Source organism: Soonwooa purpurea (assembly GCF_053891095.1).
In genome coordinates, this window is sequence record NZ_JBSSMA010000006.1 from 57,672 (window position 1) to 114,432 (window position 56,761).

Here is a 56,761-nt window from a genome sequence, read left to right on the forward strand (position 1 = left end):
GAGCATTTTCCCAAGTTTGAGAACCACACCCAAAGTGACATCTTTTTCTCGAACAGTGCCAAGATCGCTATAGCTTCTGTTAGCACCAATGTCGGATCCACCATGGCCCGCGTCTAGTATAACAGTGAATTTTTTCTGGCTAAAACCTAATAAAGGAAGCAATGCCAATAAGAGGCAAATATATTTTTTGGAATAAAAGTCTTGAGTAAACATATTAATTTTTAAAAATTAATTAATTTTGACCCGAATTACAGATGTACTGATTTGGGCAAAAGCATTTTCAAAAATATACTACTATTTTTAATTTTCCTAATTTTTAACAATATTTTAGCACAGAATAATGAGGCTAAAACTATTGAAATTAGGTCTAAACAAGATACTATTCGCGAGAATGATAGCATTCCTGCCAAGGAACAATTGGATGATGTTGTGAAAACTAAAGCCGATGTCGAGCGTAACTCTTTTTCTACCAAGCAGACCTTTTTGGAGAAAAATGCGCAAGTGGTTTATCAAGATATGCAGATTGATGCCGACTATATCCGTATCGACTGGTCGACTAGCAAAATATATGCGCGTGGTGGATTGGACGAAAAAGGACGCGTTACCACGCCTGCTGTAGCGACGCAAGGTGGCAAGACCTTCGAGTATGACGAGGTAATTTATAATTACAAAACCCGACAGGCTGTAGCTTTCAATGCCAGAACGGAGGAGAGCGAAGGCGTTATCGTTGCCGAGAAAACAAAAAAGTATAATGATTCGGTGTTTTTTATGCGCAATGGAAAATATACGACCGATGAGTATTTTGTCAAGAAAAAAGATACGATAGCGGATTATTACCTTTTAGCGCCTAATATTAAATTGATAAAAGGTAAAGAAAATTCCCAGGTGGTAACAGGGCCTATCCAGATGTATATCGAGCAAGTACCGACACCTTTGGTGATGCCTTTTGCGATTTTACCATTTTCGGATAAGCGTTCTGCGGGAATTTTGATTCCGAGTTTTGGGGAACGTCAGGATGTTGGTTTCTTCCTCAATGGTTTCGGCTATTATCAGCCGATAGGCGAGCATTTTGATCTTAAAATCTTGTCCGATCTTTATACCAAAGGGAGCTGGAATCTGAGGCCTGAAGTTAATTATCTCAAGAAATATAGATATAACGGTCGTTTTAATGCGGAGATTGGGACAATTATCCGAGGTATAAAAGGTCTTGATGATTATTCTAAATCTTCAACTTATAAAATTGCTTGGACACATCAACAAGACAGCAAGGCTAATCCATTATTCACCTTCAATGCGGCGGTAGATATTACGAGTCAGAAGTTTTATAACAACCTTCTGAATAACAATTATATTTACAATAATGAGAACTTAAAGACGAGCCAAACTTCCAGAATTAGTTTGCAAAAACGGTTTTTAAGTTTGCCAATAACCATCAATGCCAATGCGACTTATTCTCAGAACTTTGCAACGGGACTTACCGATATTCGCTTGCCGGATGTCACGGTGGCAATGAGTCAGTTTTACTTATTTAAACCTAAAACTGGTGTCCGTACAGGCTTACTAGAAAATTTAACGGTAAATACCGGCTTGTCATTAAGTAATTATTTGCAAACCAGAGAAGAAGACTTGTTCAAAGATAAGATGTGGCAAGACATGAAGACGGGACTTCGTAACAATATTGCGTTGGCGACCAATACGAGTATTGCAAAATATTTTACATTCACTTTGAGTGCGAATGTTGACAATGTCTTGACTACCAAAACCATGGAGAAACGCTACAACATCTTAACAGATCGAGTTGATAATATAACAAAAAATCAGTTTGCTGGATTTTCGACCTTCTCGACATCAGCGAGTTTGCAGACTGTCTTATATAAATTTTTGAACTTTAAAAAAGGTTCCATGGTTGAGGCGGTACGACACATGGTAACACCAAGTCTTAGTTTTAATTATACCCCAGATTTTGCTGCGAAAAATTGGGGTTATTACAAAGACTATTTTGGTTCCCGAGGAGAGATGACCAAATACTCCATTTTTGAAGGCGGTATTTATGGTTCGCCAGGTCAAGGGTTGACCCAAAGTATCGGGTTTAACATCGCCAATAATTTAGAAATGAAAGTTCGTTCTAAATCAGACTCTACTGGGGTGAAAAAAATTAAACTCTTTGAAAATCTTAACATCTCTGGAAACTACAACTTTGCAGCGGAAAAGAATAAATGGTCGGTTGTTAACATCAGCTCGCAATCCTCTTTCTTTAACAGTAAAATGACACTTAACACGACTTTGACTCTGGAGCCGTATAAGATTTTGTATGATGCTACGGGTAATAATGGTATTCGTACAGAGGATTTCGGACATTTTAGCGTACAAGGATTTAATATGCAATTGTCTTACTCGTTGAGTGATGAGATATTTGGGAAGAAAGATGACTATGCCAAACTTTATAAAAAGAAAGGGGAAATCCGAAACGAGAATTATTATTTTGATGATGATAATTATGCCAGATTTGATCAGCCTTGGAGTTTGAGTATTAATGCCAACTATGCGTACACACGAGGATTGTCTATGTTTGGTTCCAAAATGGCAACTGTTGGGCTAAATGGTAATATCAAACTAACGCCTTTTTGGAATATTACAGGAAGGGCTTCTTACGACTTTGTAACCAAAGAAATATCGCAAACCTCTCTTGGGTTTTCTAGGGATCAGCGTAGTTTTACGATTAACTTTAACTGGGTTCCTTTTGGTGTTTATAAGGTCTATGATTTCTTCATCGGTATTAAAGCCAATATCTTAAGTGACGCGATTAAATATAAGGACCGAAGCTTTACACAACCGAAAAGCAGCTTCTAAGGAGTTGATAAAAATTCTTAGATTTGTAGCCGATAAACCTTAAATAAACTATGAAAAAGATTATTAATACCAACAATGCTCCTGCGGCAATTGGACCATACTCACAAGCCAATATGGCTAATGGCGTTTTGTATATTTCGGGGCAGATTCCTGTGGATCCTGCAACGGGAAAATTGGAAGAAGGCATCGAAAAAAGTACACATCAAGTCATGAAAAATCTTGAAGCCATCCTTACGGAAGCAGGACTGGGATTTCGCCATGTTGTGAAAACGACAATATTTTTGAAAAATATGGACGACTTCGCGGTGATGAATGATATCTATGCCTCTTATCTGGATGCTGAGGCTTTTCCTGCTAGAGAAACTGTGCAGGTATCATGCCTTCCGAAAAATGTTGACATCGAAATATCAATGATTGCACACGCCGATTAATGAATTTTTTTAGAAACTTATTTGGTGTTTTTTGTGGACTTCTTGTAGCGGGCCTTATCATTTCGTTGGGTATTCGTATCAATCCAAGTTGGATTACCTACAAAGAGTTTGCACCATTTGAGCATTGGAAACAACTTCTTGTTGAGGTTCAGCATGAGGGGGCTTTCTTTGCTGCTTTATTATTTTTTGGTGGGCTGGGCGTTAGCATTGGCGGTGTGATAACGGCGCTTATTGTAAAGTATGCCAAAGTTGCTTATGCTATTTTGATTGGTTTTATCATGCTTTTCATTGCGATGCTTGATATTATTATCTATCCCTATCATCCGACATTTTATAAAATTTCAATATTTTTAGTCTTTTTTCCTTTTTCCTGGATTGGTGGAAAAATCGTTGAGGTTATCTACGAAAGGAAGAAAAAAATGGAGGCAAAAAAACATCAGAATACTCAGGATAAAATTTAATAATATTTAGAAAGCAGTCGTAAAGATTGCTTTTTTTGTTTTTATGAATTTTGAAATTGATGAATGCTTGAGATTCTTCACTTCGTGCTGAATGACAAGGTGGTTATTTTTGCAAGCTCTGTGTCCGTCTTTTTATTGCTTCTTTATACTTTATCCATACTCTGGATTGGCTTTAAGTAAGCTTTAATTTTAAGCTTGATGATAATTTTATTGAGAAAGTTTTTTTACTAGGCAATTTGATTTTTTATATTTGTAGCTCCTATTTATTAATAAAAACTAAACTATTACGCATGGCTGAACTTGAAGTAGCAAAATCTACCAAAAAAATTTATGATACCGCAAAATCCGAGGAGCATAAAGTTGGGCACAAAATAAAGGAAATAGCCATGGAGATTGTGATTATTATTTTCGCAGTTTCTGTCTCAATAGCTTTTCATGCCTGGAATGAGGATCGTGTCGAGCAACTCGAGGTTAAGCATTTTTTATTAGGTTTGAAGGTCGATCTTAACAAAGACATCAAAGAGTTGTCAACTGATATGGAAGCCTATAAAAAGCAGAAACGTTTCTTTTCGTATGTAGCAAATATTCCCGCTGGTAGTTTGGCTTCCCAAGATTCTATCGATGCTAATAAAGATTATTTATTCAATTTTACAGGTTTTACAGGCAACCAAGGTCGCTATCAGGGTTTTAAATCTTCTGGGAAAATAGGATTTATAGAACATGAGGAACTTCAGAACGCAATTCTCGATTTGTATGAAGAAGATATTCCTTTGTTGGTGACTTCTACGGATTTCTACAAAGCGCAAAAGCTTAAATATGCGGATTATATTTTTGATCATTCGGTGGATTTTCCAAAAGGGAATTTTTTAAAAATTATTTCTTCGGAACCTATTAAAAATAGAAGTAAAATTTATCTTTCAGGCGTCGATCATATCATCAATAACTATCAGACTTGTATTACTCAGATGCAAGGTGTTATTACAAAGATTGATAAGGAATATAAACATTAGAATGTTTGGGTATTTCGACTTCGTTTTGTGACTCCCTCAACTTTTTAAACATTTGGCGTAGAACGCAGAAATTTCGTTCTTTGTGAGGATAAGTTAAATTGGATGGAAAATGCTATGGAAAAGAAATCTTATACTTTTGAAGAGATAAAACAGAAAATGTTAAACTACTGCGTTTATCAGGATCGTTGCCATTATGAAGTGGAGCAGAAAATGCGAGATTTCTTATTAATCCCTGAGGCTAAAGATGAAATTCTTCTTTATCTCATCCAAGAGCGTTATCTCGATGAAGAACGCTTTGTGCGAAGTTATATCCGAGGGAAATTTTACATGAAACATTGGGGACGCTACAAAATCCAACTCAACCTAAAACAAAAACAAATTTCTGAGAAACTTATCAGTCGTTGTTGGGACGAAATAGATGATAATGATTATAAAAAAACGATTCGAAGTTTTATTGAAAAGCAGCAAGATAGCATCAAAGAAGCCAACACTTTTAAAAAGAAAAATAAAATCATAAAGTTTTTAATTTCTAAAGGTTTTGAATATGAGGTTATTTTGGACGTGATGCTTGAGGAATTTTGAGTTGTTGGTTGGTGATGTTTCGACTTGGCTCTGTGACCAGAAGCCAATTATTAGTTGTAAGTTTTTAATTATGATTGTAGGTCGTTGCGTTGCGAAGGATAAAAAATGTACAGATGCTGTTGAAAGCCAAAAGTTAATTTGTTTTTCAGTTGGTTTTGGCTTAATTTCGTACAACATTAAAATTTAAATCGTTATATAATGAATCAGGATATCATCTTCGACCTTATCGAGAAAGAAAGACAAAGACAAACACATGGCATTGAGCTTATTGCATCAGAAAACTTTGTGTCAGATAATGTAATGAAAGCGATGGGAAGCGTGCTTACAAACAAGTATGCGGAAGGCTATCCTGGAAAAAGATATTACGGTGGTTGCGAAGTGGTGGACGAAGTAGAGACTTTAGCTATCGAACGTGCTAAGCAATTGTTCGGGATTGATTATGCCAATGTGCAACCTCACTCTGGTTCGCAAGCCAATGCAGCTATTTATCTTGCAGTTTTGAAGCCTGGCGACAAAATTATGGGAATGGATCTTTCGATGGGAGGACACTTAACGCACGGTTCTGCTGTTAACTTTTCAGGAATTCAGTATGACGTTGTTTCTTACGGCGTAGATCGTGAGTCTGGACTTATCGATTATGATCAAATGCGTGAGGTAGCGCTTCGCGAAAGACCAAAAATGATGATTGCTGGTTTCTCTGCTTATTCTAGAGATTTGGATTATGCTAAATTCCGTGAAGTAGCTGACGAAATTGGTGCAACACTTTGGGCGGATATTGCGCATCCTGCAGGACTTGTTGCTAAAGGACTTCTTAACAATCCATTCGATCATTGTCATGTGGTGACGACGACAACACATAAGACGCTTCGTGGACCTCGTGGTGGTATGATTATGATGGGTAAAGATTTTGAAAACACTTACGGACACAAAACGCCAAAAGGTGATATCAAAATGATGAGCCAAGTTTTGGATGCTGCGGTTTTTCCAGGGATTCAAGGTGGTCCACTAGAGCATGTTATCGCTGGTAAGGCGGTAGCTTTTGGAGAAGCGATTGATTCTAAATTTGAGGTTTATGCAAAACAAGTTAAAGCTAATGCGCAGGCTTTGGCTAAAGCAATGATTGCAAATGGTTTCGATATTGTAAGCGGCGGTACAGATAACCACCTTATGCTGGTTGACCTACGTAACAAAGGTGTTAATGGTAAAGAAACCGAAAAAGCTTTAGTAAAAGCAGATATCACGTGTAATAAAAATATGGTTCCGTTTGATGATAAATCACCATTCACAACATCTGGTATTAGATTAGGGACTGCTGCAATTACAACAAGAGGTCTTAAAGAAAATGATATGGAAGTGATTGCTTCATTAATTTCTGAAGTGGTTGATAACATCAAAAATGAAGACGTTTTAGCATCTGTTAAAACAAAAGTTAACCAACTAATGGAAGGTAAAGCGCTTTTCAATTATTAAACTTAACTTTTTTATATTGAAAATTCCAAGGTTGAAAAACTTTGGAATTTTTTGTTATACCTGGCTTGTGATGAGTTGTTGCCAAGTTTAATTATAATTTTTTCGAGGCTAAGCGATCTCGAAGCTATCGTGTTTTTTCGAATTTCATAAGAATAATCAATTATTGGAAGATATTATTGGGTTGTGAATTGTATTAAAAACATGAGTTTGGATTTATCATTAGGAATTAGGTTTTATCTTTTTTATAACTAAATAATTTGATAAATGCTCTGTTATTTCGTTTTTTCTATTAATAATAGATCGTTGGTTTGGTTTGGTTTGGTTTGGTTTGGTTTGGTTTGGTGCGTTGTGCTTGAAATTAAGAAAATTTGAGGGGTGTTTTTCTATGAGGGCGCCAATATTCTGTGTTGTATTTAATTGACTTACAGAGGGGTAATGGCAGCTGGTTTGCGTGCTTTTGGTTATGGTAATCAAGGTTTTAAATTTGACCTTTTAATTTAATGTTTTTCTGGTTATTTTGAAGTTTTAAAGCATTATATTTGCAAAATTTATAATATAAAACTAAAAGCAATATATGATATGTATGTTTAGAATTTTATTATTGACAATTTTGATGTGCGGGAGTCAATTCCTTATGTCACAGCAAGTTGACAGGCTTTATTTGTCTTTGGCGGGGACGGGAAGAGTTTATGATATAACAAGTCTTACAGGGACAGTTAATCTTCCAACGCCTTTAGCTTCACCTATTGCAACCACCGCTGCGAATATGAGTGATCTTGCTGTAGGATATGACAGTCCTGGCGGAAATCCCAATAATTTAGTGTTTATACATTCAAACACTTTAGCTAGTAGTTCATTATATAAAAATGGGAATATAATATCTCCGGCAGCCACTCTTCCAAATGTACCTATTGGAGGAATGGGGACTAATAATGTACCGGGGACTTATTTTGGAAGAGTTTATGGTTTTCAATCCAATACAAAAACACTTTATCCCATTTATCCTTCAGGTAGTACTGTAGCAATTGGTCCGGCACCCAATGATACGGATTGGGCTTCTGGTACTACGTTTGGGACAGATACATTTTTCGATTATGAAAATAATATCTATATGTTTCTTAATAACTCAGCAGGAACAGCTAGGTATTTGTACAAAATCGCTATTGCAACAGGATTGGCTACAAAAGTTGTGCAGTTAAGTGGTCCCGCATCGACAGTAAGTGGGATTCAAGGTATGGCTTATTTAAAGGGTAATGTATATACCGCTACTATATTTGGATCTTCTGGAGGCTCCGCAAACTCTGTACAGATTAATAGGATAAATATCAATACAGGAGCTTCTACAACTGTTGCAACCATAAACATAGGCAGTAATGAGTATGGTAATCTTGATTTGGCGACAGTGCCTTATTATATACCATTTACCTTTAGTTGTGGTAGCGCTGCATTTCAAGGAAATGCCGCTTTTTCTACGGGTTATGCATCAACGAAAACTCTTAGAATTCCTATTACAGATATTTATACACCAGGAACTTACACTCTTAATGTTTCGGGAACCGACATTACAACTGCTTCTCATCAGGTAAATGTGACATCAACTTCAACTTATGTTGAAGTTCCTGTGACGTATAACGGAACAGGTGTGGCTGGTAATAGGACAGTTACAGTTCGACTTGGTAATTCTTCTACAGTCTGCCAAATAACCGCAGTAGTAGAGCCTTCTTTTGGCTGTACTTCAGCAATGTATATTTCGCAGAGCTCAACGCTTTACAATATTAATACGACCACCAATCCATTTACATTTCCTTCAATAGGGAGTTATGGTAGTAATTTTAATTCAATTGGATTAAATCCTCTTGACGGACTTATATATGGAACACTTGATGGCGGTAGAAATATTGTTAGGATAAATGCAGCAGGAAACTATACTTTTCTCGGACCTGTTACTGGCTTAAATGCTGATGGCGGTTACAATGCAGGAGATTTTGACTCTTTGGGTAATTATTATGTTAAATTGGGTTCTAATAATAATACAATATATCGTGTAAATCTTGCGACAATGACTGCTACCACAATAACACTTTCGCAGGCGGTTAATATTCCAGATTTTGCTTATAGAAAGGCAGATGGTAAGCTGTATGGTGTAGGGAGTGTTACTGGTAGGCTCGTGTCAATTGACCTGTCAACTACGCCCGCGACTGTTACTTTATTCCAAGACTCTATTTCTAGTGAGCCCTTCGGTGCTATGTTTGCCTCGTCAACAGGAGAAATATTTGGCTCTGTTAATTCAGGTGGTTTTTATCAATTTAATGTCACGACCGGAAAAAGAACTTTAATATCATCTTCTCCTGCAAGTGATGTTAACGATGGGGCACATTGTACCAATGCTACAATAGTTTTTACAAGTGATTTGTATGTAACAAAAACTAATGGTACAACTACTTATGCGCCCGGAACCACTACAACCTACACTGTCGTTGTGGGGAACAATGGACCTTTCGGAGTTCAAGATGCTACTTTCTCGGATCTTGTACCTAGCGGAATTCCTGCCGGGAATGTGTCTTATACTGCAACAGCTGCTGGCGGAGCAACAACTTCTATTATGGGAGTTAATACAGGTTCTATAAATGATGTGATAAGCCTTCCTTTAACAGGGACAGTAACTTACACCATAACGGTCAATATTCCTGTTTCTTTTACAGGCAATTTAACGAATACCGCTAGGGTTACTTCACCAGCCAATAGTGTTGATCCTGATCTATCAAATAACACCGCCACAGATACTGATACGCAATCGGTTTGTTATAATACCGTTACAAATATTTCTACTGGGATAGATTCTAAACACGGCATAACATTACAGAAAAGAACAGGAACTGCGAATGGAAATTGGCCTATGATGCGAAAGTCTGCTCATACAGTTTTAGAATCCAATACCCAAGGACTTGTTATAACGAGAGTGCCAACCAGCGGTTTAGCTGCTATTACTTCTCCACAAGAAGGGATGATGGTTTTTGATACTACAGTAAAATGTTTGAAAATATATTCTGATTTTAGCTGGAAGTGTTTTTCGGTCCCAGCTTGTCCATAAAATTTTAACTATGAAAATTAAAATAAAATTTTTCTTGTCTCTTTTTGCACTAATGCTATCAGCCTTTTTTTATTCTCAGGTTATTATTGGAGATTCACAGGGTACAGCGGCTAATAAAAACAATGTGCTTTTGGAATTTGCAAATACGAATAATAAAGGTATCATATTGCCTTATGTCCGCACATTGCCAACTTCTCCAACACAAGGGACAATACTTGTAGATGCTGTTGTGCCAGCGCAATCACGCGTAAAATATTATAACGGATCTACTTGGGTTGACCTAAGTGGACAAAATGCTAATTTGACCACCACCTTAAATACACAGACCAATCTGCAAGAATCTCCCGCTTCTAAAGCGATTATAGGCTCTAGCAATAGCACTGCTAATGGGGTATTGGTTCTTGAATCCAATGACAAAGCAATGGTATTGCCAATAGTTAGCGATGTTAACAATATCCCGAGTCCATCTCCAGGCATGATGGTTTATGTTTCTAAAGCAGGAGCAAAACGCTTAGCTGTATATAATGGAGAAAGATGGTCGTTCTGGGCGCCTCAATAGAGCTTTTACCTCTTTTTTTTGAGCAAAAAATTTTGCCCAAGAAAACCAAATAGTAAACATCCAAATTATAGAATGCTGTTTGGTGTATCCCTATTTTCGAATTGCTTTTAAGAACGTGTAGGTTTTAAAAAAAATGACATTACAAAATTCCTCATTTATAAGGATTGTAGTTCTAATGTGTTCACAATAATTTTGGCATCAACAAAAAGCATAAAATTATTGATAATGAAAAAATTAGTAGTACTTCTTTTAGCAGGAATTGTGTTGGTCGCCTGTAGCCGTGACGATGACCAGACGACCCAACCAATAATCCCTTAGTTCGGTGTACCATGGTGCCTGTTTCTGGAACTATTACACGGACGTAAAGGTGTTACTGCGTGTTGTATCAGATGGCTAATTTTGTTTTTGTAAATGTTTTTTAGAGGATTTAATTTTAAATAGCAGCGAAAAGTAAAGAATCAATATTTCTTAATAATTACATGTGAAGCATTTTTAATTTTTATATCCTTGTTAAGAAATTTCAATAATCCTGTTTTAGAATCGCGTCGAAATACTGAGAGATTGCTCGTTTGGGTATTTGCTACAATAAGGAATTTTCCAGATTCATCCATCGCGAACGTTCTAGGATGTTTGCCTTTGGTTCGCTGATAGCCAATGTTTTCTAGGCGACCATCTTCAAGGATAGAAAATATAGCAATATTATTTTCCTTTCCGCGATTGGAAGCGTATAAAAACTTCCCGTCTGGCGAAATGTGAATGTCCGAACTCTCAAAATCCTTTTTATACCGCTTGTTGTGGGTAGCAATGTTTTGTATGTTTTCAAACTTTGAATTCTCAAATTTGTAAGCACTGATGCTTCCGCCCATTTCCTCGATGCAATATACAAACTTCCCATTGGGATGGAATTTGAGATGTCTTGGACCGCTTCCTAAGGTGCTTTTAATTTCAGGTATTTCGGTTGGTTGGAGCGGTTTAGGATTTTCATTTTCAAATTTGAAAATTCTTATTTTGTCAGCGCCTAAGTCCGTGAAAAAAGCATAATCAAAATTTGGAGAAAACACCGCCGAATGTAAATGTGATTTTTGTTGTCTTTTTTTGTCAATACTGCCTTCCGAAAACTGAAAATATTGAACATGTTTTGCTATACTCCCATCCTCCACAATTGGAAAAATAGAAATACTTGATTCTGTGTAATTGGCATTCAGTAGCCATTTTCTATTGTTGTGTACACTGACGTATACAGGGTTTTCACCGTCCGTTTTTTGGCTGTTTATATAACTTAGTTTTTTGTTTTTAATATCAAATTTAAAACTACTGATGCTTCCAGCATTGGGTGTTTTGCTATCCGTACAAGCGTAAAGAAAGTTGCCATTAGTGGATAATGTAAGAAAAGATGGATTGAGAATTCCTTTTACGGATGAGGTTTTTGTAAGCGTTCCAGTAATGCTGTCGAGTTCAAAAATATATATGCCTTCCTCGTTTTTGTCCCAATTGAAAGAGCCTACAAAGACCATCGTGTTTTGCGACAAAATAGGAGTGTATATAAAAAAAATAACGACAAGGGGTAATAATTTTCTCAAAAGATTTTTAGAGTTTAAAAATTATTTTACTTTTTCTAAAAGGTAGAGTTTGGCGCCTGAGAAAGCTAGTTTGGGCATGAGGTTACCTTCCAGAACCATCGTTTTATTATTAACATCAATCACTGTAATGTAGTTGTTAGAGTTGTATTCGATATAATTTTCTTTTTCTTTGGTTAAAGGATTTTTTCCGAATTCAAATTTATATTTAATCCAATTTTCTTCTTCGTTGCTGCAATGGACAGGTTTGAATTTTGAGCGGTTGGATTTAAAAATAATTTGATCAAAAGCATCATTACATTCGGTAGCGAAAGAATTGTCTGGATTTTGATCTTTCTGAAAATCTTCGAAAGAACCCTTGTAAACGCCAACCACTTTCCAAGTGCCATCTACGCGGTCTTCATCTATTTTTCCATTGGCTTTGCTAACAGCCCAGCTAATGCCGTTTACGGTTCCTTTTACGGCTTTGTATCCGACTTTTGCAACGCCTTTTACAGCTTTTGCTGCGGTGGAAACAACGCAAGAATGTAAGAGTGTTGCGACGGATAGTATTAAGATTATCTTTTTCATAAAATTTGCTTTGGTTTTACGAAGATAATGTTTTCTTTATTTGGCTTCTAAAATTGTTTATAATGTTTAACAAAAAAAGCTATCTCGAATTCGAAATAGCTTTTTAATATTTACAATCTGTTTATTTTTTTATAAATTTTCTTGTTTCTTTGTTGGTTTTAGAATCAATCTGTATTATATAAGTGCCTTTAGGAAGATTTTGGACATTGATTTCTGTTTTTTTTGGGTCAATCGTTTGGGTGGAAATTATTCTGCCGTTGTAATCCAGAATATTAATTGTTGAACGACTTGTTATACCATCTATATTGATAATTTTGTCAGCAGGATTAGGATATATGTTTAAGCTTTCTTTATTGTTATTGCTTGTTGCTAAAATTGCAATATTATAACATGCAGAAGTTATTTCGCAATTTCCATTAGAAATTTTTACGGCATAATTTCCATTTTGAGTTGGTGTATAGCTTTGTGCTGTTGCTCCAGAAATTGGATTGCCAGTTGTACAATTGATCCATTGGTAACTAATGTTTTGACCTTGTTCTACAGCGGTTAGCGTTGTAGAAGTAGTTGTGACAACGTCGTTAATTGCAGCTAATATTTCTATAGTTTGTGTGCTATTGTTAGGGCAAGTACCTGGCGTTGTATAGGTGATGTTGTAAATGCCTGGTGTGCTTGTAGCCACATTAATTTCTCCAGTCGATGTATTAGCAAATACAAGCCCCAATGTAGAACTGAATTGTCCACCTGATGTCGCTACAGCGTTTGGTAATACATTGGCAGAACCATTACATATTTTTACACTTGGATAGCTGAAGTTAGCATCGTCTTTATCTTGGATGTTAATTGGGAAATCAGCTGCATCGTAATAACCATTCCAGAAGCCTGATAAAACATGAAGTTTTGCGGTGTGTGTGCCACTAGTATTATAGGTATGTGATGCGTTTTTTGTCCAGATAGGATTAGAACTATCACCCATTTCCCATGCAAAAGTCGAATCTGTAGATGCTTTTCCAAAATGATGCATGAATTTATTATAATTATACATTCTGTCAGATATTAAATCTGTTTTGGTTGTGTTGTTGAAGTCGATAGTATTACCTACGCATGTTTCTGATGTAGATAATGTCGCTTGCGGTTGAACATCATAACTGACAATAGGAGCGATAATACCTTCGCACTGTATCTTTTGAGTTAGCCCCGTTATAGCAGTGGTTTGTATCCAGTTGTTGTAGCTTCCATAAGAGCTGTATGAAGATTTGAATGTTGCGAAATTTTCGTCATAAGCTTGTCCTACTGCAATATTGTTTAGATATAAAGAAAGTATGGCATTAGTACTACTAGGACTTATAACGATTGCATAATTTCCAGTTATATTAACAGCTTGATTAAAATTGACATAATAAAATCCTAGATTGTTAGTAACATTAACGGTTTTAGAAACTAGTGCATTTCCTATTGGTCTATTAGAAGTGTCAGCTTTAAATACCGAAACCATAACGTTGCAGGTTACAGTGCTCTTGCTAGACCTTTTGCCATAAAAAGTTGCGCCATGAATCTTTAAACCTTCAGCAGGAGCCGTATAAGCTTGCGACATCGCTTCATTATCTTCTTGCCATAAATCGAAACTGAAGTAATTAGAATTTCCTAAGATTTCTTCTTTGACAAACGAATACAAAAGAGTGTCTTTAACAGCCGATTTTTTTGTAAAAACTTCTTTTTGTCTTTGCGGTTTTTTGAAATTTGGACTTTCCTTTGCAGGGGCTAATTTAGAAATTTTAGTTTGCGCGTGGCTCCATGTAGATACGAAGCATAGCATTAGCATGGCTAATGTTAATTTGGTTTTCATAAGGGTTATTGTTTAGTTTAAGGGCACAAAACTAATAAAAAAAAAGACATATCAAAATTATATTATTAATAATGTTTCAATTCTTTAATTATAGATGTTTTAATTTTTTAAAATTCAAAAAATATCCACCAAAAGACTTATAGAGATAGATATTTAAAATTCAAAAATCAATATCTTTACCACGTTTTTTAGAAATATGTCAAAAGCAAAACTTGTCCGCGTTACCACAGTGCCCATTTCTTTAGAAAAACTTTTGGGAAAACAACTGACTTTTATGAATCAGTATTTTGATTTAACGGCTGTTTCATCAGATGCCATCGCTTTAGAAAAAGTAGGAGATTTGTTAGAGGTTAAGACACATCCAATTGAGATGACGCGGAAGATTACACCTTGGCAAGATATAAAAGCTGTATGGGAAATGTACAAATTTCTCAAGCGAGAAAATCCAAAAATTATACATTCTCACACCCCTAAAGCAGGGCTTGTAAGCATGTTAGCGGCAAGCTTGGCGGGAGTTCCACATCGTTTGCATACCGTTGCAGGTTTGCCTTTGATGGAGGCTAAAGGTCTTAAAAGAAAGATTCTTTTGGCTGTCGAAAAATTGACTTATGCGGCGGCTACCAAAGTTTATCCCAATTCTAAAGGTTTGGAGGATTTTATTTTGGAACATCGCTTAACAGCATCTTCGAAGTTGAAAGTCATCGGAAACGGCTCGTCTAACGGGATTGATACTCATTATTTCCGCTCTGAAAATCTTTCAAAACAAGACTTGGAAAATCTTAAAAAAGAATTAGATATTCAGCAAGATGATTTTGTTTTTATATTTGTCGGACGTCTGGTCGGCGATAAAGGTATTAACGAATTGATTGCGGCTTTTGACTCTATTTCTAAAAATAATTCTAAAGCTAAACTTATTTTGGTAGGCACTTTTGAGGAAGAACTGGATCCGTTATCCGAAATCACAATGAAAAAAATAAAGTCCAATCCCAATATTATCCTTGCAGGTTGGCAATCGGATGTTCGGCCTTATTTGGCGGTGTCAGATGTCTTGACTTTTCCTAGTTACAGGGAAGGTTTTCCTAACGTTGTGATGCAAGCAGGTGCAATGGGATTGCCAAGTATTGTTTCTGATATTAATGGCTGCAACGAAATAATTGTAGAAGGCAAAAACGGCGTCATTATTCCTGTTAAAAATGAAAAAGCGCTGGAACAAGCGATGGAGAGATTGATTGGCGATAAAAATCGTTTTCATAATTTAAAGAATAACGCACGTCCAATGGTTGTAGAACGTTATCAACAACAGATAATTTGGGAGGCACTTTTGGGAGAATATCAAGGATTATTAAATTAATTCAGTTAAGAAATAAAAGCTTTTTAGATTTAAAAAGTAAAAAACGAAATATGTATAAAAACTTTATAAAAAGAATTTTAGATTTTGTGATCGCAAGTGTAGCCTTGGTCTTACTATCACCAGTTTTGATAGTGGTGACGATAGGTTTATATTTTGCCAATCAGGGAAAACCATTCTTTTTACAAAGACGTCCAGGTAAGAATGAGAAGATTTTCAGAATCATCAAATTCAAAACCATGAATGACAAAAAAGACCGTGAAGGACAACTGCTTCCCGATAGTCAGCGGCTAACAAAAATTGGGGCTATCGTGCGGAAAACCTCTATTGATGAAATTCCGCAATTAATCAATGTCATAAAAGGTGATATGAGTCTTATAGGTCCGCGGCCTTTGCTGCCAGAATATATCTCGCTTTATAGTACAGAACAAAAACGCCGTCACGAGTTAAAACCAGGAATAACAGGTTGGGCTCAAGTTAACGGACGAAATGCCATCTCGTGGACCAGAAAGTTAGCTTTGGATGTAGAGTATGTTGATAATATCAGCTTTGTTTTGGATTGTAGAATATTCTTTTTAACAATAAAAAAAGTCTTAATCCGAGAAGGAATATCGCAGGAAGGTCAAGTTAGTATCGAAGCTTTTAATGGTAAAAATTAATAATAAATGAGTTTGTATTTATATGGCGCAAGTGGACATGGAAAAGTTGTTTTAGAAATTGCTGAAGAGCTTGGTATAAATGTTCAAGCTTTTATAGATCAGGATTCTTCTAAAGAGAAATGCCTCGATTATTCAGTTATTGATGAAGTTCCTATTGATGCTGAGCTTGTACTTTCTCTAGGTAATAATCTAACGCGGAAAAGAATTGCTAAAAAATACATTCAGCATCAATTTATAACTTTGGTTCATCCAAAAGCAATTATTTCAAAACGGGTAATGATTGCTGAAGGTACAGTTGTTATGGCTGGTGTGTTGATTAATAGTTGTTCAAAAATTGGAAAGCATTGCATTATCAATACAGGCGCAGTAATTGATCACGATTGTATTATTGGGGATTTTGCACATATTTCTCCCAATGCATCGCTCGCAGGGAATGTTGAAGTTGGGGAAGCAAGCCAAGTTGGGATTGGCGCATCGGTAATTCAAGGTATAAAAATCGGTAAAAATTGTCTTATTGGCGCAGGCGCGGTGGTTGTAAAAGATATTCCTGATAATGCTGTGGTAGTTGGTAATCCTGCGAGAATTATTAAATTTAATAACTAAAATAAAAAATAGGCTTTCCATTGGAAAGCCTGATGTGTTCTGTATAAAGAATCAAGAATTATTTCTTCTTTGCGCCAGCTACTGCAGTAGCTAAGTCAGCTCCAGCTTTGAACTTTGCCACTTTTTTCGCAGCAATTTTGATTGGCTTTTTTGTTGCAGGGTTGATACCTTGTCTTGCAGCTCTTTCCGATACCGAGAAAGTCCCGAATCCTACTAGAGATACTTTACCCTCTTTCTTTTTCAAAGTTGTTGTAACATTGCTAATAAATGATTCTAAAGCTTTCTTAGCAGCTACTTTTGTGATTTCTGCATCTTTCGCGATTGCATCGATTAATTCAGACTTGTTCATAATTATATGTGATTAAAGTTATGTTGTTATAGCAAATATAAAACTTTTTTCATTTCACACAAGTGTTTTTGCCTTTTTTAAAGAAAAATATAATATTTATTTCATAATGCTGTAAATATGATAATTTGAATTTTCGCCAAATAATGGGCTTTTTTTAAATGATGTTAAGTCATTATCGCCATAGAATAAGGATATTAGCATTATTTGTCTTTTACAGTTGCAAATTATTAATTCTTGAATTTTAATATTAAACTTAGCTTAAACTATTTTTGGAGATAATAATAATTTAAGACGAGTTTTTATTAGAAAATACATATTTGTAGTAAATTTGCAGCATGTTAATAGAAGTTTTCAAATCCAAGATTCACCGTGTAAAAGTTACCGAGTCGGATCTTAACTATATCGGAAGTATTACCATTGACGAAGATCTTATCGATGCCGCAGGGCTTATCGTAGGCGAAAGAGTCTATATCGTGAATGTTAACAATGGCGAACGTTTTGACACCTATGTTATAAAAGGTAAAAGAGGATCTGGCGAGATTTGCCTTAATGGACCTGCCGCACGCAAAGTGCACAAAGGCGATACCGTGATTATCATCGCCTATGCACAAATGACGCCTGAAGAAGCCAAAACTTTCCAACCCAAAATTGTTTTCCCGAACGAAGAAACCAACCTTTTAACTTAACCGAATGGAGAACACATCCAAAAGTCCTCTCAAAAATTTTTTAAGTATTGCGATTTCTATTGTATTTGCAGGATTTTTCCTTTGGCTAGCTTTGCGCGGATTAGACTTTGATGTCATCAAAACATCTTTGGCAAAAGCCAATTATTTGTGGGTGCTTTTTGCGGCAGTGTTCGGGTTGTTGGCCTATTGGTTTCGTGCCATCCGTTGGAATCTACTTCTAGAACCTATGGGATACCAAATCTCAAATGCCAATTCTTTGTGGTCCATATCATTCGGTTATCTCATGAATTTAACCATTCCCAGAAGTGGGGAAGTGGCGCGGGCGACAGCGCTTTACGGCGTAGAAAAAGTTCCAGTTGATAAATCTTTTGGGACAATTATCTTGGAGCGTGTTATCGATTTGGTTTGTATGTTGGGTTTTTTAGGTCTTACTCTGATTTTTAAATACGATGCGATTTTAGCCTTTTACCAACAATCGGGCGCTAAGATTAATCCAAACAAAATAGGATTGGTTTTGGGTATTTTAATTGGTGCTGGATTATTGTTTTTAGCACTTCGAGAAAGACTTAGAAGCCTTCCTGTTATTGGGAAAATAGTTGGCTTTATAGATGGTATTCTCAATGGACTAACATCGATTTTTAAATTAAAACAAAAACTAAAATTCTTTATTTATACCATTGCTATTTGGGTGAGCTATTATTTGGCGGCTTATTTGGTTTGCTTTGCACTTCCCGAAACGTCCGATTTCGGCTTTGCCGACGGTTTTTTCATTTTGGTTGTTGGTACGCTTGGGATGATCATTCCTGCAAGTGGAGGCATTGGCGCATTCAATCTCGCAATGAAATTTGGTTTTATGGCGTTGTTTCTTTCCATGGGCAAAGATGCACACTTGGGTGGAGAGATTGGACTTATTTATTCATTTATTTCTTTGCCGCTGCAGATTTGCATCATGTTGGTTATGGGGCTTATCTCGATTCCCATGCTTGCAAAAGCGCGTAAATTCTAAAATTTTATTAGGGCAATTCCCTCGCAGCCGCTCATCCAACACTCGGGTCGGGCTATTCGCTATTATCTTTTAGCTTGCCGCTCGGATGGCTCCGCTACGCTCCGCCATCTCACGCCAAGCCAAAAGGATAGCCGCTTCTATCCCTATTGCAAAAGCAGATAAGCAGAAGCTCAGATTTATTATTTTTATAAATTCTCAATTAAGAAACAATCACTTTACTCCCTTTTTCCTCATCTTTTTCGATGCTTAGAGACATGGGAATTCGCTCTTTTAATTCTTCCACATGGGAAATAATTCCTACAATTCTGTTTTCCTTTTGAAGACCTGTAAGGGTTTCAAAAACAATATTTACCGACTCTGTATCCTGAGTTCCAAAACCTTCATCTATAAAAAAGAAGTTTTTTTCTGCTTTAGCATTGGTTTGTACAGATTCCGCCAACGCCAACGCCAAACTTAAAGACGCTTGAAAAGCCTGACCTCCAGAAAGCGTTTTTACACTCCTATTTCTTCCCTCGTTCAAATAATCAATAATCTCAAAATTCCCTTTATCATCCAACTGCAAACTCAATTGATTTCTCGTCATTCTGTGGAAACGAACATTCGCCTGATCGCAAAGTTGACGGAGATAGATGGAAGAAACAAAATTCACAAAACCCGCTCCTTTAAAGAGATTGAACATGGTTTTTAAATTTTCAGCTCGTTTTTCAAGCGTTGAATATTCCTGTAATAATTCTTCTTTTTTCTTAAATTCTTTCTCAAGTCTTTCAATTTCTACAGAAGTTTTGGTTTGCAAGGTATTCGCTTCCAACAATTCTTTTTCTTTGATTGTAAATTGGTTTTCAGTTTCCGAAAATTGATTCTCATCAAAAGAAAAATCTTTGAGTTTAATTTCCAGTTCAGCAATTCCATTTTTCAAGGTTTCAAAGGCAATGCTAAAGTTTTGAATTTCTTTTCTTTGGTTTGGAATATCAATTGGCAATGCCAAAATCTCGTCCACTTTTTCAATAGAATCAATTTTTTCCTCAACAAGCTTCGCAGAAATTTGATTGTTTAAACTTTCCAATTCTTTTTGAAGCTCAAGAATTCTTTTATCCAATAATTCTAAAGCTGTTTTTTGTGAAGCCAATTTCGGATTCAATTCTCCTAATTCTTTATTGAATTGATTGAAACTTTGTTCTGTTGCAAGATTTTTAGCTTTTAAATCATTCAATTGCAAAATCAAATTTTCAGGATTTTCTGTTTTAAAATCATCATATTTTAAAACTTTTAAATGCATTTTATTTTGCTGAATTTGAGTAGATTTTCGCGCTTCTTCCAACTCAAACTGTTGCAGGGCTTTGGCAAATTTTTCTAAACTTTTTCTCTCGTTTTCTAAGTCCACGCGTTTTTGTTTCAAGACTTCATTCTTAGAATTAATTTGCGTTTCCAAATCTGCAGCGTCCGCTTTTTTCTTAATAAAAAATTCAGGATTGTTGGCTTCAAATTCTTCCCAAATAAAAGTTTTCTGATGCTCCAAAATTTGAGTATTCAAAGCTTCTAAACTTTGCTTTTCTGTCTTCAATTGTTCTGCGAAATTCTGCTTTTTAAAAATAATTTTCTCAACCTGAGTTTGAAGATTTCGTATTGATTTTTGCTCGTTTTCTGCATCCAAAATTTTTTGTACAACAGAATTCAAATGTGCAGAAATATCTTCTATTTCCACAATATTGGGATGTTCCAAAGCGCCACAAAGTGGACAAGCTTCGCCATCGTGCAGCTGATGCGCATATTGCGATAATTGTTCCTGAACTTTAAAATGATTTTTTTGTGATTCTAAGTTTTTCTTTTTCGTTTCTAAAGTTTCCAATTGGGTTTTAAAATCTTCAGTAAAAGTCTGTTCATTCACTTTTAAAACGCTCAACTCTTCAGAAACTTCTGAGTTTTGAATTTCTAAATTTTGAATTTTCTGCTGCTGATTTTTAAAATTCCGCTGCAAGTTTTCATTATTCGTAAACCAGTTTCCAACATTCATTAAAATTTGAGAATCTATTCGGTTTTTTGATAGTTCTTGAATTTCTTTTTCTGTTTTTTGTATAAATTCTGAAATTGTTTTTTCCAGTTTTTTCACTTCTTCTACTTTATCAAAGCCTTTTTTAGTGCGTTTTTTAATTTCTTCAATTTCAGTTTCAAAAGTTTTAATTTGAATTAAAAATCCTAAATCATTTTCTTCCACTTTTTTATGGGAAAGCTGTTCAAATTCCGGTTTTAAAACTTCTATTTTTTGTAAAACCTCATCCACTTTAGCTTGAAGTTGCTTTAGATTTCCTTGTTGAATATCTTTGTCGGAAAGATGAGTTTTCAATTCTGTTTGAAGTCTTTTTTGATCTTTTAAAAGTTGAAAAAAAGCATTATAAACCTTTTCAAAAATATCTAATTCTTGTTTTTGGGTTTCCATTTCAACTTTTTTCTCATTCAGTTTCTGAAAGTCATTTTTCTTTTGAATCAAACTTTCAAAATCAGTTTTTAAAGCCTTTAAACGCTGGAAATTATCATTAATGAGATTAAATTCTTTCTGAATTTTTGCAGTAGTTTCTTTTTGCTCAAAAAGTTGATTTTTCAAAACCAAAATTACTTCTTCTGAAACGCCTTCAAAACCTTGCAAATGACCTTGCATTTGGTCTAATAAAGATTGATTTTGCTTAGTCAATTTACTCACTTCATCTTGCAAATCAAAACGATGAAGATTGAAAATTTCTTTCATCATCTTTGTTCTCTCCATCTCTCCCAACTCCAAAAACTCTTTAAACTGACCTTGCGGAATGATTATAGTACGTTTAAAATTGGTATAGGTTAAACCAATGATTTCTTCTGCATTGGTGTGTTCCAGCGGTTGCCAATTTCCATTTTTAAATTCGTAAAATATGGCGGAAGCTGGTTTTACATCTTCAAAATTTTTGGAATTTCTTTTGTATTCTCGCGTAGCTCGAAACAATTTGTTTTCATGATTCAAAAAATCGAACTCGATATATGAGCGATTAGATTTTAGGTTCATCATGTTATAAGCCCTTTTGTCACGCGCGTTGAGACGTTCAGTTTCTCCATACAACGCAAAAGAAATCGCTTCCAGAATGGATGATTTTCCCGAACCTACAGCTCCGAAAATTCCGAACAAGCCAACTTGTGTCAATTTCGAAAAATCGATAGTTTGGCGATCTTGATACGAATAAAGTCCTTCTATAGTGAGTTTTTGTGGAATCATTTAGGCTTGTTTAATTTCTTGAAGAAGTTTCATAAGTTCTTCATTGGGTTCTTGGTTCGCGTTTTTTGATTTGAAATAATCAATGAAAAGAGTTTCTAAATCTTTGCTAATGTCGATTTCTTCAGTTGTAAAATTTTGATTTTCAGTATTTTTAACTTTTGGAATTAAATAAATAATGCCATCGTGACTTTGGTAAATTCTTTTTCGTTCTTCAGCTTTTAAAAACGAATCAGATTGAATTGTAAGTTCCACCAAAGTATTGGGATTTTCTTCGAGCCACACAATACTTTCATCGATATTATCAAAGCTTTTTCGAACCAGTTTCCGACCTGATTGTAATTCAATTTTATTAAAGGAAATGCCTTGGTTTGGGAAAACCTCGATTACTGAAACATATTTGGTTTGCCCAGCTTCCGAAAAGCTATAACAAAGCGGTGAAGAGCTGTAAACAACAGGTTTTTCCTCTGTTCCGATATTTGCAAAAGCATGCAAATGCCCCAAAGCTGTATATTGAATTTGAGTTGGAATTGCTTCAGAATACACCATGTCTGCATTTCCTATTTTTATAGGTTTTTCCCCTTCGGGTTCTTCTAAAATAGCTGCGCCACGCTTGTTCATATAAAGATGTGTCGTCAAAATATTCACGCCTTTTTCATCACAAAATTCATCGGCAATTTTCTTCCAATGATTGGCTAAAACTTCATTCAAAGCTTCTTCTTTATTCTCGCCCAAATATTGTTTTAAACGGATTTCGTTGGCGTAAGGCGTATGAATAACACGAATAGGATAATCAAAATGACTTAATTTTAATTCTAAAAAGCCTTCTTCCGATTTTGTGATTTTAAAATCATTTAACTCAAATTCCTGAATTTTCGCTTGTGGATAACCAATAAGAATAATTCCACATTCTCTTGCCAAAGGATTTGGTGCATCAATTAAACTGGGCGAATCGTGATTTCCTGAAATGGCAATTACTGGACGTTTTCCGTTGTTAGAAAGCTTTTTCAGAGTTTTATAAAACAATTCCACTGCTTCCACACTTGGATTAAAATTATCGAACAAATCTCCAGCAACCAATACTACATCAACCTTTTGTTCATCGGCAATTGCAACAATTTCTTTCATGACATCAATTTGTTCTTCCAACCTCGAAAAACTATCCAAACGCTTGCCCAAATGCCAATCTGCAGTATGTAAAATTTTCATAAATTATTAGTTGTTATCGTTGCTTTCCTTCGCTTTAAAATCTTCTCTAATTTGTTTTAAACGTGCTTTTCTTTCAGCCTCAGCATTCTGAATTTTACGTTTCTTTTGATCGAGTTTCTTTTTGTGATTTTTTCTGTTGGCTTCGTTATTTTTGCTCATTTCGGCTCAATTTCCATAGCAAATTAAATGCTTTTCCAATCTTGCTAAAATACTATTTTATTCAACAAAATCAATATTTAATCCATTCTAAAAATGGCTTTAGTTTTAGTATTTTTACAAAAAAAATTATGGACCAAAACTCAAAAGATCCTTTGCACGGAAAACGATTAGACGCCATTTTGGAAGAACTCTTGGAGTACTACAAAGGTTATGGAGAATTGGGCAAACAAATCAACATCCGATGTTTCACAGGTGAAAATCCGAGTGTTTCTTCATCTCTTAAATTCTTACGAAAAACACCTTGGGCACGAGCTAAAGTAGAAAGTTTGTATTTGTATGTTTTGAGACAAAAAAAGAAAAAAAACTAGAACTAATCCATAAATTCCCCAGAAACATAAAACCAACGATTTTGGATTTTCTTAAATGTTGAAAGCTCGTGATGAACTTGGTTTTCGCCCTTAGAATCTGTAAAATAGGCTTTAAACTCTACTTTATTTTCAGAAGGTTTGCTCACAATTTCCAGTTTTGTCCAAGTGTTTGTTTTTCCCCAAGCTTCCATTTCCATTTTGTCATGATATTTTCTTTCACTGGGAAGTGTGGTTTCCATTAAATAGTCTCCATTGGGGATTGCGTAAGCAGAATACCGAGAACGCATCAGCTGTTCCGCAGAATTGGGAATTTTCTTTTTTAAGTGAAATATTTCACAACATTCGGTATAGGATTTTCCTGAGCAACAAGGACAAAGCATGGTTTAGAAATTAGAGGTTAGAGGTTAGAAAAAAACCTTGTCAATGTTTTAAACCTTGACAAGGCTGCAAGTTTGTTTTTTACTCCCCAAAAGCTCTTTTCAAAAGGCTTTCAACTTGAGGTTCGCTGCCTCTGAAGGCTTTGTACAATTCCATTGGATCTTTTGTTCCGCCCGAAGAAAGCAAAACTTTATATTTTGCCGCCGTTTCGGGATTGAAAATTCCCGTTTCTTTAAAATACGCAAAAGCATCCGCATCCAAAACTTCCGCCCATTTATAAGAATAATATCCTGCCGAATAACCACCTTGGAAAATATGCGAAAAAGTAGGGCTCATCGCTGTTTCTGGATTTACAGGATACAAAGAGGTTTTTAAAGTTTGAGCATCCTCAAAAGATTTAATATCGTTCACCTCTTCAGGATGCGTGTGATAGGCCATATCCAACAATCCGAAACCTAACTGACGAAGCGTTTGATAGCCTTCCATAAAGTTTTTAGACTGTTCAATTTTTTCAATTTTATCGTTAGGAAGAACTTCTTCCGTTTGATAATGTTTAGCAAAAGTTTTCAAAAATTCTGGTTCGTAGCAGAAATTCTCCAAAAATTGAGAAGGAAGTTCCACAAAATCCCATTTCACCAAAGTTCCTGAAAGATTCGGATATTGTGTATTGGCCAACATTCCATGCAAAGCATGTCCAAATTCATGGAAAAGTGTTGTTACTTCTTGAAAGGTTAACAAACTCGGTGTGTCTTTCGTGGGTTTGCTGAAATTACAAACAATTGAAATATGTGGTCGAGAATTTTCTCCGTTTTTGGTGTATTGATTTTTATAACTCGTCATCCAAGCACCCGCACGTTTTCCTTTTCTTGGGAAATAATCGGTGTAAAGGATGGCTTTTAGTTGTTGGTTGTCAGTTATTGGCTGGTGATTTTCGTTATCTTGATTCTTGGCTCTTGGCTCTTGGTTCTGAACTTCATAAACTTCATAGGTTTGAACATCTGCATGGTATTTCGGAATATTGTGAACTTCTTTAAAAGTCAGTCCGAAAAGTTTTCCTGCTAATGTGAAAACTGCATCCTGAACTTGATTTAACGGAAAATAAGGTTTTAGTTCCTCATCATTGAAATCGTATTTTGCTTTACGCAATTTTTCAGCGTAAAAAGCGTGGTCGTAACTTTGTATTTCCTCGATTCCGTCAGCTTTTGCAAGAGTTTTTAATTCCTCGATTTCTTTTTGAGCGTAAGGCGTTGCTTTAGTCAAAAGTTCATTTAGAAAATCCAAAACTTTGGTTGGAGATTTTGCCATCCTTTCCTCTAAAACGTAGTCAGCATAGTTTTTATAGCCCAACAATTCTGCTTTTTGTTGTTTTAAAGTGATGATTTCTTTGATGAGATTCTGATTGTCTAATTCGCCACCATCGAAAGATTTTTTTCCGTTAGCAAGCGCTAATTCCTTTCTTAATTCGCGATTTTCAGCATAAGTCATGAACGGAACATAGCTCGGATATTGCAAAGTGACTACCCAACCTTCCAACTTTCTTTCTTTAGCTTCCTCTTCGTATTGAGACAAAATTGCGTCTGGAATTCCCGCCAAATCGTCTTTTTGGGTGATATGTTTGAAATATGCATTGGTTGCGGCCAAAGCATTTTGACCAAACTGAAGCGACTTCATGGATAAATCGATATTAATTTTTTCCAATTTCTTTTTATCCTCCTCATTCAGCAAAGCGCCACTTCTTACAAAACCTTTGTAAGTTTCAGTAAGAAGCATTTGTTGTTCTTCGTTGAGCTTGTAATTGTTTTTTTCATCTGCACTTTTATCTTGATTTTTTTTGTCAGATGGAATTCGTAAACTCATTTCATCAAACACTTTTTTAATTCTTTCGAAAAGTTTTTCGTTTTGAGAAATTTTAGATGAAAATTCTGTTAAAAGTGGGGAAACTTCTTGTGCAATCTTTTGGATTTCATCATTGGTTTCAGCGGAATTAAGATTGAAAAAAATATTGGAAACCACATCCAGTTTTTCACCTGAATACGCCAGGGCTTCGATGGTGTTTTCAAAAGTTGGAGTTTCTGGATTGTTGACAATATCGTTGATTTCTTGTTCGGATTCTGAAATTAATTCTTTGAATGCTGGAAGATAATCTTCGTTTTTTATTTGATTAAAAGGTGCAGTATGAAATGGTGTATTGAAGGTTTGTGTAAGTATGTTCATATTTTTTTTGTATTAATGAATTATATAGTCTATTTGTCATTTAACTACGTTCAGTTCGAGCAAGCTCTCGTATCGAGGAACGAGGAATCTAGTTTTAAGATTTCGCACTTCCATTTCTACAAGCTCAATGTTCGTTCGAAATGACAAATTATATTTTCTCAAAGATAATGCCCAAATGTCAATTTATGACAAATTTGCGCACCGGATGGAACGGCATGTTGGAGCTCTTCCCAAAGCTTAGCTGAGCAAAGGCTTGGAAAGCGACTAGTGACAGCCGGAATTTTGCGCCCAAAACATAAGAATTAAGCGAGAAAATGAGTATTTTTGAGGTATAATTTTTGAAAATGTCACATCATTTACTTTTAATATTTCACCTTTTGGGAGCCTGCATTTGGGTGGGCGGACATTTGGTTTTGGCGATAGGAATTTTACCAGAAGTTTTAAAGAAAAAAGACCCCGAAATTCTTTTAAATTTTGAAAGAAAATACGAGAAAATAGGCATTCCCGCGCTTTTGGTGATGGTGATTACTGGTGTTTGGATGTCGTATCAATTTGGGGTGAAATTTCAGGATTGGTTTCATTTTTCGAATCCTTTGGAAACAGCGATTTCTATTAAGCTTTTGTTTCTTTTGATTACAGTGATGTTTGCGATAAGCGCCAACTTTTTTGTGCTTCCTAAATTGTCTCCTAAAAGCCTTCCTTTAATGGCTTTTCATATTATTTGTGTGACTTTGTTGGGTGTTGGATTTTTGCTGGTAGGAAGTTTTATACGATTCGGGGGAATTTCTTTATAATTTTTTGTGAATAGTAAAAACCTATGATTCGGATTAATCTTTTTATTAAATTGTTTTATATTTAGTTTAAATATTAATGTTTATGCAGAAGTTAGGCTATGTAAAAAGTGCGTTGCGAAGCCACATTATGACAATGCTTTCGGAGAAAATTAGTAAGCTTGAAAAGTTTATTGAGTTTACCATCGAGGCAAGTCATGATATTAAAAAAACGCCAAAATATGATAGCGTCCGAGAGGAAGCTCAGGAAGATATTTATCAGCTGCAAAAGCAGTTGGGCGGTTTTTATACTATGCAAAAAGCGATGGCAAAAGTGGTGAATACCGAGTTTGAGAAAGTACAATTGGGTTCTGTTGTTATTACCAATAAAGCGAGATTTTATATTTCGGTGTCGTTAGGTGAGTTTTTCTTTGAAGGAGATCGGTTTTATGCGATTTCGGAAGAAAGTCCTATTGCTCAAAAAATGCTTGGCATGCGCGCAGGGGACGAGTTTATTTTGAATAAAATCCATCAACGTATCGAAGAGATTTTATAATAATTAAGATTATAATTGAAACCAATCGTTTTTTTCTTCGAGAGTTAACAGAAAATGATGCGTCATTCTTTTTTGAAGTTAATAGTAATCCTATGTTTTAAAATATACTGGTGATAAAGCTTTTTCTGAGGAGGAAGAAGCGCAAAATTTTCTTCAAAATTATAAAGAATACCAAAAACATGGATTTGGAAGATGGGCAATTGTCGATAAGCAAAGGCTAGAATGCTTAGGTTGGTGTGGCTTAAAAAGAGATTTTCAAACGCATGAAGTGGATTTGGGTTTCCGTATTTTTGAAGAATTTTGGAATCAAGGCATTGCAACCGAAACAGCCAAGGCTTGTGTGTATTGTGCTTTTTCTGTGTTGAATCTCAACGAAATTATCGGACGTGCGATGAAAGATAATTTGGCATCAATAAAGGTTTTGGAGAATTGCGGCATGACATATTGTAAAGATATATTGCTTGATAATCAGGAAGCTGTACAATACTATATTTATAAAACTTAAATTAAAAATCGCTAATCTATTCGTATTTTTGTATTATGGAAAATGCGAAAATTTTAAAACATATCATCGAAGAGCGAAGAAGTGTCTTTCCAAAAGATTACGCAGAAGCGCCAATTCCGGAGCATATTTTGGAAGATATCTTGGGTGCAGCAGTTTTGGCGCCCAATCATAAGAGAACAAAACCTTGGCGTTTCAAGGTTTTTCGAGGTGAAGAAAAGCAGTTATTAGGCGAAGAATTACAATCGATTTATAAAAACACAACGCCACCACAAATTTTTTTAGAGAAAAAATATCAGGATATTGGTTTCAAAATAAGCAAAGCCAATATTGTGATTTCTATCGTTTGTGAGTTCAGCCCTTTGGTGCCCGAGTGGGAAGAAATTGCTGCTACAGCGATGGCTGTGCAAAATATGTATCTAACATGTACAGCCAACAGAATTGGGTGCTATTGGAGTTCTTCGGCTGTGGTCAATCATCTCCAAGAATCTTTGAAAATTGAAGAAAATCAAAAATGTCTAGGGCTTTTCTATATGGGAAGTTTGTAGTTGATAGATTTTTTTAGATTAAATAAAATAGTTTTGATAATTAATTTTAAAATTAAAAGAATTTATTATCTTTGCACACTATTAAAATTTAACCGGGACGTGATCCCAAAAATTAAAACAATATGTCAGTAAAAATTAGATTACAAAGACACGGGTCAAAAGGTAAACCTTTTTTCCACATCGTAGTAGCAGATTCAAGAGCTAAAAGAGATGGTAAATTCATCGAGAAAATCGGTACTTACAATCCTATTACTAACCCTGCAACTATCAATTTGGATGTTGATGCTGCTGTAGAGTGGTTAAACAAAGGTGCTCAACCGTCTGATACTGCTAGAGCAATTTTATCTTACAAAGGAGCTCTTTACAAAAAACACTTACAAGGTGGTGTTGCTAAAGGTGCTTTCGATGAAGCTGAAGCTGAGAAGAGATTCGCTGCTTGGGTAGAAGGTAAAGAATCAAAAGTACAAGGTAAAGCTGAAGGTTTGGCTAAAGCAAAAGCCGATGCTAAAAAAGCTGCTTTGGAAGCTGAAGCTAAAGTAAACGAAGCTAGATTGGCTGCAGTTGCACAAGCTGAGGCTGACGCAAAAGCTGCTGAAGAAGCTGCTAACGCACCAGTTGAAGAAACTACAGAAGCCCCTGCAGAAGGAGAAACTGCTGCTGAAGAAAATACAGAAGCTTAGTAATCTGATATTATGCGTAAGGAAGACTGTTACTTTTTAGGAAAAATTACGCGTAAGCACGGATTAGCGGGTAACGTGATCCTGAAATTGGATACCGATCAACCCGAACTTTACAATAAATTGGAATCAATATTCGTTGAAATCAACGGATTATTGGTTCCTTTTTTTATTGAAAAAACATCTTGGAGCAAGGCTGATGCGCTTAATATTTTGTTCAAAAATGTTACCGAAGCTTTAGCAGAACAGGTTCTTGGGAAAGATGTCTATCTTCCTCTTACGACTTTACCGAAACTGTCCGGTAAACAATTTTATTATCACGAGATTGTCGGCTTCGAGATTCGCGAAGAAGATGGAAAATCTTGTGGAATAATTCAATCTGTGAATGACCAAACGGCTCAACATTATTTTATGTTAAAATTGGCAGATCGTGATGTTGTTATTCCGATTATCAAAGATTGGATTCTTGAAGTTAACCGTGACGAAAAATATATCCAAATGCAATTGCCAGATGGTTTGATGGATGTTTTTTTAACGGATTCCAAAAAAGATGAGTAATTTCTAAATTATCTCGTTTCTCGAAATATTTATTTTCTTTCATCGTATTAAAAAACAAAACTCTATCACGATTTCTTGCGTTATTTTAGAGATTTTGAAATTTCAATTGTTAGGAATTATTACTAAAGATTTTTAAAGTTTATTTTTAAGATGAGTTTTTATTGTTATTTTTTCCAAAATAGCATTACGATACTTTAGTTGTTACCACGCAAGAAAAATTCGACAAGAAAAATCTCTTAAAAAAAATATTTACTGCAATAGTTAATGGGCAGAAGCATATTAATTTCATAACTTTGTGGACATTAATTTTTGATAATGAAAAAGCAAACAATTAAAGATCTTTTAACAGATTACAAGAAAGTTTTACATCACGACATTACAGTTTACGGTTGGGTTAGAGCATTCCGTTCTAATCGTTTTATTGCACTTAACGACGGTTCTACCATCAATAATTTGCAGGTGGTAGTAGACTTCGAAAATTTTGATGAAAACATTATCAAAAATATCAATACAGCAGCCTCTCTGAAAATAACTGGTGAAGTGGTAGAAAGTCAAGGTGCTGGGCAAACTGTAGAACTCATTGCGAAAAAAATTACAATTCTTGGAGAAAACTTTACCGAGGAATTGCAATCGACAATTTTGCAACCTAAAAAACATAGTTTAGAAAAACTACGCGAGCAAGCGCATCTTAGATTCAGAACCAATTTGTTTGGAGCCGTTTTCAGAATTCGCCATGCTATTAGTTTTGCAATTCACCAGTATTTTAACCAAAACCAATTTTTCTATATCAACACACCCATTGTTACGGGAGCCGATGCAGAAGGAGCGGGAGAAATGTTTGGCGTAACCAACTTTGATCTAAATAATATTCCTAGAGACGAAGACGGCGCGATCGACTATAGCCAAGACTTCTTTGGTAGAAAGACCAACCTTACGGTTTCTGGTCAGTTGGAAGGCGAAACTGCAGCAATGGGCTTGGGAAGGATTTACACATTCGGGCCTACTTTCCGTGCAGAAAATTCTAATACAACGCGTCACCTAGCAGAGTTTTGGATGATAGAGCCAGAAGTGGCTTTCAATAATTTGGAAGATAATATCGACTTAGCAGAAGATTTCTTGAAATATGTCATTAATTATTGTCTTGAAAATTGTAAAGATGATTTAGAATTTTTGGATAAGCGTTTTGCAGAAGAACAAAAAACAAAACCCGAGAAAGAAAGAGCAAAAGAAGGTCTTATTGAGAAATTACAAAATGTTGTATCTAAGCGTTTCAAGCGAGTTTCTTACACAGAAGCTATTGACATTTTATTAAATTCTAAAGAAAACAAAAAAGGTAAATTCCAATATCCAATCGAAGAGTGGGGCGCAGATCTACAATCGGAGCACGAGCGTTTCTTAGTTGAAAAACACTTCGAAAGTCCAGTTGTATTGTTCGATTATCCAAAAGAAATCAAAGCTTTTTACATGAAGTTGAACGAAGATAACAAAACCGTAGCCGCGATGGACGTATTGTTCCCAGGCATTGGCGAGATTATCGGTGGGTCAGAACGTGAAGCGCGTTATGATATTCTAAAACAAAAAATGACAGATATGCATGTTGACGAGCACGAGCTTTGGTGGTACCTCGATACGCGCAAGTTCGGGTCTGTGCCACATGCAGGATTCGGTTTAGGATTAGAGCGTTTGGTGTTGTTTATCACAGGTATGACCAATATTCGCGACGTTATCCCTTTCCCAAGAACACCCAAAAGCGCTGAATTTTAATTCAGTTTTTAAAATACAAAAATCCGCCTTTCAAATTTTTGAAAGGCGGATTTTATTTATCGCTATTATTAGGAGCTTTTTCCCGCTGTCCACTATATCTTTGTACTTGTCGCTCGATAGAAGGCTTTTGGACAAAAGTCCTAGTTGTCATCTCGCGCCAACCACAAAGGATGCCGTTGCCATCGGGGCTAGAAGTCTGTCATTATTAGGTCAATTTGTCTGTTAATTTAGCAAACTGTTTTTCCGCATTTTTTTCTTCATAAAGAACAGCGAAAATTGTATTGATAATCGGAAGTTTTAGTTTCTTTTCTTTACAAATGCTATAGATACCATTGGTAGCATAATAGCCTTCTGCAACCATGTTCATAGATTGGATGGCCGATTTTATGGTGTAGCCTTTTCCGATAAGATTTCCAAGGTTTCGGTTACGCGAGAACAACGAGTATGCTGTTACCAAAAGGTCACCAAGATAAGCGCTTTCGTTAACATCGCGCGGTTCTGGATAAATGGCTTCCAAAAAAGTTTCCATCTCGCGAATGGCATTCGAAACATACACCGCAATGAAGTTGTCGCCGTAGCCTAAGCCGCTTGCAATACCAGCGCCGATGGCGTAGATGTTTTTTAGAATGGCACTGTACTCATTGCCAAGAATATCGCAGCTTTGGTTAACTTTAATATAGAACGATGAAAATATTTTAGCCAATGTTTCAGAATCCTGAGCTTCTGCGGCAGCTATCGTTAAATAAGACAAACGTTCCATAGCAACTTCTTCAGCATGACAAGGTCCAGCAATTACAGCTTGATTGCGATAACCAATCTGGAATTTATCACGAAGATAATTGGCAACGATATCATTATATTCTGGGACAATACCTTTGATGGCAGAACAGAATAACTTGTCTTTATAATTGCAGTTAAGATGTTCTAAAGTCGCAGCTAGATAAATCGAAGGCGTTGCTAGAACAATAATATCACAAGATTCCACCAACTCATTGATGTCGGTCGTTAGTTTTAATTGTTTAAGATTGAAGCTTACCATTGGAAGGTAAGTTGGGTTGTGTCCCCGCAATTGGATGGCACCTTTTACAAATTCGTTTCGGACGTGCCAATGCACCGTTTTACAGTTTTCGGTAAGCATTTTAACAATTGCCGTTGCAAAGCTTCCACTTCCTACAACACCGACTCTCGGCAACTGCGATGGTTTTGATTTAGCCATTTTTAATTCACTTAAATTCACTAATAATGCAAAGCTACAATTATAATATTAAAAAGAAAATTAATCAATATCAAATCAATAGTTATAACGGGTTCCGTGTTTAATAGTCTTAAAAAATAATTAAAATTTGTTAAACATAATATTGTAAATCTATATGTTACAAAAAATAATTAATTTTGCAGGTCGTTATTAAGTTATATACTAAGCATAGAAAATATGAAGAGATTTTTTAGAAGTAACAAAAAAACAAATATTATTTTGGCGGCTTTGCTGCTGATTGTTTTTGGACAATCTTTTGTTATTGGTAAGTTGTATGCAGATAGAGATGATAAAAATTATCAAGTTAACCTCGTGAAAATTAATACTACTAAAGATAGTATTGACCACCGCGAGCTCAAGGAAAATCTATTAAGTGTGGACCAAGTGGTTCGCAATATCAATGCTTTTTTGGTGTCAAAAAATGCGTCTGATTTAAGAATTGAAAGTCTTGCCAAAGATAGCTTAGCCAACGAAGTTTACCTTTCCAAACAGTCCAATCGTTATAGCCAATATTTGGTGGATCTAGAGAAGAAGCTGCAACAAGTGCCGCTAGGCGTTCCAACTTCAGGTTATATTTCTTCTAACTTCGGGATTAGAAAAAATCCAATTCCTTTCAAAACTGTTTTTGCTTCTGTTAAAGCATTGAAACCAGCTAATGATAGTACTTCTTTGGCAAATATTTCTGCTTTGAAAGACAATTCAAAAGCGGATCAAAATGCGCTTGCTGAAAAAGACCAAATGCAGTTCCATAAGGGGATTGATGTCGCGGTAGCTTACGGAACGGATGTTGTCGCTGCGGCGGCTGGTAAGGTTTTGTTTGCTGGACAAAAAGGCGGCTATGGTAACTGTGTGATTGTTTCGCATGCCAATGGTCTAGCAACACTTTATGGACATTTGTCGAGCATTGCTGTGTCTGCCAACCAAGAAGTGAAGGTTGGTGAGGTTATTGCCAAATCTGGAAATTCTGGACGTTCAACAGGGCCTCATCTGCATTATGAAGTTCACAGAAATAATACGCCGGTTAATCCAAAACTGTTCATGAATTTATAAATTATATTAAGCCTCTTTTTTAGAGGTTTTTTTATGAACTAAAGAATGAGAATCTTTATATTGATGCTGAATTTGCGTGAGGGGGGAGCGCATTGTTGGAGCTCGTTTTTGTGAGGTGGCGGAGCGGAGTGGAAGCCCCGAACAAAAACAGCGACTGCGCGTAGACCGACCCGCTTGTTTTTGCAAGGCTTCGCTTAGGAGAAAACAACGGGGCACGCCCCAAATAAAAAAGTCCCGATACTAATTTAGTGTCGGGACTTTGTAATATAAGTTTAATTATTTCTTAAGTTCTTCAAGAAACTCATCGTGAGAAATTTTTGTTTCTTTTTTCGAAGCTTTGTCAAGGATCGCGTCTTTCAACTTAGCCATTGCCACTTCTGAGGAAATTTGACGGATTTGGTTTTCGTCTTTCAGCATTTCAACTGCGTACTTTTGGATTTCTTCGTCAGAAAGGTGGTGGATACCGTAGATTGCTAACTGGTTTCTTACCAATTGCTCAGCTTGTGCTAAGATGTCGTTGTATTCTAAATTGATTTCGTTTTGTGTCATCAATTTACCTTCCAAGATTTGGTATTTGATTTGGCTTTTCTCGTTTTCCAAGATTTCTTTAGCCTGCTCTTCAGACTGGATATTTTGGTTAGAGAACATTAACCATTTTACCAAGAATGCTTCTGGAAGTTGGATTTCTTCTTTCTCCGTGATTTGTTCCAAGACTTTGTTAACGAAGTATACGTCAGCGTTTTGTTGGAAATACTCGTCTAATTCTTTTTTAACACGCTCTCTAAGTTCTTCTTCAGACTTGATTTCGTCTTTACCGTAAACTTTGTCAAACATGTCTTGGTTAAGTTCTGCTAAGTCTAGACCGTAGATGTCTTTAACAGTTACTTCAACCTCGTTGTGGTGCATGTTTTCAGCTTCGTCTTTAGAAATTCCTAGTTCTTTAGCAAGGTCTTCTTTAGCGATAAGGTCTTCTTTAGAAACTTTTACAGATTCGTCTTTTTTCAAAGATTTTACTAGGGCGTAAGCTTCTTTAGTTTCTTTGCTAGCTGTAACTTGTTTTGGTGCGTGGTTGTGTTCGCCCTCTGCGCCTTCTTCTACAACTTGCTTAACTTCTAGAGCTACGTAAGAGTCTTTACCGATTTTGTCTTGTGCGATACGCTCAGCGAAACGCTTTTGCATATTTTCTACACTTGTGTTGATTTCTTTATCAGAAGCTTCCACTTGGAAGTGTGGTGCTTCGTATTTCGAAAGATCGATAGTGAATTCTGGTTCGTAACCAATCTCGAATCCTACAGATAGTTGGTCTGCGTTGTAATCGAACTCGTTCATTGGTTGAGGAACTGGTTGACCAACTAGTCTTAGTTTGTTGTCGTTAACATAGTTGTTTAACGCTTCAGAAACTTGTTTGTTGATTTCTTCAAAAGCGATACCAGCTTCGTATTGTCTTTTAACCATGCTTAATGGCACTTTCCCTTTTCTGAATCCAGGAACTTGCGCGTTTTTAGCGTAGTTAATCAATGTTTTTTCAACTTTTTCTTTGTAGTCTGATTTATCCAATGTTACAGTAAGTAATGCACTTACTTCATCGTGATTTTGTGCTGTAACGTTCATGTTTAATAATTGAAATTTTAGTTTGCAAAAATAGTCAAAAAAGAGCGATTCGCAAAATTAAACTTGGGTCTAATGTCAGCAAATCGCTCATAAAATATGTTAATTTTAATTTTTTGGTTTAAATTGAATTCATCTTAGCAAAAATTCTGATTATTAATCGCTTAGTTCGTAATACCGTATGTTGCTTCCGAGTCGGTTTCGCCACCTGAGATGCTTCCCCATGCGCTACCGTTTTGTGCCTCGCTCGAAGATAATGGATCATGAATCAAAGTCATAATTAATTTTGGTGAAGAGTCTTTCACCGCTTTTACAACAGTCCATTTTGTTTTTAAACCGATTTTTATTCCATCTTTATTTGGGATGTCAAGACGTTCAAGGTTAATCGTGGATCTTGGGAAATCATAAATTAAAAAGTGTTCGTCTTTGGCAAGATTAATTTCATTAGTTACATCTTCGTTCCCATTCATAAATTGTGCATTAACAATGTATGTTGCACCGTCTTCCAGTTTAATTGCCGGAGCAGATCCAGAGCCAACACTGTAATTGTAGTTTTGTGTAGTTCCTGTTGCGTCATGGGTAATGTGTAAGATGATATTTGTAATTTCTTCTTGTGGAAAATCATCTTCTATATCGTTGTCCCGGTTGCATGATACAACAAAGATTGTGAAGATGGAAGTTATTAATAATAAACTTAGTTTTTGGATTGAAATTATATTTTTCATTTTTCTTAAAAGTTTTGATTTTGAATTGTTTTGATTGTACTAAAAATTGTACCGAATATTGAAGATAAAGTTACGTCCCAAATCGTCCGAGAAATATCTGAGTCGGTTGAGATAATCGCGGTAACTTTTATTAAATAGATTTTGAATGCTTACGCCAATGTATAAATTTTTGGCTAAATTGAATCCAGCTTGTATATTCCAAAGGCTATATCCGTCAGGCGGTGTGCTAAAATCCACAGTTTTCGTAATCTCCTCGCCATCTTCATAAAATACGATTTCAGAGTTATGTATTGGAAAACGATTTTGTCGTAACACCGTTTTGTTTTCTAGACTTAAACTTAAGTTTTTCCATTCTTTTTTATGAAATTCTAAACTGTTGCTGAAGTTGGTTGGCATCATCAAAATAAGCGGCTCATCGTGTGTAGTATCTTGTCCATAAAGATAAGTGCCGCGTCCACGATACGTTAAATTGTCTGTCAGTTTCCAATTGATGTCCAAGTCAACGCCATACATTTTAGCATTAATTTGTTGATACTCCCAAACAGGGAAAGGCCCAACCTGTGTCGCTTGCTGAATGCCTGTCGGAATTTGGTTGATGAAATTGTTCGTAGCAAAATAATAAGGATTAATACTAAAGTCTAAACCGCCAAGCAGATGAAGTTTTCCGTCTATCAAAAGATTGAGCTGATCACCTTTCTCATTTTGCAAACGCATATTTCCTTTTTCAATAATAGCAGCAGAGTGGTGAAGACCTTCGGCGAAAAGTTCTGCAATATTAGGCGTTCTTTCCACTCTTGCATAGTTGAATTTGATGCCGAATTCTGGAGAAATTTTCCAGTCTAATCCTGCATTATAAGACAAATTGTGATAATTGAGAATAGGATTGGTCAAAACTCTGTTTTGATTGGTTCTTACATAAAACTCCGAAAAATCTTTAGCATAGTTAGTTGTCCAATCTTTGATGTCATACCATTTCGTTACATTATAATGTGTTACATCATAACGTGCACCGATTTCCGCTTGAAAGTTATTTGCGATTTTATATTTAAAAATTGAATATAGGCCTCCCGAATATTTATCATAATTAGGAACCAAACGACGACTTTGGGTTTTCGGATTCGAATAGTTGTTCTGATATATCAAGTCGATGCCAGTTTCCAAAGACCATTTTTCGCGTTCCAGCAAATCGTTTAGATTTAATTGATGGGTTATCAATTCCAAATCCATACTCGGCGTATTCTTAAGATCTCCACGACGGATATCGAATTCTTGTCGATGATTGTATTGAAAACTATAGGTTGCCGATACTTTACCAAAATGCTCAAAACGCTTGAAAGCCGAAACTTTAGCAATGTGATGTGCTATTTCCTGACGTGGATTGTCGATAGAATAACTAAAATCTCTCATGTAGATCGGTTGTGGCGTCGTCATAGCAAGATAAAAATCTTTGTCGTTGCCCACATGAGAACCACGGAAGATGCCTAAATTCTGATTAGTGACATAATAATCAAAAGAAATCCCTTGCTTGAACTCGTTCTTCTGAACACTTATATTAAATGACGAAAAATCCATTCCGGTGTTCATCAGATTATAATCGGGTGTCGATAAATCGCCAAGTTTTTTGAAGCTTCCATTTACTTTTATAGCCCAAGCATTTTGCCAGGTTTTTAAAAGTTTTAAATCTAATCCTAATCCTCGCCCGTTAGAAATTCCCGAAATATTGGCTGATCCCGTTAGACTGTCTTTCTTTTTGAAAATTTCAGGTTCTAGGACGATCACACCGCCAACAGCATCGGTACCATACTTTAGAGCAGATGCTCCTTTGATGACGTCGATGTGTTCAAAATTGTTGATGTCAACATTGGGCGCATGCTCTACGCCCCATTCTTGTTCGGCCAATTTCACACCATTGTTGATAATCGAAATTCGGTTGCCATACATTCCGTGGATTACAGGTTTTGCAATGCTGTTACCCGTTTTCAAAGTGCTGACGCCAGATATTTTGGTCAACAGATTTCCTAGATTTTCGGTGGCATTTTTCTCAATAGTCGATTGGTCCAAAGTTTTTACAATAATGGCGCCTTTGGATTTGTGCGCAGCATGTATGGTTATGGACTCAATCTCATTGCTGTGATGTTCTAAAAGGATTTCGAGATTTAGACTTTTGCTAAGCTCAATGTTGGATTGATAAGCATCACAATCTGGATGTGTAACAATTATAGTATATACATCGGATTTTAGATTTTTTATCTCAAACTTTCCATTGTTGTCGGTTGTTGTAGTTGATGTTCCGATAACAATTTTAGCATTTCTTAGAGCCGTTTTGTCATGGAAATCCTTTACCACACCAGCAATATTATATTGTTGGGCATGGTGGGTGACTCCTACCAAAAAGAGTAGAAGTTTTAAAATTTTATTCATTTTATTTGAATTGAATATCAGTTTAATACACGAAATTTCTGTAACTGAGAATTACAGATTTTTTTAATAAAATCGAATTAAAGCTGATAAACCGGAGGACCACGAAGGTAAAGACGTGTGGTTTCAACACTTAAGGAATTTTCTTTAAGATGAGAAAATTCTGGTTTTTCAGAAAATGAATTATAAATCTTAAATTCAAAAGTTTTCGGTGCAATACTGTGGTTGGTCGTTGAAAAATGACATGCCAAACAATCGTTTGCACTACCTATTTTTTTCTGAGAAATATTTTCAAACTTTGGGTTTTTGGTGTTTGAAAAACCAAAATAAGAATCTGCATGATGTTGATGCAAATACGGAGAAAACACAAGCAACAACAGATATAATCCCGCTATAAAGCCAGAAATTATGGATTTTTGATGTTGTTGGGTTTTAATCATTTTAAAAACGAAACTTTTTTAAGTCTTTCCGATTGGTCTATTGTTAACGGATTTTGTTACGAATTAGTTTTCTGCATCGTAATAAAGTCTGTAGAAACGACCTTTCTCATCTTGGTCTTGCTCAATTTTTTGACGATCGCCGTGGATATAGATGTGGAAATTTTTATCTAATTTAATAACAGATTTGAAGTGTCTTTGCTGTTTTTTAACCGCTGCTGTGCTTATTGGGAAATCCTCAGAAATGCTCATCTGCATATCGTTTTCGTAATCGGTTTTGAAGTTGGAAAAACTTTCTATAACATGCTCGTCAACCAAAACTTCGTTGACAAAATCATCGTATTTGAATTCTTCTTTTTCTTTAAAAAAGTTGATGGATTTGTTCAAGAAATCCGCTTGATCTGCTTTGGAAACCTCGAATTCCTGTGGCAATTGTGTCGTAATGTAATCTTTGTAAACCGACAAAGTTTCTTGGGTGTGAAAATAGTCGTTGTCGCGTTGCTTTACTTTTAAAAAATCTTCGAACCAATAGTACATATCGCCGTTTTTGTTGTTGTCCACAACGGACAAGATGTAGCCAGATTCTTTATCGTTATTATAAATTAAAGCGGCTTTATCAATTTTTGAAAGCCCGATTCCGAAGTCTTTTTCGATTTCAAAATTCTCGTCTTTTTGTTGGATTTTTAGGAAAGCTTCTTTCTTTTCTGTTTTGAAGATTCCTATTTTGTCAATCTTTCCACCTTCGGGATTTTCTTCTGCATCGAAATAAACTATGAACAATTCACCGTTCATAACACGCGGATTTTCTGCAGCTTCATAAAGGTGTTTTGCAATATTTTCGGACTCCCAGAGGAATTTGTTTTTGTCTTCAAAAATCTCTGTAACAGAGCTGTACACAGGATTGTTCACCAAATAAGAATCGCTGTAAAAATGAAACTGCTCTTCCGACTTGAAAGCGCTGAGGAAAATAGTTCCGAGCAATTCCTTCATGTCTTCGTGAAGATCCAACTCGTCCTGAGAAAGAATTAACGCATCACCATTGATTTTGTTACCGACTTTGTGTACAACTATTTTTGAGAACATTGGTTTTGATTTTGGATTGCAAAGATAGGAAACGGCAGTTAACATTCCATAGCAAAAAATGCAAGTCTTTTTATATTTTATTTGTAAAGTATCGATTGGAAAGTTTAAAATTTATTTAAAAATAGTTTAAGCAGGTTTTACTAATGTTTATATTTGATTCTGCCCAATCATTCTAATACATTAATTAATATGACAACAGACAATAATTACATAGAAATTAATAAGGCCTCTTGGAACAATCGTTTGGATACACATTTGAAATCGGAGTTCTATAATCTTAAAGGGTTTTTGAAAGGTGAAAGCTCATTAAATCCAATCGAATTGGAACTGCTGGGTCATCTTCAAGGGAAGTCTATTTTGCATTTGCAATGTCATTTTGGTCAAGATACGATATCCTTAAGCCGACTTGGCGCCAAAGTTACTGGCGTGGACTTGTCAGACAAAGCTATTGAAAGCGCTCGGGAAATTGCAAAGCAAACCAAAGTTGATACAAGCTTTATTTGCTGTGATTTGTATGATTTAGAAAATTATTTAGATCAAGAATTCGATATTGTATTTACAAGTTATGGTACGATTATGTGGCTTCCAGATTTGGATAAATGGGGAAATTTAATTTCAAATTTTTTAAAACCAAATGGGAAATTTGTGATGGTTGAGTTTCATCCTCTCGTTTGGATGTTTGATGATGATTTTACAAAAGTTGCCTACAATTATTTTAATGTAGCACCGATTGTCGAAACAGAAAACGGAACTTATGCCGACAAAAATGCGAGTATTTCACAATCTTCCGTGACTTGGAATCATAGCATGAGCGAAGTGGTCAGCAGCTTGCTAAAAAATGGACTGACACTATCTGACTTTCAAGAATATGACTATTCGCCTTACAATATTTTTAACAACTCAATAGAAGTCGCACCAAAACAATATAGAGTCAAACATCTCGGAGAAAAGCTTCCGATTCTGTATTCTATCCTTGCAGAAAAGAAATAAAACAATTAACATTGCGCTGACATATTACGAACTAAAAATCTGAATTTTAAAATTTGATGGAAAACCCCAGTAATTGCCTTAATTGTGATCGTTCAATTTCTGAAAACTTTTGCCCAAACTGTGGACAAAAGGCAAATATCCACCGGTATTCGCTCAAGCATTTTGTTACGCATGATTTAATTCACGGTATTTGGCATGTTGACAATGGCATCTTTTTCACAATCAAAGAATTGTTCACACGACCGGGACACAGCGTTCGGGAGTTTATTAATGGTAAAAGGGTAGGCTATTTCAGTTTTGTAAGTTTGCTGCTGATTATTCTGGCAATGACACATTTTTTTGGAGAATATGCTTTGGTAAGTCAAGCCGACCTGATGCCCGAAGGTGGGAAAGATGCTGTGAGCGGACTTGAAGAATTTGCGAAAAAATATCCCAAAACACTTTTGCTTTTAACAATTCCGCTTTATTCGGTTTTTAGTTTTTTATGGTTCCGAAAAGCAAAACTCAATCTCACAGAACATTTTGTTTTAAACTCTTATAAAACCGTTGTGGAATCTTTGATGAATTTGTTGTTTGTGCTGTTGACAATTTTTTATAGCAATATATATGTATTGACGATTATTTTTAGTCTTATCAATATTCTTTTGTTGGTGTATGCATTTTGGTTTTACCAACAATTTTTTTCGGCATATCATTATTCAAAAACCTCATTAATATTGAGAAGTCTTGGCGTTATCGTTTCGTATATGCTCTTTTCAATTCTTTTTGGAATAATACTAGGTTTTGTAAAATCCGGAAGCTAAAAAAGATTTTTTTTATTTTCGATTTCCCATAAAAAAGCGGCCTCAGAATAGAGCGACCGCTTTTTTTAATGTTAAGTTTACTTCGTGGTATAATATTTAAAATAAAGACAACTGCTTTGCAAATTTTTGAAAGACGACGTATCGGCATAATTTTGTTTTAACTGAGCAAAATAAGTACGGTACTTATCATTTTTGGTTTTGTTAAGCATGCTATCAAAGGTCTTTTGTTTTTGCTCGTAACTTGGATCATCCCATTTCAGGTTGCTATCCTGTTTGTTTTCCCATTGGTAATATTTGCCTTGTTCGGCGCTTGCCATTTGGAAAAGGATTCTTGCTTTTTGTTCTTTATCCGAAGTTTGATTTAAAGCTTTTTTGTAAAAATTAATCGACAAATCAAAATTCTCTGGTTTGATGTAACTCGTGTACGAATAGTTTTTATAGTAATATTTGTACGGTGTGTCGGTTTTCCAAAAATCATATTTGTTCCACCCAGCATTGTTAAGATCCATCACAAAAAGTTCGCGATAATATCCCAAAATAGAAGAGTTGTACAACATATTACCAATAAGTTGATTGGCGTTGGCCGCTTTTTGGCCATTTGCTGAACCTAATTTTTGTAGCTCAACCAATGTTGTTGCCAATTCCAATTTGTTCATATTGGATTTTATCATTGGGAATTCTGAGATGTAATTTTCGGCTTTCATACTTTCAGATTCAGAACTGCTAAAGCTTTCCCAAATGTTGTGTCCAAAGACCAAAGACGAAATATTGCTAAAACCATCGTAAACGGTTGGGTCAAGTTTTGGCGCTTCTTCTTCGTCGTAATAAAATGAGCTAATTGCGTGGAGTCCGCCAAAGTTTTTAATTTTTGAATAATAATCTTTGGCTTTTACAAAGTTGGCATTTCGCATTTCTTGATCGCCATAGATAAGATTGAAGAAGGCTTCTGGACTTCCTTTGATGTCAATGTTTTTTTCGATGACTGTTTTCTCGAAAGCTGTTTTGTTGTCTTTTTTAATGAAAGTTTCCAGCTTTTTGGCAAGTTCTAAGTTGGGACTGAATTGCAAATCCGAAAGTCGGTTGTTCATCAAAAAGGCTTTGCCATCTTCACCTTGCAGAAAATATCGATTTGCTAAAATGTCCACTAAGAAATCCGAAGTCGAAGGTGTAGGATAGTCGTAATAATCCACGCTGTCTTTCTTTTTTTCGGGTTTTACAAAGAAGTCTTTATACTCGGTCATTAATTTGTCTTCGAAAGCCGCATCTATTTTCGGTTGCGAGACAATCGTGTTCAAGGCTTTCATTTTATTGATTTCTTGAATGTATTCTGGATTGTTTGTTTTAATGGAGCCGAGGATGTCCATGCTTTCATCATAATCCTTTTTCAAAAATTTGAGATATGCCGAAGCAATTTTCCAATATTCGTCATTGGATTTGTCTTTTGTTTTATTGATAAATTTATCCAAATCCTCGATGTAGTTGATGACTTTATCGTTGTCGCTCCACAAATTGTCATTAGCCGAGAAAAACGGAATTCTGTTAGGGTTATTCAGATAAGATTTGTCGCTTTGGTCGCTACTTCTTTCGGTTGGATTGTCGCTATTTCCTCCAAATAGGTTTTTGAAAAAGTTGACAATTTTGTCCCACAACGAAACGTCGGTTTTCTTGGTTTCTGTTGTTGTAGAAGACGTTTCTTTATTATCAGTTTTGTTTTCTGTGCTTGTATTGTTTTCTTCTAAAGTTGTATTATAGTAGGTAGGAAGATAACTGCGTTCGAGATCATTAATGCTTCGTGCTGCCAGAACTTTCAGGATTTCCGAATTGGGATCGATGTCGTACATCTTTTCCATAGCAGGAATCGGGTTGTTATAATCTTGATAAGCCAAAAGAAAATAGGCCATGTTTTTTTCTTCTGGCGATTGCGCGCGGTTCATAATGTTTTTGAAAGAAGCGCTGTCCGATAATTTCATCGATACAAAAGCAGACTCTTTTCTCGATTTTGAAAAAGAAAAAACTTTGAAGAAATTCCAGTTGGCTTCTTGTCCATTTCCGAGGCCACGTTGCGCGCCAGCCATTTGATCCAATGCTAAAAAATAAGGTGCTGTTTTTAATTTTAAAGGCTCAACATATTTTTTAAAACTGTCAATCGCCTGTTGATAGTTTTGTGTATAATGGTTAAACCTTACAAGTTGATAGCCGTATCTTAGTTTTATTTCGGGATTTTTTGCGGCATTATAAAGATTGGTTAATGCTAAAATTGTTTTGGCATAATCCAGATTGGTAGCATTTACAGGATTATCATTTTCTCGATAGTAAAAACTGTTCGGGCTCTCAACATATTTGATCTGCATATAAGGTTCCAGATATTTGGCTTCCAAAAGATAGTCGATGGCTTCCTGATATTGCTTGTAAAAATTAGAACCCAATTTTGATAAAAAAGGATTGTTGCCAGTTCCTTTTTTGAATTGGTTAAGTTCTGCATAAGAGATTTTGTTTACCAGATATTCTGTCTCCGCATAATTGAATTTGTTTCCAAAGAACTTTTGCCAAGCTTCAATATTTTCGTCATGTACATGCGTTGAGCCTTCATAAAAACGATTGGAGTAGGTGAGTAAAAAAGGTAAATATGATTTGTCTTTAATAATGCTCTGCGTGAAAATGTTGAAATATTCGTAGTCTGGATCGTACCAAGAGCAAGCTTGTGACTGTTGGTGAAGTGCGAAGCTTAAAAGAACGCCAATTCCAATTTTTTTCATAGGTTATTTTATTAGGTTTTTATAATGTTGTGTAAACTGATTGTCCAGATGGTAATATATAATAGGATAAGGATAGTTCAGTTTTGTATCGATAAAGTTAATGCTTTCTAAAATATCAGACTCTGGGACTTCTTCAATTTTTATCTCGAAGCCTTTGTTGAGATACATGCCAAAATAGAAATCATCTTTTAGTACTTTGTAAGTGTTGGGATTTATTTTCTCAAAATTTTTATTTTCTAAATCTGAAGTTTTTATGGCATTTATCAATTTGTGTTTTCCAAGATGGTTGGTGACGATTCCCCAAGAATAAATTGGTAAAGCGATGTCTAGTTTTACAGGATAATTTTCAAGGTCGCGGAGATAGGCTTTCAATAATGTTAAATCTAAAATGGAATTCTTATCCGAGTTTTCCAAGGGCGAAGAGGTTGAGTAACACATCAAATACATTTTCTTAACTGGCGGAATACCCATTGTTTTTTTGTCCCGCACTTGATGAAGTCGTAGCGTCGAGGTTATGTCTTTTTTTGAAATCCGTTTTAATTCGTTTAAAAATAAAAAATAATCGTCTTTTGTGCTTTTTGTCCAGTCGCTGTCAATTTGGATTTCGTTTTCCAATTTAAAATCAAATTTTTTCGCAAGATTATTAATATGATCTGTAGTTTTCTGAGCAAGGAATGTAATGTCTTTTTTTGAAATTTTGTACCAGGTTTCGTTCGTTATAAAAATGACGGGGACAATTTTCTTTGAAACCGAATTTTCATGCTTTTTCTGAAGAACGCCTACTGCTTCGTAAGCATTGCCTTTTTTCTGCACGTCAAAAAAACGCGTATATAAGACCGGAACTTTCGATTGGTTAAGAAGTCTTGTTTCGTCTTTACTCAGATCAAAATTGCTTCGCCAATAGTAAAATCCGTAGTCGTGCTTCACTTCTTTTTGACAAGAACTAAAAATGATTAGTAAGAAAAACCAATATATATGTTTCATTTTTTTTATTTGTTTCTTGACTCAACTTTCAAAATGTTAAGGATTTAATTATGAAAATTGGTCAAAACATTTTGTAGTTTTGTTTAACTTACGAAGATAATAAAGTCTTGCTTTGCTGGACGACGTTTTGCTAATTATATCGATGAAATTATGAGATCTAAAAATTTTTTTGAACGTTTTGCGAATTGGGCGACTTTTTTCACTGGAAGTTCCAATGCTTTTTTGGGCGCTTTACTTATTGTTTTAATTTGGGTGGCTTCTGGCCCTTTCTTCCATTATTCTGATACTTGGCAATTGGTAATTAATACGGGAACGACAATTGTTACTTTTCTTATGGTGTTTCTTATCCAAAAAGCACAGAACAAAGATTCTAAAGCTTTACAAATTAAACTTAATGAATTGATAGCAGCCAGCAAAGAGGCTAGCAATCGTATGGTGGATATAGAAGATCTCACGGAGAAGGATCTGGATCAGCTGCATATTTATTTTGTGAAATTAGCAGAATTAGCAAAGAAAGAATCCGATATTCATAAATCACATTCGATAGATGCAGCTGTGAAAAATCATTCAGCAAAACTTAAAAATACTTAATCGCAAGCCTTTGACTGTAAAGTTTGTTCAAAATAGGCTAACTATCAAAAAATCAAATAATTTCTTAAATTTTTTTTGGAGTTTATTAAAATATTCATACATTTGCACACTCATTTTAGGGAAGGAGTATGCCTATTTCAGACATAGAACATTACAAAAACCCGTAAAATGCTGAGTGTTAATACAAGAATTAAGAATATAATATTAAACAATGTCAGGTATTATTGGTAAAAAAGTCGGTATGACATCTTTGTTTAACGAAGAAGGAAAAAACATTCCTTGTACAGTTATTCAAGCTGGTCCATGCTCGATTTTACAGGTCAGAACCATTGAGAACGACGGCTACGAGGCTGTGCAGTTAGGTTTCGATGACAAGAGTGAGAAGAACGTTGGAAAAGCGTTAGCTGGTCATTTTAAAAAGGCTGGTTCAGCTCCTAAAGCGAAATTGGTTGAATTCCATAATGGATTCGCTGATGCGAAAGTAGGAGAAGAAGTTAAAGTTAACTTATTTGCTGAAGGTGAGTATGTTGATGTAACAGGGACTTCAAAAGGTAAAGGTTTCCAAGGGGTTGTTAAAAGACACAACTTTGGAGGTGTAATGCAGGCGACTCATGGTCAGCACAACAGACTTAGAGCTCCAGGTTCTATCGGTGCGGGATCAGATCCTTCAAGAGTATTCAAGGGGATGAGAATGGCTGGAAGAATGGGAGGTAAGCAGGTGACTGTACAGAACCTTCAAGTGTTAAAAGTAGATGAAGAGCAAAATCTTTTAGTAGTAAAAGGTGCTGTTCCGGGAGCTAAAAATTCTTATGTAATTATCAGAAAATGGAACTAGTAGTATTAAATACATCAGGAAAGGAAACCGGAAGAAAAGTAACTCTTGACGAAGCGATCTTCGGAATTGAGCCAAATCAGCATGCGGTTTACTTAGAAGTGAAACAATATCTTGCTGCTCAGCGTCAAGGTACTCATAAATCAAAAGAAAGAAGCGAAATTACGGCTTCTACAAGAAAACTTAAAAAGCAAAAAGGTTCAGGATCTGCGAGATATGGTGATATCAAATCGCCAACTTTCAAAGGTGGGGGTAGAGTTTTTGGTCCAAAACCAAGAGATTACCGTTTTAAATTGAACAAAGCGCTTAAGAGATTGGCTAAAAAATCTGTATTGTCTCAAAAAATGAGAGATAACTCTATTAAAGTATTAGAAGCTTTCAACTTCGAAACGCCTAAAACTAAAGAGTTTATCAACTTGAACAATGCATTAGGTTTTGAAGGAAAAAAATCTCTTTACATTTTAGCAGAAGCTAATAAGAATGTGTATCTATCTTCAAGAAACTTACCTAAGACAAAAGTGATGACTTATAACGAGATCAGTTCTTATGACTTAGTTAACGCAGGAGAGATTGTGTTCTTAGAAGGTGCAGTAGAAAAATTTCAAGAAAACTTAAAGAAATAAGAAATCATGTCAGTTATAATTAAACCAATTATCTCAGAAAAAGCGAACTATCTTACAGATTTGAGAGGTGCTTATTCTTTCCTAGTTGATACTAGAGCGAATAAAATCCAAATCAAAGCAGCGGTAGAAGCAGCTTACGGTGTTAAAGTGGCAGACGTTAGAACCATGATTTATGCGCCTAAAGTCTCTTCAAAATATACAAAAAAAGGATTACAAGTTGGTAAAACCAACAAATTAAAGAAAGCTGTTATCACTTTAGCAGCTGGAGAAGTAATCGATATTTTTGCAGTAAATTAATTTATTAATCATAAATAATAGTAATGTCTGTTAGAAAATTAAAACCTATCACCCCGGGACAGAGATTCAGAGTTGTTAACAATTTTGAGGAAATTACTACCAACAAACCAGAGAAATCTCTAACAGTTGGTATTAAAAAGTCAGGTGGACGTAACCAAACTGGTAAAATGACCATGCGTTACACCGGCGGTGGACACAAAAAGAAATACAGAATTATCGACTTCAAAAGAAACAAATTCGATGTTGAAGCTACGGTAAAAACTGTAGAGTATGATCCGAACAGAACTGCTTTCATCGCATTAGTTGAATACGCAGACGGAGAGAAAAGATATATTATCGCTCCAAACGGAATTAAAGTTGATCAAAAAATCATTTCAGGAGAAAGCGTAGAACCGAACATCGGTAACGCAATGAAATTGAAAAACATTCCATTAGGTACAGTTATTTCTTGTATCGAATTGAAACCAGGTCAAGGTGCTACATTAGCTAGATCTGCTGGATCTTCAGCTCAGTTAACATCAAGAGATGGTAAATACGCAATCATCAAATTGCCTTCAGGAGAATCTAGAATGATCCTTACTGAATGTTTCGCAATGATTGGATCTGTATCTAACTCCGATCACCAACTTACTGTATCTGGTAAAGCAGGTAGAAGCAGATGGTTAGGTAGAAGACCAAGAACAAGAGCGGTTGTTATGAACCCTGTTGATCACCCAATGGGTGGTGGTGAAGGACGTTCTTCAGGAGGTCACCCAAGATCTAGAAACGGTATGCCAGCTAAAGGTTACAAAACTAGAAAGAAAAACAAAGTGTCTAACCGTTACATCGTATCTAAAAGAAAATAATTATGGCAAGATCACTTAAGAAAGGACCTTTCATTCATCATACATTAGAGAAGAAAGTACAAGCAAACATCGAGTCTAACAAAAAGACTGTAATTAAAACATGGTCTAGAGCATCTATGATTTCTCCAGACATGGTAGGCCAAACCATCGCAGTACACAACGGGAAAACTTTTGTTCCAGTTTACGTTACTGAAAACATGGTAGGACACAAGTTAGGTGAATTTTCTCCGACAAGATCTTTTAGAGGTCACGGTGGTAACAAAAATAAAGGTAGCAGATAATCATGGGAAAAAGAAAGCAAGATAGCGCATTAGCAAGAAAAGCAGCTAACCAAGATGTGGTAAAAGCTAGTTTGAACGACTGTCCTTCTTCTCCAAGAAAAATGAGATTAGTTGCTGATATCATCAGAGGAGAGAATGTTGACAAAGCTCTTTATATCCTTAAATTCTCAAAGAAAGAAGCTTCTAACAAATTAGAAAAGTTACTTCTTTCAGCTATGGCCAACTGGCAAGCGAAAAACGAAGGTGCTGATATCGAAGAAGCTAACCTTATCGTGAAAGAAATATTTGTGGATAGTGCAAGACAATTAAAGAGACTAAGACCGGCACCGCAAGGTAGAGGTTACAGAATCAGAAAAAGATCTAACCACGTTACATTAATCTTAGGTAATAAAGAAAACTAATTCAAGGTATGGGACAGAAGACAAATCCAATTGGTAACAGATTAGGTATCATCAGAGGATGGGATTCAAACTGGTTTGGTGGAAAAAACTACGGTGACAGAATCGCTGAAGACTACAAAATCAGAAGATACCTTGAAGCAAGATTATCTAAAGGTGGAATTTCAAGAATCTTTATTGAAAGAACGCTTAAATTAGTTACTGTAACTATTACAACAGCAAGACCAGGTCTTATCATCGGTAAAGGAGGTCAAGAAGTTGACAAACTAAAAGAAGAATTGAAGAAGTTGACAGGAAAAGATATCCAAATCAACATCTTCGAAATCAAAAGACCAGAACTAGACGCAGTACTAGTAGCAGACAGCATCGCTAAGCAGATCGAAAACCGTATCTCTTATAGAAGAGCTGTGAAAATGGCAATCGCTTCTACAATGAGAATGGGAGCAGAAGGTATCAAAGTTCAAATCTCTGGTAGATTGAATGGTGCAGAAATGGCAAGATCAGAATCTTTCAAAGACGGAAGAATCCCATTGTCAACTTTCCGTGCAGATATTGACTATCACATCGGAGAAGCACTTACACAATATGGTAAACTAGGTGTAAAAGTGTGGATCATGAAAGGCGAAGTATATGGTAAGAGAGATCTTTCTCCACTAGTGGGACAACCTAAAAAAGGAGGACCATCTAGAGGTGACCGAGATAACAGAAGACCTTCAAGAGATAAAAAATAATTCAAAATTTTAGACCATTAAATTTTAAATTACCGTTACTTTTTTAAAATCCAACATCTAAAATCCAAAATCTAAAATTTAAATTATGTTACAACCAAGAAGAACCAAATTCCGTAAAGTTCATAAAATGAAAATGAAGGGGATTGCCCAAAGAGGTAGTCAACTTGCATACGGAACGTTCGGGATCAAAGCTACAGAAGGCGCTTGGATCACTGCAAGACAAATCGAAGCTGCACGTATCGCTGCAACAAGATATATGAAAAGAGAAGGTCAACTATGGATCAAAATTTTCCCAGATAAGCCAATTACTAAAAAACCAGCGGAAGTACGTATGGGTAAAGGTAAGGGTGCTGTGGAATATTGGGTAGCTGTAGTTAAACCTGGTAAAATTATGTTCGAAGTAGGTGGTGTACCTTACGACGTAGCAAAAGAAGCCTTGAGATTAGCAGCTCAAAAACTACCAGTAGTTACCAAATTTGTAGTTGCTAACGATTTTGTTAAACCTCTTTAATATCTGAATGACAATGAAAAAAGCTGACATCAAAAACTTAAGCGTTGAGGATTTGAATAATCAACTAGCTGAAGCTAAAGCTAACCTTAACAAATTAACTTTAGCACATAAAATCAGTCCGATTGAAAATCCAATTCAGATCAGAGATTTAAGAAAAACAATCGCTAGACTTAATACTGAGTTAACTAACAAACAATAATATTTCATTTTACAATGGAAAGAAATTTAAGAAAAGAAAGAATCGGAGTTGTTTCCAGCAACAAAATGGAAAAAACCATTGTTGTTAGTGAAACCATGAAAATGAAGCACCCGATGTACGGTAAATTCGTTTTGAAAACGAAAAAATATACCGCACACGACGAGAACAACGAGTGCAACGAAGGGGACACTGTTTTAATTTCTGAAACAAGACCTTTGAGCAAGAGCAAAAGATGGAGATTAGTAAGAATCATAGAAAGAGCTAAGTAATGTTACAAACAGAATCAAGATTAAAAGTAGCTGATAATACTGGTGCTAAAGAAGTATTGGTTATCAGAGTTCTGGGAGGTACCAGAAGAAGATATGCATCTGTAGGAGACAAAATCGTAGTGACTATCAAAGATTCTACTCCGTCAGGTAATGCCAAAAAAGGACAAGTTTCTAAAGCAGTCGTAGTAAGAACAAAAAAAGCAGTTCGTAGAAAAGATGGATCTTACATCAAGTTCGAAGATAATGCTTGTGTATTACTTAACGCATCTGGAGAAATGAGAGGAACACGTGTTTTCGGACCAGTTGCTCGTGAGCTTAGAGATAAAGAATATATGAAAGTCATTTCATTAGCTCCTGAAGTACTTTAATTTTTAAAATTTTAAGAAAATGACAAAGTTAAAAATCAAAAGAGGAGATAACGTCATCATCACTACCGGAAGAAAAGAAATCAAAGGTAAAACTGGTGAAGTTATTGAAGTGATAAAGAAAGAAGGTAAAGACGCCAGAGTTATAATAGCAGGTCTTAACATCGTAAAAAAACACGTTAAGCCATCTGCACAAAACCCTCAAGGTGGGATTGTTGAAAAAGAAGCATCTATCCACATTTCTAACGTGATGTTAGTTGATCCTAAAACAGGAAAAGCTACTAAAGTTGGTTACAAAGTAGACGGTGACAAGAAAGTAAGATTTGCAAAACAATCTGGTGAAACTTTATAATTAGATTACAATGGAATATATCGCAAGACCCAAACAAGCATATAAAGACAAAATTGTTCCTGCAATGATGGAAGAATTTGGGTACAAATCAGTAATGCAAGTGCCTAAATTAGTGAAGATAGTTGTGAGCCAAGGACTTGGTGCAGCTACACAAGACAAAAAAATTGTTGACTATGCTGTAGAAGAATTAACAACTATCACTGGACAAAAAGCAGTGGGTACTGTGTCTAAAAAAGACGAAGCTTATTTCAAACTTAGAAAAGGTATGCCAATTGGTGCTATGGTAACACTAAGAGCAAACCAAATGTATGAGTTCTTAGACAGATTAACTTCTTCAGCGCTTCCGCGTATTAGAGATTTTTCTGGGATCAAAGCAGAAGGTTTCGATGGTAGAGGTAACTATAACTTAGGTATTACCGAACAAATTATCTTTCCAGAAATCGTTATCGATAAAGTAAAGAAAATCCAAGGGATGGACATTACATTCGTGACAACTGCAAAGACAGATAAAGAAGCTAAAGCATTATTAACTCACTTCGGTTTACCGTTCAAAAAGAACTAAGGAAATGGCTAAAGAATCAATGAAAGCGCGTGAGCGCAAGAGAGAAGCTACAGTAGCTAAATACGCAGCAAAAAGACAAGCTCTTAAAGAAGCTGGAGATTATGAAGCGCTACAAAAACTTCCAAAAAATGCTTCACCAGTAAGATTACACAACCGTTGCAAACTTACAGGTCGTCCAAGAGGTTACATGAGAACTTTCGGGATCTCGAGAGTAACTTTCAGAGAAATGGCCAATGCAGGTTTAATCCCTGGAGTTAAAAAAGCAAGTTGGTAGTCAACACAAAATTAATCTAGATAGTCAAGTTGGCACTCTTAGATATAAGATAGACGGCATCAGATTACAAAGTCAAATTTGTAATCCGATGTCCGAAATCTGACATCAGAAGTCAAAACTAGCTATCCTTAACCAAATAATAATAAAGAAATGGTAACAGATCCAATTTCAGATTTCCTAACTAGAGTAAGGAACGCACAAAGCGCAGGCCACAAAGTGGTGGAAATTCCTGCATCGAAAATCAAAAAAGAGATTACGAAAATTCTTTTTGATCAAGGTTATATCTTAAACTACAAGTTTGAAGACAACAGTGTTCAAGGAGCTATCAAAATCGCTTTAAAGTACGACAAACAAACTAGCAAGCCCGCTATCAAATCTATCCAAAGAGCTTCTAGACCTGGTCTACGTCAGTACAAAGGTACTGCAGAACTTCCAAGAGTTCTTAACGGCTTAGGTATCGCTATCATCTCTACTTCAAAAGGTTTGATGACAGACAAGAAAGCAAGAGAAGAAAAAGTAGGAGGCGAAGTAATTTGCTACGTTTATTAATTTTTAATACTAGGAAATAATGTCAAGAATTGGTAAAGCAATTATAGAAATTCCCGCTGGTATTACGATTTCCAATACAAATGGTATCGTTACAGTTAAAGGACCGAAAGGAGAACTTTCTCAAGAGTTAACAGAAGGAATTTCGATTGAAGAAAAAGATGGACAAATCACAGTATCTCGTCCATCAGATTCTAAGCAACACAAAGCGCTTCATGGTCTATACAGAGCGCTTATCAACAATATGATTGTTGGTGCTTCTACAGGATTTACTAAGCAATTAGAACTTGTAGGGGTTGGTTATAGAGCATCACACTCTGGTCAAAAATTAGAGTTGGCTCTAGGTTTCTCTCACGGTATCGTTGTAGAACTTCCAAAAGAAGTTACTGTAGATACATTGACAGAAAAAGGTAAGAACCCTATTATTACTCTATCTTCTCACGATAAGCAACTTCTTGGGATGGTGGCTGCAAAGATCAGATCTTTCAGAAAACCTGAACCTTACAAAGGAAAAGGTGTGAAATTCGTAGGTGAAATCATCAGAAGAAAAGCCGGTAAATCTGCTTAATTTTAAAATTTAAGAAAATGGCATTAACAAAAGTTGAAAAGAGAAACAGAATCAAAAGAAGAGTTAGAGGTAAGATTTCAGGATCTGCTGAGAAACCAAGATTATCTGTTTATAAGAGTAATAAAGAAATCTACGCTCAAATTGTAGATGATAAAGAGGGTAAAACTTTAGTATTCGCTTCTTCTCGTGAGAAAGGTGTTGCTAATGGTACTAAGACAGAAGCTGCTGCTGCAGTAGGTAAGAAAATCGCTGAGAAAGCTATCGCGGCAGGTATTGAGACTATCGTTTTCGATAGAAACGGTTTCGTATTCCACGGTAGAATCAAAGCTTTGGCTGATGGCGCTAGAGAAGCAGGTCTTAAATTCTAATTTTTAAATTCAGAAATAATATGTTAGACAATATAGAAAGAGTAAAACCTGGAGGATTAGAATTAAAAGATCGTCTGGTTGCTGTTAACAGAGTAACTAAAGTAACTAAAGGTGGTAGAGCTTTCGGATTTTCTGCTATCGTGGTTGTTGGTAACGAAGATGGCGTTATTGGTTACGGTTTAGGTAAATCTAAAGAAGTTGCTTCTGCAATCTCTAAAGCTGTTGAGGACGCTAAGAAAAACTTAGTAAAAGTACCTGTTATTAACAAAACGATTCCTCACCAGACTACTGCTAGATATGGTGGTGCTGATATCTTCTTGAGACCAGCTTCTCACGGTACAGGACTTATCGCTGGTGGTGCAGTACGTGCAGTACTAGAATCTGCTGGTGTACAAGACGTATTATCTAAGTCTAAAGGTTCTTCTAACCCACATAATGTTGTAAAGGCAACTTTTAAAGCATTATTGGATATCAGAAGACCAGAAGAAATCGCTAGAATGCGTGGTGTTTCCCTAAGTAAAGTGTTTAACGGTTAATATAAAAACAATGGCAAAGATTAAAGTAAAACAAGTAAGAAGCGCTATTGGTAGAACTAAAACCCAAAAAAGAACGCTAGAAGCTTTAGGATTAAGAAAACTTCACCAAGTAGTGGAACACGAAGCAACACCTGCTATCTTAGGTATGGTTGCTGCAGTTAGCCACTTACTAGAAGTTCAAGAAGAGAAATAATAAATGTATACATAATGTAATGGTCTTTTCTAAAGATCATTACATTATAATTTTAAAAATCATAATCGTAATGAATTTAAATAACATACAACCAGCATCAGGCGCTACTCACAATTCTAAAAGAATTGGTAGAGGACAAGGAAGTGGAAAAGGTGGTACATCTACTAAAGGTCACAAAGGTCAAAAATCTAGAGCTGGTTATTCTGAGAAGATCGGATTTGAAGGTGGTCAAATGCCTTTACAAAGAAGATTGCCAAAATTTGGTTTTAAAAACGTTAACAGAAAAGAATATAGAGCTATCAACCTAGATAGTATCCAAACTCTTATCGATACACAATCGATCTCTGGTGAGATTACTAAAGATGTATTGGTTGCTAACGGATTAGCTTCTAAAAATGATTTAATCAAAATTTTAGGCAGAGGAGAGCTTAAAGCAAATGTTTCTATCTCTGCTAACAAGTTTACAAAATCTGCAGAAGAAGCTATCACTAAAGCTGGAGGTAAAGCAATCACTCTTTAATTAAGATCTAATGAAAGAATTTATACAAACACTTAAAAACATTTGGAACCTTAAGGAATTACGCGATAAAATTATATTAACGCTATCCTTAGTCCTAGTGTATAGATTCGCATCTTATATCTCTCTTCCTGCTATTAACATGGCGGAAGTAGGGAACCTTCTACAACATTACCAAAACCAAGGCGGGAACCAACAAGGGGCCGGCCTTTTGGGTTTACTTTCGTCATTTACAGGTGGAGCTTTCTCAAGAGCTTCTATCATGGCATTAGGGATTATGCCTTACATCTCGGCATCGATTATCGTGCAGTTGATGGGTATGGCAATTCCTTATTTGCAAAAATTACAGAAAGACGGTGAAAGTGGTAGAAATACACTAAACCAAATCACAAGATGGTTAACGATAGCAGTATGTTTGGTGCAAGCACCTTCATATTTAACATCGGTGACGCAGTTCTTTTTACCTTACGGACAATTCCAGTCCGCATATTACATTGACCCAAATTCCATCATGTTCTGGCTACCGAGTATTGTTATTCTAGTAGCAGGATCTGTATTTGCAATGTGGTTGGGTGAAAAGATTACTGATAAAGGTATTGGTAACGGTATCTCTATCCTTATCATGGTAGGTATCTTAGCGGATCTTCCAACAGCATTTATCCAAGAGTTTACAACGCAGACGGGTAAAGGTGGTTTTGGAACTATCATGATTCTAGTAGAAATATTGTTCTGGTTATTAGTAGTATTATTAGCTATTATTT

General features: G+C 35.7%; 63 protein-coding genes and 1 pseudogene (2 of these 64 only partly in view). 46 read left to right on the forward strand and 18 right to left on the reverse strand.

From position 1 onward, the window contains the following. Window positions 1–219: the start of an N-acetylmuramoyl-L-alanine amidase family protein gene (locus tag ACVFVN_RS07135; protein ID WP_456234841.1), read on the reverse strand. The gene continues 1,077 nt to the left of window position 1, outside the view; only the first 219 of its 1,296 coding nucleotides appear in the window; its start codon is at window positions 217–219; its stop codon lies beyond the left edge, outside the window. A gap of 45 nt (window positions 220–264) precedes the next feature. On the opposite strand from ACVFVN_RS07135, the gene ACVFVN_RS07140 reads away from it, so the two are divergent. From ACVFVN_RS07140 to ACVFVN_RS07175, 8 genes are all read left to right on the forward strand, one after another. Beyond that, complete coding sequence (locus ACVFVN_RS07140; protein ID WP_456234774.1) at window positions 265–2,850, forward strand: putative LPS assembly protein LptD; 2,586 nt, start codon at window positions 265–267, stop codon at window positions 2,848–2,850. Between the two features lie 50 nt (window positions 2,851–2,900). Next, window positions 2,901–3,281, forward strand: coding sequence for a RidA family protein (locus tag ACVFVN_RS07145; RefSeq protein ID WP_456234775.1), 381 nt, complete (start codon window positions 2,901–2,903; stop codon window positions 3,279–3,281). Next, the gene (locus ACVFVN_RS07150; RefSeq protein WP_456234776.1) at window positions 3,281–3,742 is read left to right on the forward strand and encodes a hypothetical protein; all 462 of its coding nucleotides are present in this window, start codon (window positions 3,281–3,283) and stop codon (window positions 3,740–3,742) included. Before ACVFVN_RS07145 ends, ACVFVN_RS07150 begins: the two co-directional genes overlap by 1 nt. Before the next feature lie 290 nt (window positions 3,743–4,032). Continuing rightward, on the forward strand, window positions 4,033–4,752 hold the full coding sequence (locus ACVFVN_RS07155; protein ID WP_456234777.1) for a DUF6090 family protein: 720 nt from the start codon (window positions 4,033–4,035) through the stop codon (window positions 4,750–4,752). A 114-nt stretch (window positions 4,753–4,866) separates the two neighbouring features. Next, entirely contained in the window at window positions 4,867–5,334 is a 468-nt protein-coding gene (locus ACVFVN_RS07160; protein WP_456234778.1) for a regulatory protein RecX, read from the forward strand. A gap of 198 nt (window positions 5,335–5,532) precedes the next feature. Then, complete coding sequence (gene glyA, locus ACVFVN_RS07165) at window positions 5,533–6,804, forward strand: serine hydroxymethyltransferase (RefSeq protein ID WP_456234779.1); 1,272 nt, start codon at window positions 5,533–5,535, stop codon at window positions 6,802–6,804. Window positions 6,805–7,438: 634 nt separating this feature from the next. Then, window positions 7,439–9,895: a DUF6923 family protein gene (locus ACVFVN_RS07170; RefSeq protein ID WP_456234780.1), complete on the forward strand. Its 2,457-nt coding sequence runs from the start codon at window positions 7,439–7,441 to the stop codon at window positions 9,893–9,895. Window positions 9,896–9,905: 10 nt separating this feature from the next. Then, window positions 9,906–10,454 (forward strand): hypothetical protein, encoded by a 549-nt coding sequence (locus ACVFVN_RS07175; RefSeq protein WP_456234781.1) that lies wholly within the window; start codon window positions 9,906–9,908, stop codon window positions 10,452–10,454. A 458-nt stretch (window positions 10,455–10,912) separates the two neighbouring features. Here ACVFVN_RS07175 and ACVFVN_RS07180 read toward each other — a convergent pair whose 3' ends face one another. From ACVFVN_RS07180 to ACVFVN_RS07190, 3 genes are all read right to left on the reverse strand, one after another. Continuing rightward, window positions 10,913–12,034: a lactonase family protein gene (locus ACVFVN_RS07180; protein ID WP_456234782.1), complete on the reverse strand. Its 1,122-nt coding sequence runs from the start codon at window positions 12,032–12,034 to the stop codon at window positions 10,913–10,915. Between the two features lie 21 nt (window positions 12,035–12,055). After that, entirely contained in the window at window positions 12,056–12,601 is a 546-nt protein-coding gene (locus ACVFVN_RS07185) for a hypothetical protein (RefSeq protein WP_456234783.1), read from the reverse strand. A gap of 121 nt (window positions 12,602–12,722) precedes the next feature. Further along, window positions 12,723–14,444, reverse strand: coding sequence for a T9SS type A sorting domain-containing protein (locus ACVFVN_RS07190; protein WP_456234784.1), 1,722 nt, complete (start codon window positions 14,442–14,444; stop codon window positions 12,723–12,725). 196 nt (window positions 14,445–14,640) lie between these two features. Between ACVFVN_RS07190 and ACVFVN_RS07195 the strand changes: the two genes are divergently transcribed. The 3 genes from ACVFVN_RS07195 to ACVFVN_RS07205 are packed head-to-tail and all read left to right on the forward strand — an operon-like array spanning window position 14,641 to window position 17,054. Further along, window positions 14,641–15,795 (forward strand): glycosyltransferase family 4 protein, encoded by a 1,155-nt coding sequence (locus tag ACVFVN_RS07195; protein WP_456234785.1) that lies wholly within the window; start codon window positions 14,641–14,643, stop codon window positions 15,793–15,795. A 50-nt stretch (window positions 15,796–15,845) separates the two neighbouring features. Next, on the forward strand, window positions 15,846–16,451 hold the full coding sequence (locus tag ACVFVN_RS07200; RefSeq protein ID WP_165133940.1) for a sugar transferase: 606 nt from the start codon (window positions 15,846–15,848) through the stop codon (window positions 16,449–16,451). Between the two features lie 12 nt (window positions 16,452–16,463). Next, entirely contained in the window at window positions 16,464–17,054 is a 591-nt protein-coding gene (locus tag ACVFVN_RS07205) for an acetyltransferase (protein ID WP_456234842.1), read from the forward strand. A gap of 58 nt (window positions 17,055–17,112) precedes the next feature. On the opposite strand, the gene ACVFVN_RS07210 is transcribed toward ACVFVN_RS07205, so the two are convergent. After that, window positions 17,113–17,403, reverse strand: coding sequence for an HU family DNA-binding protein (locus ACVFVN_RS07210; protein WP_079668296.1), 291 nt, complete (start codon window positions 17,401–17,403; stop codon window positions 17,113–17,115). A gap of 335 nt (window positions 17,404–17,738) precedes the next feature. Between ACVFVN_RS07210 and panD the strand changes: the two genes are divergently transcribed. Further along, on the forward strand, window positions 17,739–18,089 hold the full coding sequence (panD, locus tag ACVFVN_RS07215) for an aspartate 1-decarboxylase (protein WP_165133934.1): 351 nt from the start codon (window positions 17,739–17,741) through the stop codon (window positions 18,087–18,089). Window positions 18,090–18,093: 4 nt separating this feature from the next. Then, the gene (locus ACVFVN_RS07220; protein ID WP_456234786.1) at window positions 18,094–19,095 is read left to right on the forward strand and encodes a lysylphosphatidylglycerol synthase transmembrane domain-containing protein; all 1,002 of its coding nucleotides are present in this window, start codon (window positions 18,094–18,096) and stop codon (window positions 19,093–19,095) included. Window positions 19,096–19,294: 199 nt separating this feature from the next. Here the strand turns inward: ACVFVN_RS07220 and ACVFVN_RS07225 are convergent, their stop codons facing one another. The 3 genes from ACVFVN_RS07225 to ACVFVN_RS07235 are packed head-to-tail and all read right to left on the reverse strand — an operon-like array spanning window position 19,295 to window position 23,698. Further along, window positions 19,295–22,333, reverse strand: a complete 3,039-nt coding sequence (locus tag ACVFVN_RS07225; RefSeq protein WP_456234787.1) for an AAA family ATPase — start codon at window positions 22,331–22,333, stop codon at window positions 19,295–19,297. After that, on the reverse strand, window positions 22,334–23,539 hold the full coding sequence (locus tag ACVFVN_RS07230; protein ID WP_456234788.1) for a metallophosphoesterase family protein: 1,206 nt from the start codon (window positions 23,537–23,539) through the stop codon (window positions 22,334–22,336). Between the two features lie 6 nt (window positions 23,540–23,545). Next, a complete protein-coding gene (locus tag ACVFVN_RS07235) occupies window positions 23,546–23,698 on the reverse strand; it encodes a hypothetical protein (protein ID WP_165133922.1) in 153 nt (50 codons plus the stop codon). Between the two features lie 128 nt (window positions 23,699–23,826). Here ACVFVN_RS07235 and ACVFVN_RS07240 point away from each other — a divergent pair, with 128 nt between their 5' ends. Beyond that, window positions 23,827–24,066, forward strand: coding sequence for a VF530 family protein (locus ACVFVN_RS07240; protein WP_165133919.1), 240 nt, complete (start codon window positions 23,827–23,829; stop codon window positions 24,064–24,066). A gap of 2 nt (window positions 24,067–24,068) precedes the next feature. On the opposite strand, the gene ACVFVN_RS07245 is transcribed toward ACVFVN_RS07240, so the two are convergent. Continuing rightward, window positions 24,069–24,446 carry a YchJ family protein gene (locus tag ACVFVN_RS07245; RefSeq protein ID WP_456234789.1) on the reverse strand — a complete coding sequence of 126 codons (378 nt, stop codon included), beginning with the start codon at window positions 24,444–24,446 and terminating at the stop codon, window positions 24,069–24,071. Between the two features lie 79 nt (window positions 24,447–24,525). Then, window positions 24,526–26,658, reverse strand: coding sequence for a M3 family metallopeptidase (locus tag ACVFVN_RS07250; RefSeq protein WP_456234790.1), 2,133 nt, complete (start codon window positions 26,656–26,658; stop codon window positions 24,526–24,528). A gap of 344 nt (window positions 26,659–27,002) precedes the next feature. On the opposite strand from ACVFVN_RS07250, the gene ACVFVN_RS07255 reads away from it, so the two are divergent. The 7 genes and pseudogenes from ACVFVN_RS07255 (at window position 27,003) to asnS (ending at window position 32,033) form a co-directional block, all read left to right on the forward strand. Beyond that, window positions 27,003–27,452: a copper resistance protein CopD gene (locus tag ACVFVN_RS07255; RefSeq protein ID WP_456234791.1), complete on the forward strand. Its 450-nt coding sequence runs from the start codon at window positions 27,003–27,005 to the stop codon at window positions 27,450–27,452. A gap of 82 nt (window positions 27,453–27,534) precedes the next feature. Next, entirely contained in the window at window positions 27,535–27,984 is a 450-nt protein-coding gene (locus ACVFVN_RS07260) for a hypothetical protein (RefSeq protein ID WP_456234792.1), read from the forward strand. Window positions 27,985–28,165: 181 nt separating this feature from the next. Beyond that, window positions 28,166–28,489, forward strand: a pseudogene (locus ACVFVN_RS07265) (GNAT family N-acetyltransferase); the annotation flags it as partial. Between the two features lie 35 nt (window positions 28,490–28,524). Further along, window positions 28,525–29,034, forward strand: coding sequence for a nitroreductase family protein (locus tag ACVFVN_RS07270; protein WP_456234793.1), 510 nt, complete (start codon window positions 28,525–28,527; stop codon window positions 29,032–29,034). Window positions 29,035–29,156: 122 nt separating this feature from the next. Further along, on the forward strand, window positions 29,157–29,714 hold the full coding sequence (locus tag ACVFVN_RS07275; RefSeq protein WP_456234794.1) for a 30S ribosomal protein S16: 558 nt from the start codon (window positions 29,157–29,159) through the stop codon (window positions 29,712–29,714). A gap of 12 nt (window positions 29,715–29,726) precedes the next feature. Further along, window positions 29,727–30,269, forward strand: a complete 543-nt coding sequence (gene rimM, locus ACVFVN_RS07280) for a ribosome maturation factor RimM (protein ID WP_456234795.1) — start codon at window positions 29,727–29,729, stop codon at window positions 30,267–30,269. 315 nt (window positions 30,270–30,584) lie between these two features. Further along, entirely contained in the window at window positions 30,585–32,033 is a 1,449-nt protein-coding gene (gene asnS / locus ACVFVN_RS07285) for an asparagine--tRNA ligase (RefSeq protein ID WP_456234796.1), read from the forward strand. Between the two features lie 205 nt (window positions 32,034–32,238). Here asnS and ACVFVN_RS07290 read toward each other — a convergent pair whose 3' ends face one another. Beyond that, window positions 32,239–33,249, reverse strand: coding sequence for an NAD(P)H-dependent glycerol-3-phosphate dehydrogenase (locus tag ACVFVN_RS07290; RefSeq protein ID WP_456234797.1), 1,011 nt, complete (start codon window positions 33,247–33,249; stop codon window positions 32,239–32,241). Between the two features lie 216 nt (window positions 33,250–33,465). On the opposite strand from ACVFVN_RS07290, the gene ACVFVN_RS07295 reads away from it, so the two are divergent. Beyond that, window positions 33,466–34,338, forward strand: coding sequence for a M23 family metallopeptidase (locus tag ACVFVN_RS07295; protein ID WP_456234798.1), 873 nt, complete (start codon window positions 33,466–33,468; stop codon window positions 34,336–34,338). A 276-nt stretch (window positions 34,339–34,614) separates the two neighbouring features. Here the strand turns inward: ACVFVN_RS07295 and ACVFVN_RS07300 are convergent, their stop codons facing one another. The 5 genes from ACVFVN_RS07300 to ACVFVN_RS07320 form a co-directional block, all read right to left on the reverse strand. Further along, entirely contained in the window at window positions 34,615–35,949 is a 1,335-nt protein-coding gene (locus ACVFVN_RS07300; RefSeq protein WP_456234799.1) for a trigger factor, read from the reverse strand. A gap of 161 nt (window positions 35,950–36,110) precedes the next feature. Then, the gene (locus tag ACVFVN_RS07305; protein WP_456234800.1) at window positions 36,111–36,671 is read right to left on the reverse strand and encodes a hypothetical protein; all 561 of its coding nucleotides are present in this window, start codon (window positions 36,669–36,671) and stop codon (window positions 36,111–36,113) included. A gap of 39 nt (window positions 36,672–36,710) precedes the next feature. Continuing rightward, the gene (locus ACVFVN_RS07310; RefSeq protein WP_456234801.1) at window positions 36,711–39,092 is read right to left on the reverse strand and encodes a TonB-dependent receptor; all 2,382 of its coding nucleotides are present in this window, start codon (window positions 39,090–39,092) and stop codon (window positions 36,711–36,713) included. Between the two features lie 77 nt (window positions 39,093–39,169). Continuing rightward, window positions 39,170–39,529 (reverse strand): hypothetical protein, encoded by a 360-nt coding sequence (locus tag ACVFVN_RS07315; protein ID WP_456234802.1) that lies wholly within the window; start codon window positions 39,527–39,529, stop codon window positions 39,170–39,172. 63 nt (window positions 39,530–39,592) lie between these two features. Further along, window positions 39,593–40,609, reverse strand: coding sequence for a nucleoid-associated protein (locus tag ACVFVN_RS07320; RefSeq protein ID WP_456234803.1), 1,017 nt, complete (start codon window positions 40,607–40,609; stop codon window positions 39,593–39,595). A gap of 189 nt (window positions 40,610–40,798) precedes the next feature. Between ACVFVN_RS07320 and ACVFVN_RS07325 the strand changes: the two genes are divergently transcribed. Then, window positions 40,799–41,599, forward strand: coding sequence for a class I SAM-dependent methyltransferase (locus ACVFVN_RS07325; RefSeq protein WP_456234804.1), 801 nt, complete (start codon window positions 40,799–40,801; stop codon window positions 41,597–41,599). 56 nt (window positions 41,600–41,655) lie between these two features. Beyond that, window positions 41,656–42,402: a DUF3667 domain-containing protein gene (locus tag ACVFVN_RS07330; protein ID WP_456234805.1), complete on the forward strand. Its 747-nt coding sequence runs from the start codon at window positions 41,656–41,658 to the stop codon at window positions 42,400–42,402. Window positions 42,403–42,479: 77 nt separating this feature from the next. On the opposite strand, the gene ACVFVN_RS07335 is transcribed toward ACVFVN_RS07330, so the two are convergent. Together ACVFVN_RS07335 and ACVFVN_RS07340 are read right to left on the reverse strand one after the other, a co-directional pair. Next, entirely contained in the window at window positions 42,480–45,158 is a 2,679-nt protein-coding gene (locus ACVFVN_RS07335; RefSeq protein WP_456234806.1) for a hypothetical protein, read from the reverse strand. Between the two features lie 3 nt (window positions 45,159–45,161). Continuing rightward, on the reverse strand, window positions 45,162–46,142 hold the full coding sequence (locus ACVFVN_RS07340; RefSeq protein ID WP_456234807.1) for a hypothetical protein: 981 nt from the start codon (window positions 46,140–46,142) through the stop codon (window positions 45,162–45,164). Window positions 46,143–46,292: 150 nt separating this feature from the next. On the opposite strand from ACVFVN_RS07340, the gene ACVFVN_RS07345 reads away from it, so the two are divergent. From ACVFVN_RS07345 to secY, 22 genes are all read left to right on the forward strand, one after another. Further along, window positions 46,293–46,733 carry a low affinity iron permease family protein gene (locus tag ACVFVN_RS07345; RefSeq protein ID WP_456234808.1) on the forward strand — a complete coding sequence of 147 codons (441 nt, stop codon included), beginning with the start codon at window positions 46,293–46,295 and terminating at the stop codon, window positions 46,731–46,733. Window positions 46,734–46,944: 211 nt separating this feature from the next. Continuing rightward, the gene (rplC, locus tag ACVFVN_RS07350; RefSeq protein ID WP_456234809.1) at window positions 46,945–47,568 is read left to right on the forward strand and encodes a 50S ribosomal protein L3; all 624 of its coding nucleotides are present in this window, start codon (window positions 46,945–46,947) and stop codon (window positions 47,566–47,568) included. After that, on the forward strand, window positions 47,559–48,188 hold the full coding sequence (gene rplD, locus ACVFVN_RS07355) for a 50S ribosomal protein L4 (RefSeq protein WP_165133866.1): 630 nt from the start codon (window positions 47,559–47,561) through the stop codon (window positions 48,186–48,188). Before rplC ends, rplD begins: the two co-directional genes overlap by 10 nt. A 6-nt stretch (window positions 48,189–48,194) precedes the next feature. Further along, entirely contained in the window at window positions 48,195–48,485 is a 291-nt protein-coding gene (gene rplW / locus ACVFVN_RS07360; protein WP_165133863.1) for a 50S ribosomal protein L23, read from the forward strand. Between the two features lie 23 nt (window positions 48,486–48,508). Beyond that, window positions 48,509–49,330, forward strand: a complete 822-nt coding sequence (rplB, locus tag ACVFVN_RS07365) for a 50S ribosomal protein L2 (protein ID WP_165133860.1) — start codon at window positions 48,509–48,511, stop codon at window positions 49,328–49,330. 2 nt (window positions 49,331–49,332) lie between these two features. Next, entirely contained in the window at window positions 49,333–49,611 is a 279-nt protein-coding gene (gene rpsS, locus ACVFVN_RS07370) for a 30S ribosomal protein S19 (RefSeq protein ID WP_079667180.1), read from the forward strand. A gap of 2 nt (window positions 49,612–49,613) precedes the next feature. Next, complete coding sequence (rplV, locus tag ACVFVN_RS07375; protein ID WP_165133857.1) at window positions 49,614–50,012, forward strand: 50S ribosomal protein L22; 399 nt, start codon at window positions 49,614–49,616, stop codon at window positions 50,010–50,012. Window positions 50,013–50,020: 8 nt separating this feature from the next. Next, window positions 50,021–50,740, forward strand: coding sequence for a 30S ribosomal protein S3 (rpsC, locus tag ACVFVN_RS07380; RefSeq protein WP_165133854.1), 720 nt, complete (start codon window positions 50,021–50,023; stop codon window positions 50,738–50,740). An 85-nt stretch (window positions 50,741–50,825) separates the two neighbouring features. Further along, window positions 50,826–51,251: a 50S ribosomal protein L16 gene (gene rplP, locus ACVFVN_RS07385; RefSeq protein ID WP_165133851.1), complete on the forward strand. Its 426-nt coding sequence runs from the start codon at window positions 50,826–50,828 to the stop codon at window positions 51,249–51,251. Between the two features lie 13 nt (window positions 51,252–51,264). Continuing rightward, on the forward strand, window positions 51,265–51,450 hold the full coding sequence (rpmC, locus tag ACVFVN_RS07390) for a 50S ribosomal protein L29 (protein ID WP_165133848.1): 186 nt from the start codon (window positions 51,265–51,267) through the stop codon (window positions 51,448–51,450). Window positions 51,451–51,464: 14 nt separating this feature from the next. Next, on the forward strand, window positions 51,465–51,719 hold the full coding sequence (gene rpsQ / locus ACVFVN_RS07395) for a 30S ribosomal protein S17 (RefSeq protein WP_165133845.1): 255 nt from the start codon (window positions 51,465–51,467) through the stop codon (window positions 51,717–51,719). Next, entirely contained in the window at window positions 51,719–52,087 is a 369-nt protein-coding gene (gene rplN / locus ACVFVN_RS07400) for a 50S ribosomal protein L14 (protein WP_165133842.1), read from the forward strand. The genes rpsQ and rplN overlap by 1 nt, the downstream gene beginning before the upstream one ends. A 19-nt stretch (window positions 52,088–52,106) precedes the next feature. Then, window positions 52,107–52,436 (forward strand): 50S ribosomal protein L24, encoded by a 330-nt coding sequence (gene rplX / locus ACVFVN_RS07405; RefSeq protein ID WP_165133839.1) that lies wholly within the window; start codon window positions 52,107–52,109, stop codon window positions 52,434–52,436. 10 nt (window positions 52,437–52,446) lie between these two features. Then, complete coding sequence (gene rplE, locus ACVFVN_RS07410) at window positions 52,447–52,998, forward strand: 50S ribosomal protein L5 (protein ID WP_165133836.1); 552 nt, start codon at window positions 52,447–52,449, stop codon at window positions 52,996–52,998. A 4-nt stretch (window positions 52,999–53,002) separates the two neighbouring features. After that, window positions 53,003–53,272: a 30S ribosomal protein S14 gene (rpsN, locus tag ACVFVN_RS07415; RefSeq protein WP_165133833.1), complete on the forward strand. Its 270-nt coding sequence runs from the start codon at window positions 53,003–53,005 to the stop codon at window positions 53,270–53,272. Window positions 53,273–53,422: 150 nt separating this feature from the next. Further along, a complete protein-coding gene (gene rpsH / locus ACVFVN_RS07420) occupies window positions 53,423–53,821 on the forward strand; it encodes a 30S ribosomal protein S8 (RefSeq protein WP_079667189.1) in 399 nt (132 codons plus the stop codon). 19 nt (window positions 53,822–53,840) lie between these two features. Next, complete coding sequence (gene rplF / locus ACVFVN_RS07425) at window positions 53,841–54,386, forward strand: 50S ribosomal protein L6 (protein WP_165133830.1); 546 nt, start codon at window positions 53,841–53,843, stop codon at window positions 54,384–54,386. A gap of 17 nt (window positions 54,387–54,403) precedes the next feature. Next, window positions 54,404–54,754 carry a 50S ribosomal protein L18 gene (gene rplR / locus ACVFVN_RS07430; protein WP_165133827.1) on the forward strand — a complete coding sequence of 117 codons (351 nt, stop codon included), beginning with the start codon at window positions 54,404–54,406 and terminating at the stop codon, window positions 54,752–54,754. Between the two features lie 20 nt (window positions 54,755–54,774). After that, window positions 54,775–55,290: a 30S ribosomal protein S5 gene (gene rpsE, locus ACVFVN_RS07435; RefSeq protein WP_165133824.1), complete on the forward strand. Its 516-nt coding sequence runs from the start codon at window positions 54,775–54,777 to the stop codon at window positions 55,288–55,290. A gap of 10 nt (window positions 55,291–55,300) precedes the next feature. Further along, a complete protein-coding gene (gene rpmD / locus ACVFVN_RS07440; RefSeq protein ID WP_165133821.1) occupies window positions 55,301–55,483 on the forward strand; it encodes a 50S ribosomal protein L30 in 183 nt (60 codons plus the stop codon). A 70-nt stretch (window positions 55,484–55,553) separates the two neighbouring features. Then, entirely contained in the window at window positions 55,554–56,003 is a 450-nt protein-coding gene (gene rplO, locus ACVFVN_RS07445) for a 50S ribosomal protein L15 (RefSeq protein WP_165133818.1), read from the forward strand. A gap of 10 nt (window positions 56,004–56,013) precedes the next feature. After that, window positions 56,014–56,761, forward strand: the 5' portion of a protein-coding gene (secY, locus tag ACVFVN_RS07450; protein ID WP_456234810.1) for a preprotein translocase subunit SecY. The gene runs 635 nt beyond the window's last position; only the first 748 of its 1,383 coding nucleotides appear in the window; its start codon is at window positions 56,014–56,016; its stop codon lies off the right edge, out of view.

Bases quoted from the DNA above. Each gene is read 5' to 3' on its own strand.
- ACVFVN_RS07145 (WP_456234775.1), top strand. From the start codon at position 2,901: ATGAAAAAGATTATTAATACCAACAATGCTCCTGCGGCAATTGGACCA.
- ACVFVN_RS07150 (WP_456234776.1), top strand. From the start codon at position 3,281: ATGAATTTTTTTAGAAACTTATTTGGTGTTTTTTGTGGACTTCTTGTA.
- ACVFVN_RS07155 (WP_456234777.1), top strand. From the start codon at position 4,033: ATGGCTGAACTTGAAGTAGCAAAATCTACCAAAAAAATTTATGATACC.
- ACVFVN_RS07160 (WP_456234778.1), top strand. From the start codon at position 4,867: ATGGAAAAGAAATCTTATACTTTTGAAGAGATAAAACAGAAAATGTTA.
- glyA (WP_456234779.1), top strand. From the start codon at position 5,533: ATGAATCAGGATATCATCTTCGACCTTATCGAGAAAGAAAGACAAAGA.
- ACVFVN_RS07170 (WP_456234780.1), top strand. From the start codon at position 7,439: ATGTCACAGCAAGTTGACAGGCTTTATTTGTCTTTGGCGGGGACGGGA.
- ACVFVN_RS07175 (WP_456234781.1), top strand. From the start codon at position 9,906: ATGAAAATTAAAATAAAATTTTTCTTGTCTCTTTTTGCACTAATGCTA.
- ACVFVN_RS07185 (WP_456234783.1), bottom strand. From the start codon at position 12,601: ATGAAAAAGATAATCTTAATACTATCCGTCGCAACACTCTTACATTCT.
- ACVFVN_RS07190 (WP_456234784.1), bottom strand. From the start codon at position 14,444: ATGAAAACCAAATTAACATTAGCCATGCTAATGCTATGCTTCGTATCT.
- ACVFVN_RS07195 (WP_456234785.1), top strand. From the start codon at position 14,641: ATGTCAAAAGCAAAACTTGTCCGCGTTACCACAGTGCCCATTTCTTTA.
- ACVFVN_RS07200 (WP_165133940.1), top strand. From the start codon at position 15,846: ATGTATAAAAACTTTATAAAAAGAATTTTAGATTTTGTGATCGCAAGT.
- ACVFVN_RS07210 (WP_079668296.1), bottom strand. From the start codon at position 17,403: ATGAACAAGTCTGAATTAATCGATGCAATCGCGAAAGATGCAGAAATC.
- panD (WP_165133934.1), top strand. From the start codon at position 17,739: ATGTTAATAGAAGTTTTCAAATCCAAGATTCACCGTGTAAAAGTTACC.
- ACVFVN_RS07220 (WP_456234786.1), top strand. From the start codon at position 18,094: ATGGAGAACACATCCAAAAGTCCTCTCAAAAATTTTTTAAGTATTGCG.
- ACVFVN_RS07225 (WP_456234787.1), bottom strand. From the start codon at position 22,333: ATGATTCCACAAAAACTCACTATAGAAGGACTTTATTCGTATCAAGAT.
- ACVFVN_RS07230 (WP_456234788.1), bottom strand. From the start codon at position 23,539: ATGAAAATTTTACATACTGCAGATTGGCATTTGGGCAAGCGTTTGGAT.
- ACVFVN_RS07235 (WP_165133922.1), bottom strand. From the start codon at position 23,698: ATGAGCAAAAATAACGAAGCCAACAGAAAAAATCACAAAAAGAAACTC.
- ACVFVN_RS07240 (WP_165133919.1), top strand. From the start codon at position 23,827: ATGGACCAAAACTCAAAAGATCCTTTGCACGGAAAACGATTAGACGCC.
- ACVFVN_RS07245 (WP_456234789.1), bottom strand. From the start codon at position 24,446: ATGCTTTGTCCTTGTTGCTCAGGAAAATCCTATACCGAATGTTGTGAA.
- ACVFVN_RS07250 (WP_456234790.1), bottom strand. From the start codon at position 26,658: ATGAACATACTTACACAAACCTTCAATACACCATTTCATACTGCACCT.
- ACVFVN_RS07255 (WP_456234791.1), top strand. From the start codon at position 27,003: ATGTCACATCATTTACTTTTAATATTTCACCTTTTGGGAGCCTGCATT.
- ACVFVN_RS07260 (WP_456234792.1), top strand. From the start codon at position 27,535: ATGCAGAAGTTAGGCTATGTAAAAAGTGCGTTGCGAAGCCACATTATG.
- ACVFVN_RS07270 (WP_456234793.1), top strand. From the start codon at position 28,525: ATGGAAAATGCGAAAATTTTAAAACATATCATCGAAGAGCGAAGAAGT.
- ACVFVN_RS07275 (WP_456234794.1), top strand. From the start codon at position 29,157: ATGTCAGTAAAAATTAGATTACAAAGACACGGGTCAAAAGGTAAACCT.
- rimM (WP_456234795.1), top strand. From the start codon at position 29,727: ATGCGTAAGGAAGACTGTTACTTTTTAGGAAAAATTACGCGTAAGCAC.
- asnS (WP_456234796.1), top strand. From the start codon at position 30,585: ATGAAAAAGCAAACAATTAAAGATCTTTTAACAGATTACAAGAAAGTT.
- ACVFVN_RS07290 (WP_456234797.1), bottom strand. From the start codon at position 33,249: ATGGCTAAATCAAAACCATCGCAGTTGCCGAGAGTCGGTGTTGTAGGA.
- ACVFVN_RS07295 (WP_456234798.1), top strand. From the start codon at position 33,466: ATGAAGAGATTTTTTAGAAGTAACAAAAAAACAAATATTATTTTGGCG.
- ACVFVN_RS07300 (WP_456234799.1), bottom strand. From the start codon at position 35,949: ATGAACGTTACAGCACAAAATCACGATGAAGTAAGTGCATTACTTACT.
- ACVFVN_RS07305 (WP_456234800.1), bottom strand. From the start codon at position 36,671: ATGAAAAATATAATTTCAATCCAAAAACTAAGTTTATTATTAATAACT.
- ACVFVN_RS07310 (WP_456234801.1), bottom strand. From the start codon at position 39,092: ATGAATAAAATTTTAAAACTTCTACTCTTTTTGGTAGGAGTCACCCAC.
- ACVFVN_RS07315 (WP_456234802.1), bottom strand. From the start codon at position 39,529: ATGATTAAAACCCAACAACATCAAAAATCCATAATTTCTGGCTTTATA.
- ACVFVN_RS07320 (WP_456234803.1), bottom strand. From the start codon at position 40,609: ATGTTCTCAAAAATAGTTGTACACAAAGTCGGTAACAAAATCAATGGT.
- ACVFVN_RS07325 (WP_456234804.1), top strand. From the start codon at position 40,799: ATGACAACAGACAATAATTACATAGAAATTAATAAGGCCTCTTGGAAC.
- ACVFVN_RS07330 (WP_456234805.1), top strand. From the start codon at position 41,656: ATGGAAAACCCCAGTAATTGCCTTAATTGTGATCGTTCAATTTCTGAA.
- ACVFVN_RS07335 (WP_456234806.1), bottom strand. From the start codon at position 45,158: ATGAAAAAAATTGGAATTGGCGTTCTTTTAAGCTTCGCACTTCACCAA.
- ACVFVN_RS07340 (WP_456234807.1), bottom strand. From the start codon at position 46,142: ATGAAACATATATATTGGTTTTTCTTACTAATCATTTTTAGTTCTTGT.
- ACVFVN_RS07345 (WP_456234808.1), top strand. From the start codon at position 46,293: ATGAGATCTAAAAATTTTTTTGAACGTTTTGCGAATTGGGCGACTTTT.
- rplC (WP_456234809.1), top strand. From the start codon at position 46,945: ATGTCAGGTATTATTGGTAAAAAAGTCGGTATGACATCTTTGTTTAAC.
- rplD (WP_165133866.1), top strand. From the start codon at position 47,559: ATGGAACTAGTAGTATTAAATACATCAGGAAAGGAAACCGGAAGAAAA.
- rplW (WP_165133863.1), top strand. From the start codon at position 48,195: ATGTCAGTTATAATTAAACCAATTATCTCAGAAAAAGCGAACTATCTT.
- rplB (WP_165133860.1), top strand. From the start codon at position 48,509: ATGTCTGTTAGAAAATTAAAACCTATCACCCCGGGACAGAGATTCAGA.
- rpsS (WP_079667180.1), top strand. From the start codon at position 49,333: ATGGCAAGATCACTTAAGAAAGGACCTTTCATTCATCATACATTAGAG.
- rplV (WP_165133857.1), top strand. From the start codon at position 49,614: ATGGGAAAAAGAAAGCAAGATAGCGCATTAGCAAGAAAAGCAGCTAAC.
- rpsC (WP_165133854.1), top strand. From the start codon at position 50,021: ATGGGACAGAAGACAAATCCAATTGGTAACAGATTAGGTATCATCAGA.
- rplP (WP_165133851.1), top strand. From the start codon at position 50,826: ATGTTACAACCAAGAAGAACCAAATTCCGTAAAGTTCATAAAATGAAA.
- rpmC (WP_165133848.1), top strand. From the start codon at position 51,265: ATGAAAAAAGCTGACATCAAAAACTTAAGCGTTGAGGATTTGAATAAT.
- rpsQ (WP_165133845.1), top strand. From the start codon at position 51,465: ATGGAAAGAAATTTAAGAAAAGAAAGAATCGGAGTTGTTTCCAGCAAC.
- rplN (WP_165133842.1), top strand. From the start codon at position 51,719: ATGTTACAAACAGAATCAAGATTAAAAGTAGCTGATAATACTGGTGCT.
- rplX (WP_165133839.1), top strand. From the start codon at position 52,107: ATGACAAAGTTAAAAATCAAAAGAGGAGATAACGTCATCATCACTACC.
- rplE (WP_165133836.1), top strand. From the start codon at position 52,447: ATGGAATATATCGCAAGACCCAAACAAGCATATAAAGACAAAATTGTT.
- rpsN (WP_165133833.1), top strand. From the start codon at position 53,003: ATGGCTAAAGAATCAATGAAAGCGCGTGAGCGCAAGAGAGAAGCTACA.
- rpsH (WP_079667189.1), top strand. From the start codon at position 53,423: ATGGTAACAGATCCAATTTCAGATTTCCTAACTAGAGTAAGGAACGCA.
- rplF (WP_165133830.1), top strand. From the start codon at position 53,841: ATGTCAAGAATTGGTAAAGCAATTATAGAAATTCCCGCTGGTATTACG.
- rplR (WP_165133827.1), top strand. From the start codon at position 54,404: ATGGCATTAACAAAAGTTGAAAAGAGAAACAGAATCAAAAGAAGAGTT.
- rpsE (WP_165133824.1), top strand. From the start codon at position 54,775: ATGTTAGACAATATAGAAAGAGTAAAACCTGGAGGATTAGAATTAAAA.
- rpmD (WP_165133821.1), top strand. From the start codon at position 55,301: ATGGCAAAGATTAAAGTAAAACAAGTAAGAAGCGCTATTGGTAGAACT.
- rplO (WP_165133818.1), top strand. From the start codon at position 55,554: ATGAATTTAAATAACATACAACCAGCATCAGGCGCTACTCACAATTCT.